51 protein-coding genes (1 of these 51 running past the window's edge) are annotated in these 57,671 nt (G+C 61.4%); 42 read left to right on the top strand and 9 right to left on the bottom strand.

Going from position 1 to position 57,671, the window contains the following annotated elements:
* From N2315_02925 to N2315_02860, 14 genes are all read left to right on the top strand, one after another.
* Positions 1-457, top strand: partial view of a PAS domain-containing protein gene (locus N2315_02925; GenBank protein MCX7828142.1) — the 3' portion only. It extends 179 nt beyond the left edge of the window; 457 of the gene's 636 nt are visible here — the last part of the coding sequence; the start codon falls outside the window, past its left edge; its stop codon occupies positions 455-457.
* 19 nt (positions 458-476) lie between these two features.
* Positions 477-1,709 carry a diaminopropionate ammonia-lyase gene (dpaL, locus tag N2315_02920; GenBank protein MCX7828141.1) on the top strand — a complete coding sequence of 411 codons (1,233 nt, stop codon included), beginning with the start codon at positions 477-479 and terminating at the stop codon, positions 1,707-1,709.
* Positions 1,710-1,809: 100 nt separating this feature from the next.
* On the top strand, positions 1,810-3,135 hold the full coding sequence (gene ssnA, locus N2315_02915) for a putative aminohydrolase SsnA (GenBank protein ID MCX7828140.1): 1,326 nt from the start codon (positions 1,810-1,812) through the stop codon (positions 3,133-3,135).
* Between the two features lie 55 nt (positions 3,136-3,190).
* The gene (gene ygfK / locus N2315_02910) at positions 3,191-6,436 is read left to right on the top strand and encodes a putative selenate reductase subunit YgfK (protein MCX7828139.1); all 3,246 of its coding nucleotides are present in this window, start codon (positions 3,191-3,193) and stop codon (positions 6,434-6,436) included.
* 36 nt (positions 6,437-6,472) lie between these two features.
* Positions 6,473-7,684 (top strand): YgeY family selenium metabolism-linked hydrolase, encoded by a 1,212-nt coding sequence (locus N2315_02905; GenBank protein ID MCX7828138.1) that lies wholly within the window; start codon positions 6,473-6,475, stop codon positions 7,682-7,684.
* Positions 7,685-7,729: 45 nt separating this feature from the next.
* Complete coding sequence (locus N2315_02900) at positions 7,730-8,734, top strand: ornithine carbamoyltransferase (GenBank protein ID MCX7828137.1); 1,005 nt, start codon at positions 7,730-7,732, stop codon at positions 8,732-8,734.
* A gap of 139 nt (positions 8,735-8,873) precedes the next feature.
* Positions 8,874-10,247, top strand: a complete 1,374-nt coding sequence (locus N2315_02895) for a purine permease (GenBank protein MCX7828136.1) — start codon at positions 8,874-8,876, stop codon at positions 10,245-10,247.
* A 37-nt stretch (positions 10,248-10,284) separates the two neighbouring features.
* Positions 10,285-10,863, top strand: coding sequence for a deaminase (locus tag N2315_02890; GenBank protein ID MCX7828135.1), 579 nt, complete (start codon positions 10,285-10,287; stop codon positions 10,861-10,863).
* Positions 10,864-10,865: 2 nt separating this feature from the next.
* The gene (gene ade / locus N2315_02885) at positions 10,866-12,587 is read left to right on the top strand and encodes an adenine deaminase (GenBank protein MCX7828134.1); all 1,722 of its coding nucleotides are present in this window, start codon (positions 10,866-10,868) and stop codon (positions 12,585-12,587) included.
* A gap of 95 nt (positions 12,588-12,682) precedes the next feature.
* Positions 12,683-13,990: an NCS2 family permease gene (locus N2315_02880; protein MCX7828133.1), complete on the top strand. Its 1,308-nt coding sequence runs from the start codon at positions 12,683-12,685 to the stop codon at positions 13,988-13,990.
* A gap of 63 nt (positions 13,991-14,053) precedes the next feature.
* On the top strand, positions 14,054-15,439 hold the full coding sequence (hydA, locus tag N2315_02875; protein MCX7828132.1) for a dihydropyrimidinase: 1,386 nt from the start codon (positions 14,054-14,056) through the stop codon (positions 15,437-15,439).
* Complete coding sequence (xdh, locus tag N2315_02870) at positions 15,440-18,001, top strand: selenium-dependent xanthine dehydrogenase (protein ID MCX7828131.1); 2,562 nt, start codon at positions 15,440-15,442, stop codon at positions 17,999-18,001.
* A 53-nt stretch (positions 18,002-18,054) separates the two neighbouring features.
* On the top strand, positions 18,055-20,316 hold the full coding sequence (locus N2315_02865; protein ID MCX7828130.1) for a xanthine dehydrogenase family protein molybdopterin-binding subunit: 2,262 nt from the start codon (positions 18,055-18,057) through the stop codon (positions 20,314-20,316).
* A gap of 14 nt (positions 20,317-20,330) precedes the next feature.
* On the top strand, positions 20,331-21,686 hold the full coding sequence (locus N2315_02860) for an FAD binding domain-containing protein (GenBank protein ID MCX7828129.1): 1,356 nt from the start codon (positions 20,331-20,333) through the stop codon (positions 21,684-21,686).
* Positions 21,687-21,723: 37 nt separating this feature from the next.
* On the opposite strand, the gene N2315_02855 is transcribed toward N2315_02860, so the two are convergent.
* Positions 21,724-22,335, bottom strand: a complete 612-nt coding sequence (locus tag N2315_02855; GenBank protein MCX7828128.1) for a 1-acyl-sn-glycerol-3-phosphate acyltransferase — start codon at positions 22,333-22,335, stop codon at positions 21,724-21,726.
* An 89-nt stretch (positions 22,336-22,424) separates the two neighbouring features.
* On the opposite strand from N2315_02855, the gene N2315_02850 reads away from it, so the two are divergent.
* From N2315_02850 to N2315_02780, 15 genes are all read left to right on the top strand, one after another.
* Complete coding sequence (locus N2315_02850) at positions 22,425-23,051, top strand: DUF502 domain-containing protein (GenBank protein MCX7828127.1); 627 nt, start codon at positions 22,425-22,427, stop codon at positions 23,049-23,051.
* Between the two features lie 324 nt (positions 23,052-23,375).
* Positions 23,376-24,062, top strand: a complete 687-nt coding sequence (locus tag N2315_02845; protein MCX7828126.1) for a Crp/Fnr family transcriptional regulator — start codon at positions 23,376-23,378, stop codon at positions 24,060-24,062.
* Positions 24,063-24,104: 42 nt separating this feature from the next.
* Positions 24,105-24,782, top strand: a complete 678-nt coding sequence (locus N2315_02840; protein ID MCX7828125.1) for a DUF969 domain-containing protein — start codon at positions 24,105-24,107, stop codon at positions 24,780-24,782.
* On the top strand, positions 24,779-25,690 hold the full coding sequence (locus tag N2315_02835) for a DUF979 domain-containing protein (protein MCX7828124.1): 912 nt from the start codon (positions 24,779-24,781) through the stop codon (positions 25,688-25,690). The genes N2315_02840 and N2315_02835 overlap by 4 nt, the downstream gene beginning before the upstream one ends.
* Positions 25,691-25,730: 40 nt before the next feature.
* Positions 25,731-26,378, top strand: coding sequence for a pyroglutamyl-peptidase I (gene pcp / locus N2315_02830; protein MCX7828123.1), 648 nt, complete (start codon positions 25,731-25,733; stop codon positions 26,376-26,378).
* Positions 26,379-26,688: 310 nt separating this feature from the next.
* Positions 26,689-28,194 carry a phosphoenolpyruvate carboxykinase gene (locus N2315_02825; protein ID MCX7828122.1) on the top strand — a complete coding sequence of 502 codons (1,506 nt, stop codon included), beginning with the start codon at positions 26,689-26,691 and terminating at the stop codon, positions 28,192-28,194.
* A gap of 219 nt (positions 28,195-28,413) precedes the next feature.
* Positions 28,414-29,601 carry an amidohydrolase gene (locus tag N2315_02820; protein ID MCX7828121.1) on the top strand — a complete coding sequence of 396 codons (1,188 nt, stop codon included), beginning with the start codon at positions 28,414-28,416 and terminating at the stop codon, positions 29,599-29,601.
* Between the two features lie 480 nt (positions 29,602-30,081).
* A complete protein-coding gene (locus N2315_02815; GenBank protein ID MCX7828120.1) occupies positions 30,082-30,264 on the top strand; it encodes a lysine biosynthesis protein LysW in 183 nt (60 codons plus the stop codon).
* A gap of 2 nt (positions 30,265-30,266) precedes the next feature.
* The gene (locus N2315_02810; GenBank protein MCX7828119.1) at positions 30,267-31,094 is read left to right on the top strand and encodes a RimK family alpha-L-glutamate ligase; all 828 of its coding nucleotides are present in this window, start codon (positions 30,267-30,269) and stop codon (positions 31,092-31,094) included.
* 246 nt (positions 31,095-31,340) lie between these two features.
* Complete coding sequence (locus tag N2315_02805) at positions 31,341-31,514, top strand: hypothetical protein (GenBank protein MCX7828118.1); 174 nt, start codon at positions 31,341-31,343, stop codon at positions 31,512-31,514.
* Positions 31,505-32,227, top strand: coding sequence for a hypothetical protein (locus N2315_02800; protein MCX7828117.1), 723 nt, complete (start codon positions 31,505-31,507; stop codon positions 32,225-32,227). The genes N2315_02805 and N2315_02800 overlap by 10 nt, the downstream gene beginning before the upstream one ends.
* The gene (gene argC, locus N2315_02795; protein MCX7828116.1) at positions 32,215-33,270 is read left to right on the top strand and encodes an N-acetyl-gamma-glutamyl-phosphate reductase; all 1,056 of its coding nucleotides are present in this window, start codon (positions 32,215-32,217) and stop codon (positions 33,268-33,270) included. Before N2315_02800 ends, argC begins: the two co-directional genes overlap by 13 nt.
* A gap of 21 nt (positions 33,271-33,291) precedes the next feature.
* Positions 33,292-34,131, top strand: a complete 840-nt coding sequence (locus N2315_02790; protein ID MCX7828115.1) for a hypothetical protein — start codon at positions 33,292-33,294, stop codon at positions 34,129-34,131.
* Complete coding sequence (locus N2315_02785) at positions 34,083-35,222, top strand: aminotransferase class III-fold pyridoxal phosphate-dependent enzyme (GenBank protein ID MCX7828114.1); 1,140 nt, start codon at positions 34,083-34,085, stop codon at positions 35,220-35,222. Before N2315_02790 ends, N2315_02785 begins: the two co-directional genes overlap by 49 nt.
* Entirely contained in the window at positions 35,209-36,225 is a 1,017-nt protein-coding gene (locus tag N2315_02780) for a M20/M25/M40 family metallo-hydrolase (GenBank protein MCX7828113.1), read from the top strand. Before N2315_02785 ends, N2315_02780 begins: the two co-directional genes overlap by 14 nt.
* Here the strand turns inward: N2315_02780 and N2315_02775 are convergent.
* Entirely contained in the window at positions 36,203-36,778 is a 576-nt protein-coding gene (locus N2315_02775) for a folate family ECF transporter S component (GenBank protein ID MCX7828112.1), read from the bottom strand. The two genes, N2315_02780 and N2315_02775, sit on opposite strands and share 23 nt — an antisense overlap.
* 270 nt (positions 36,779-37,048) lie before the next feature.
* Between N2315_02775 and ptb the strand changes: the two genes are divergently transcribed.
* The 4 genes from ptb (at position 37,049) to phoU (ending at position 40,768) form a co-directional block, all read left to right on the top strand.
* Positions 37,049-37,969, top strand: a complete 921-nt coding sequence (gene ptb, locus N2315_02770; GenBank protein ID MCX7828111.1) for a phosphate butyryltransferase — start codon at positions 37,049-37,051, stop codon at positions 37,967-37,969.
* 187 nt (positions 37,970-38,156) lie between these two features.
* On the top strand, positions 38,157-39,233 hold the full coding sequence (buk, locus tag N2315_02765; GenBank protein ID MCX7828110.1) for a butyrate kinase: 1,077 nt from the start codon (positions 38,157-38,159) through the stop codon (positions 39,231-39,233).
* Positions 39,234-39,254: 21 nt separating this feature from the next.
* Positions 39,255-40,076 (top strand): hypothetical protein, encoded by an 822-nt coding sequence (locus tag N2315_02760; GenBank protein ID MCX7828109.1) that lies wholly within the window; start codon positions 39,255-39,257, stop codon positions 40,074-40,076.
* Complete coding sequence (gene phoU, locus N2315_02755; GenBank protein ID MCX7828108.1) at positions 40,067-40,768, top strand: phosphate signaling complex protein PhoU; 702 nt, start codon at positions 40,067-40,069, stop codon at positions 40,766-40,768. Before N2315_02760 ends, phoU begins: the two co-directional genes overlap by 10 nt.
* A 77-nt stretch (positions 40,769-40,845) precedes the next feature.
* Here phoU and gpt read toward each other — a convergent pair whose 3' ends face one another.
* Positions 40,846-41,337, bottom strand: a complete 492-nt coding sequence (gpt, locus tag N2315_02750) for a xanthine phosphoribosyltransferase (protein MCX7828107.1) — start codon at positions 41,335-41,337, stop codon at positions 40,846-40,848.
* 133 nt (positions 41,338-41,470) lie between these two features.
* Between gpt and N2315_02745 the strand changes: the two genes are divergently transcribed.
* The 5 genes from N2315_02745 (at position 41,471) to N2315_02725 (ending at position 46,712) form a co-directional block, all read left to right on the top strand.
* Positions 41,471-41,884, top strand: coding sequence for a hypothetical protein (locus N2315_02745; GenBank protein MCX7828106.1), 414 nt, complete (start codon positions 41,471-41,473; stop codon positions 41,882-41,884).
* A gap of 107 nt (positions 41,885-41,991) precedes the next feature.
* Positions 41,992-42,936 (top strand): hypothetical protein, encoded by a 945-nt coding sequence (locus N2315_02740; protein ID MCX7828105.1) that lies wholly within the window; start codon positions 41,992-41,994, stop codon positions 42,934-42,936.
* Between the two features lie 43 nt (positions 42,937-42,979).
* On the top strand, positions 42,980-43,444 hold the full coding sequence (locus N2315_02735) for a tetratricopeptide repeat protein (GenBank protein MCX7828104.1): 465 nt from the start codon (positions 42,980-42,982) through the stop codon (positions 43,442-43,444).
* Positions 43,445-43,533: 89 nt separating this feature from the next.
* Complete coding sequence (locus N2315_02730; GenBank protein ID MCX7828103.1) at positions 43,534-44,541, top strand: proline racemase family protein; 1,008 nt, start codon at positions 43,534-43,536, stop codon at positions 44,539-44,541.
* An 8-nt stretch (positions 44,542-44,549) separates the two neighbouring features.
* Positions 44,550-46,712: a patatin-like phospholipase family protein gene (locus N2315_02725; GenBank protein ID MCX7828102.1), complete on the top strand. Its 2,163-nt coding sequence runs from the start codon at positions 44,550-44,552 to the stop codon at positions 46,710-46,712.
* 121 nt (positions 46,713-46,833) lie between these two features.
* Here the strand turns inward: N2315_02725 and N2315_02720 are convergent, their stop codons facing one another.
* The 4 genes from N2315_02720 to N2315_02705 form a co-directional block, all read right to left on the bottom strand.
* A complete protein-coding gene (locus N2315_02720; protein MCX7828101.1) occupies positions 46,834-47,748 on the bottom strand; it encodes a ketopantoate reductase family protein in 915 nt (304 codons plus the stop codon).
* A 3-nt stretch (positions 47,749-47,751) separates the two neighbouring features.
* Positions 47,752-48,585 (bottom strand): 3-methyl-2-oxobutanoate hydroxymethyltransferase, encoded by an 834-nt coding sequence (gene panB / locus N2315_02715; GenBank protein ID MCX7828100.1) that lies wholly within the window; start codon positions 48,583-48,585, stop codon positions 47,752-47,754.
* 4 nt (positions 48,586-48,589) lie between these two features.
* Positions 48,590-49,426, bottom strand: coding sequence for a pantoate--beta-alanine ligase (gene panC / locus N2315_02710; GenBank protein ID MCX7828099.1), 837 nt, complete (start codon positions 49,424-49,426; stop codon positions 48,590-48,592).
* A gap of 119 nt (positions 49,427-49,545) precedes the next feature.
* Positions 49,546-49,923: an aspartate 1-decarboxylase gene (locus tag N2315_02705; GenBank protein MCX7828098.1), complete on the bottom strand. Its 378-nt coding sequence runs from the start codon at positions 49,921-49,923 to the stop codon at positions 49,546-49,548.
* 158 nt (positions 49,924-50,081) lie between these two features.
* Between N2315_02705 and N2315_02700 the strand changes: the two genes are divergently transcribed.
* Entirely contained in the window at positions 50,082-50,573 is a 492-nt protein-coding gene (locus tag N2315_02700) for a hypothetical protein (GenBank protein ID MCX7828097.1), read from the top strand.
* Here the strand turns inward: N2315_02700 and N2315_02695 are convergent.
* Positions 50,563-52,509 carry a serine hydrolase gene (locus N2315_02695; protein ID MCX7828096.1) on the bottom strand — a complete coding sequence of 649 codons (1,947 nt, stop codon included), beginning with the start codon at positions 52,507-52,509 and terminating at the stop codon, positions 50,563-50,565. The genes N2315_02700 and N2315_02695 overlap by 11 nt on opposite strands.
* 687 nt (positions 52,510-53,196) lie before the next feature.
* Complete coding sequence (locus N2315_02690; protein MCX7828095.1) at positions 53,197-54,582, bottom strand: phosphomannomutase/phosphoglucomutase; 1,386 nt, start codon at positions 54,580-54,582, stop codon at positions 53,197-53,199.
* Between the two features lie 137 nt (positions 54,583-54,719).
* Between N2315_02690 and N2315_02685 the strand changes: the two genes are divergently transcribed.
* The 3 genes from N2315_02685 to N2315_02675 form a co-directional block, all read left to right on the top strand.
* Complete coding sequence (locus N2315_02685) at positions 54,720-55,568, top strand: HD domain-containing protein (GenBank protein MCX7828094.1); 849 nt, start codon at positions 54,720-54,722, stop codon at positions 55,566-55,568.
* Between the two features lie 171 nt (positions 55,569-55,739).
* A complete protein-coding gene (locus tag N2315_02680) occupies positions 55,740-56,213 on the top strand; it encodes an NAD(P)H-dependent oxidoreductase subunit E (GenBank protein ID MCX7828093.1) in 474 nt (157 codons plus the stop codon).
* Positions 56,213-57,671, top strand: a 1,459-nt coding sequence (locus tag N2315_02675; GenBank protein ID MCX7828092.1) for an SLBB domain-containing protein, incomplete at its 3' end; no start/stop codon positions are given. The genes N2315_02680 and N2315_02675, both read left to right, overlap by 1 nt.

The raw sequence follows: 57,671 nt of genomic DNA, 5'->3' as shown, positions 1-57,671 counted from the left end.
CCTGGAGGTCTTAAGGGAATCCAAGGGACGGCCCTACAAGGTCAACTACAAGGGGGTCCTGGAGGACGGCCGCCCCTTGAGGCTCTCTTCCCTCTTCATAAAGGACCCTTCCACCGGGGAGCCGGTGGCCATGCTGTCCGTCAACCTGGACATATCCCGGGTGCAGGACGCCTACAAGGTCTTGGGCTCCTTCCTCAACATATCCAAGAACGGCGAGGAGTCGGCGCCGCCTCATCCTATTCACTTTTCCATAGAAAACCTCATGCATCAGCAGATGGACCAGGTGTTGAGCTCAAGGGGCATCCCCCCCTCCAGGATGACCGCGGAGGAGAAGAAGTCCGTGGTGGAGGAGCTGGACAGGAAGGGGATATTCCTCCTCAAAGGGGCGGTGGCGGAGGCCGCAAGGCGCCTGGAGGTTTCGGAGCAGACCATATACAGGTATCTCAGGGGCAACTGACCCCTTGGAGGTGTTTATTTTGGAAGAGATTCGCTACGTGGTCAACGGTCCCGAGAGGGGCATGAGGGGGAGCGCTCCGGTGGACCGGTTCTCGCCGGAGGAGATGAACAAGGTGGTGGGGTTCCACTCCACCATGCCCGGTTACGAGCCCACCCCATTGGCTTCGCTGCCCAGCCTGGCCAAGAGGCTTGGCCTTGGGGCGGTTCACGTGAAGGACGAGTCCCACCGTTTCGGGCTTAAGGCCTTCAAGGTCCTGGGGGGCTGCTACGCCATCGCCATGCACCTTGCGAAGCTGCTCGGCAAGGACATCTCCGACCTTCCCTTTGAGGTCCTCACCAGCGACGAGGTCAAGTCCAAGCTTGGGGACATAACCTTTGCCACCACCACCGACGGCAACCACGGCCGGGGTGTGGCCTGGACCGCCAGGATGCTCCGCCAGAAGGCGGTGGTTTACATGCCCAAGGGTTCCGCCCAGTTCCGGCTGGAGAAGATACGGGGCGAGGGGGCCGAGGCGGAGATACTGGACATGAACTACGACGATGCGGTGCGCTACACGGACCAGCAGGCCCGCAAGCACGGCTGGGTGGTGGTGCAGGACACCGCCTGGGAGGGCTACACCGACATACCCCTTTGGATCATGCAGGGCTACGGTACCATGGTGGTGGAGGCTTTGGATCAGCTCAAGGCCAAGGGTGAGGATATGCCCACCCACGTGTTCATCCAGGCCGGCGTGGGGTCCCTGGCTGGGGCGGTTCAGGGGGTTCTGAGGGCCCGGTTCGGTCAGTCGGCTCCCAAGGTGGTGGTGGTGGAGGCCAGCGCCGCCGCCTGTTACTACGAGTCCGCCGTGGCGGGGGACGGCAAGCCCCGGGCGGTGGGCGGAGACCTATTCACCCTCATGGCGGGGCTTGCCTGCGGTGAGGTTAACATCATCGGCTACGAGATATTGAGGGACTACGCGGCGGCCTTCGTCTCGTGCCCCGATTACGTGGCCGCCAGGGGCATGAGGGTCCTTGGCAACCCCCTTGAGGGGGACCAGCGGGTGGTCTCCGGGGAGTCCGGGGCGGTTACCGCGGGGCTTCTTGCTTACCTCATGGGCAAGGAGGAGCTTAAGGGCCTTAAGGACGCCCTGGGGCTGGATTCCTCCTCCCGGGTGCTGCTCTTCAGCACCGAGGGGGACACGGACCCGGACCGTTACAGGTCCGTGGTTTGGGACGGGGAGTTCCCCACCTTCGGGCATCTTCCAAGGCCCTAAGCCTAATAAGGTCTGGCTGAGCAGGGGCCGGGGTTGGGCGAGGAAGGCCCCGGCCCTCTGCGGGGGCGCTTAGTTTGGCATAAAGCTGGGAGGGGAAGACATGCTTCTAGTGGGAAAGGGGCGTCTTGTTACCAGGGATCCTGAAAGGCCGTTCCTGTCAGACGGGGCGGTGTTGTGCGACCGGGGTACGATCGTGGAGATCGGCCCCACCGAGGAGTTGAAGTCCAAACATAAAGACGCGGAGTTCCTGGACGCCCGGGGGGGACTTGTGCATCCAGGGCTCATAAACGCCCACATGCACTATTACAGCGCTCTGGTGAGGGGTTTCGGCGGAAAGGGCGGCGAGCCCGCGTCGGACTTCGTGCAGGTGCTGGAGAGGCTCTGGTGGCGCCTTGACAAGGCGTTGGACCTTGAGGACGTGAAGATCTCCGCGGAGGTGTGCCTGCTTGAGGCCATAAGGTGCGGCTGCACCTGCATGCTGGACCATCACGCCAGCCCCAACGCCATAACCGGCAGCCTCTTCGCCATAGCGGAGGCGGTGGACCGCATGGGGCTGTCCGCCTGCCTTTGCTACGAGGTGTCCGACCGGGACGGGGAGGACAAGGCCCTTGAGGGGATAAGGGAGAACCGGCAGTTCATAGACCACGCCAACAAGGGGGACCGGCGAAGGATAGCCGGCACTTTCGGGCTCCACGCCTCCCTAACCCTTTCGGACAGGACATTGGACCTTTGCGCCTCCTCCGGTGACTACGCGGGCTTTCACGTCCACGTGGCGGAGGGGCAGACCGACGAGCCCGAGTGCAGGCGCCGACACGGCCTGAGCATCGTGGACCGGTTCCGCCGGTTCGGCCTTTTAGGCCCTAAGTCCATGGCCATCCACTGCATCCACGTGGACGAAGAGGAGATGGAGATACTCAAGGACACCAACACCGCGGTGGTGCACAACCCGGAGTCCAACATGGGCAACGCGGTGGGGGCCGCCAAGGTGCTGCGCATGGTGGAGAAGGGCATCCTCCTGGGTCTTGGCACCGACGGGTACGTGTGCGACATGCTTAGGTCCTACGCCATGGCCAACGCCCTGGTGAAGCACTCGGTGGGGCACCCCAACGTGGGCTGGGGGGAGGTTCCCTCCATGCTCTTCCAGAACAACTTCGAGATAGCCAACCGCTACTTCTCGGTGAGGCGGGGGGTCCTCAAGGAGGGATGGGCCGCGGACATTGTGGTCTTCGACTACGATCCTCCCACCCCGATTAGCCAACAGAACGTGAACGGGCATCTTCTGTTCGGCCCCTTGACGTCCCACGTGGTGCACACCGTGGCGGACGGCAAGGTGCTCTACAAGGACAGGAACTTCACCGCCCTGGACCCCAAGGAGATCATGGCCAAGGCCCGGGAGCGGGCGGTGAAGGTTTGGGAGCGGTTTTAGATTCGGTCTTCGTCATTCGCTTTTCTCACGCCCTTGGCATCCTAGGAGGTAAGCCATGAGAGACTACATGCGCCCTTTGACTTTTGAGGAGCATCTTAACTGGATACTGGAGGAGTACCGAACCAGGGGGTCCATATACGGGATACCCAAGGCCATGTTCTTCAGGCCCGACCCCGGTTCCCCCATGGTGAGCCGCCTGTTCGGCGATAAGCTTCACACCCCCATAGGTCCCGCCGCGGGGCCCCACACCCAGCTGGTCCAGAACATCGTATCCGCCTGGCTTTGCGGAGCCCGCTACATGGAGCTCAAGACGGTGCAGATAATGGACGAGCTGGTCATAGAGCGGCCCTGCATAGACATGGAGGACGAGGGGTACAACGTGGAGTGGTCCCAGGAGCTCAAGCTCGAGAGATCCGCGGCGGAGTACGCCAAGGCCTGGGTGCTGGTGCACCTTATGCCCCGGCTGCTGGGCTGGGACGATGTAAACGACGGCACCATCTTCAACATGAGCGTGGGGTACAACATGGAGGGCATCCTGCGGCCCAGGATGCAGCAGTTCATGGCCTCCATGGAGGACGCGTCGGAGGAGATCTCCCGGTGCCTTAAGGTGCTCAAGGAGTACCTGCCGGATATGGATGATCTCCAGGTGCCCTCTAAGATATCCGCGGGCTGCACCCTTTCAACCATGCACGGCTGTCCCCCCGACGAGATAGAGAAGATAGCCTCGTACCTCATAAACCGTGGGCTCCACGTGTTCGTGAAGCTCAACCCCACCCTTCTTGGGGCCGAGACGGTGCGTTCCATACTGAACGACTCCCTGGGCTTTAAGAAGCTGCACATCCCCGACTCCGCCTTCGAGCACGACCTCAAGTACCCCCAGGCGGTGGAGATCCTCCGGAACCTGTCGGATCTTGCCCGCCGGAAGGGTGTAACCTTCGGGGTTAAGCTCACCAACACCCTGGCCATGGAGAACTGGAAGGGCCGGATGCCCGGCGGGGAGATGTACATGTCCGGCCGCCCCCTCTTCCCCTTGGCGGTGAACCTTTTCAACAAGATAAGGAAGGACTTCCCGGACCTTCCGGTGTCCTTCTCCGCTGGCGCCGACCAGGAGAACGTGGACCGGCTCTTCGCCTGCGGCGTTAAGACCGTCACCATAGCCTCGGAGATACTTAAGCCTGGCGGCTACGGCCGTCTTGCCTCCTGCGTGAGGAGCCTTGAGCGGGCCTTGAAGGAGAAGGGCTGTTCCTCCCTGGACGAGCTGGCCAAGGACGCCCCCATGGCCCTGGAGGATCTGGCCCGGGAGAGCATCAGAAGCCCCAAGTACCGTTACGTGGAGGCGGTTCCGCCCAAGTCCCCGTCCCCCCTTGCCATGTTCGACTGCGTGGAGGCCCCCTGCTCCGCCGCCTGCCCTGTAAACCAGGAGGTCCCCCTGTACGCCCGGCGCATAGCCAAGGGTGACTTCGACGGCGCCCTTGAGGCGGTGCTCCGCAGGAACCCCATGCCCGGCGTTACCGGCCACGTGTGCCCCCACGGATGCCAGGACCGCTGCACCAGGAACCAGATCGACGAGCCCGTGGCCATAAGGGCCCTCAAGAGGGCGGCGGAGAGGTACGGCAACGCCTCGCTGAAGGCCCCTGAGCCCAACGGCCTTAAGGTGGCGGTGGTCGGCGCCGGGCCCTCCGGCGTGGCCGCCGCGGCGGAGCTCGCCATGATGGGCTTCAAGGTGACGGTCTTTGAGGCCTCCGACAGGCCCGGCGGGATGATGGGGCTGGCCCCCAGCTTCCGATTGCCCCAGGACGCCCTCATGAAGGACGTGGAGAGGGTTAAGGCCCTTGGGGTTGAGTTCCGGTTCAACAGCCCAGTGGAGGGTTCCCCCGAGTCGCTCCTTGGGGAGTACCAGGGGGTCTACGTGGCCACCGGGTTCCCGGTGGACAGCCCCTTGGGCATCCCGGGAGAGGATGGGAAAGGGGTTTTCGGGGCCCTCAAGTTCCTTGACCTAGTCTCAAGAGGCGATAGGCCCGCGATTGGGGAGAGGGTTTTGGTGATAGGGGGCGGCAACACCGCCATGGACGCCGCCAGGACCGCCATGAGGCTTGGGGCTTCCGTCAAGGTGGTGTACCGCAGGACCAGGGACCAGATGCCCGCCGAGGCGGAGGAGATAGAGGCCTTCCTGGAGGAGGGAGGCTCCATCCTGGAGCTTGCCTCTCCGGAGGAGATACTTTTGGAGGGCGGCGCGGTGAAGGGGCTTCTGTGCCGCAAGAACCGCCTGGGTGAGATTGGCCCCGACGGAAGGCCCAGGCCCGTGGCCACCGACGAGACCTTCCGGCTGGACTGCGATTCGGTCATAGCCGCCATAGGCCAGTCCCAGGGTAACGTGGTCTTTGATGGCAGTTCCGTGGAGCTGTCGGACGGGAAGGCCAAGGTGCATCCCAGCCACCTCACCTCCGTGCCGGGGGTGTACGCCGGCGGCGATCTTGTAAGAGGTCCTAAGACGGTCATAGCCGCCTGCGCGGACGGCAGGTCCGCCGCCCGGTCCATGGCGCTGGCCCTGGGGGTTGCGGTGAGGTGCGAGGCGCCGCAGGAGCTCCTTACGGAGGACGAGATAGAGGAGATAAAGCTCCGCAGGACCGTTAAGGTGCGCTCCCGCCGGGAGGCGAGGCGGGAGGGGAGGGACTTCGACCTCTTTGAGCTTCCGTTGAGCCGGGAGGACGCCATGGAGGAGGCCAGGCGCTGCCTGTCTTGCGACGTGGTGTGCGACAAGTGCGTGGACGTGTGCCCCAACAGGGCCAACGTGTCGGTGCGGGTGGTGCCCTCTGAGGCCTTGGTGCCGGCGTTCCGCTGTCTTGGGGACAGGGTGCAGGAGGCGCCCGCCCGGTACGTGGAGATACGTCAGGACCGGCAGATAGTGCACGTGGAGGACCTTTGCAACCGGTGCGGCAACTGCGAGACCTTCTGCGTCCACGAGGGCGGGAGGCCCTACGAGACGAAGCCCAGGCTGTTCCTGAGCCAGGATGGCATGGTTAAGGAGGAGGACAACGCCCTGGCCGCCGCGGAGGGGATCATATGCTGGAAGGAGGGGGGCATCAGGTGCTCCCTTGAGAGGACCTTCTCTGGATGGGCCTATGAGGACCCATTCATCCGGGTGGAGCTTACCCAGGCGTTTAGGCCCGTCAAGGCGGCCCTCAAGGCCTTCTTTGAGGGGGAGAGGTCCTTGGAGAGCGTCTTCAGGATGAAGGTGCTCCTGGAGGGCATGGAGGAAAGCGGTTCACATCTTTTGGTAAACGGTGACGGCGCCCTTTAGGGGCTGCACTGGAGAGGAAAGGAGACGTTGATGAAGATGGAGATGGATTTTGCGAAGATCCGGGAGCTGGCGAAGAAGTACGAGCCCGACATATCCAGGTTCCTCAGGGATATGATCGCCATCCCCAGCGAGAGCTGCCAGGAGGAGAAGCTGGTCCAGCGGATCAAGCAGGAGATGGAGAAGGTGGGCTTCGACGAGGTGGTCATAGACCCCATGGGCAACATCCTGGGCTACATGGGCAACGGGGACCGGCTCATCGCCTTTGACGCCCACATAGACACCGTGGGTGTTGGGAACCGGGACAACTGGACCTTCGACCCCTACGAGGGCTACGAGGACGACGAGAAGATAGGAGGCCGCGGGGCCAGCGACCAGGAGGGCGGGATGGCCTCCATGGTTTACGCGGCGAAGATAATGAAGGACCTGGGTCTTTTGGAGGGCCTTCGGGTGGTGATGGTGGGCACCGTTCAGGAGGAGGACTGCGACGGGCTCTGCTGGCAGTACATAGTCAAGGAGGACAAGGTGCGGCCTGAGTTCGTGGTGAGCACCGAGCCCACCGACGGCAGGATCCACAGGGGCCAGCGGGGACGAATGGAGATAAAGGTGAAGACCACCGGCGTAAGCTGCCACGGCTCCGCTCCGGAGCGGGGGGACAACGCCATATACAAGATGGCCCCCATACTCCAGGAGCTGAGGGCCCTTCACGAGAACCTGAAGGACGACCCGTTCCTTGGCAAGGGTTCCCTGGCGGTGTCGGAGATATTCTTCACCAGCCCCTCCCGGTGCGCCGTGGCGGACAGCTGCTGGATATCCATAGACCGGCGGCTCACCGCCGGGGAGACCAAGGAGCTGGCGCTGCAGCAGATAAGGAACCTTCCTGCGGTGAAGGCCGCCAACGCGGAGGTGTCCTTGTACACTTACGAGCGCCCCGCCTACACCGGCCTTGTGTATCCCACCGAGTGCTACTTTCCGTCGTGGGTCCTTGAGGAGGACCACCCGGTGACCAAGAGCATGGTGGACGCCTTCCGGAGCGTGCTCAACAGGGAGCCCGTGGTGGACAAGTGGACCTTCTCCACCAACGGAGTTGCCATCATGGGGCTTTTAGGGATTCCCTGCATAGGCTTTGGACCTGGGCACGAGAACCAGGCCCACGCCCCCAACGAGGTAACCTGGAAGTCCGAGCTGGTGGAGTGCGCGGCGGTTTACGCGGCCCTTCCCAGGATATACGCGGATCGCTATGGCCGTTAGGCCCTAGGGATACAAGGAAAAGACGTTTAAGGAGGAGGAGTTTTTATGCAGAGCTTTTTCAGGAACCGCCACTTCATCAACCTGGAGGACTTCACCAAAGAAGAAGTGGAGACCATGTTGGAGGTCTCCTTCGACCTGAAGAAGAAGTTCGCCATGGGTGAGCCCACCCCTTACCTTGTGAACAAGACCATGTTCCTCATCTTCTTCGAGCAGTCCACCAGGACCCGGAACTCCATGGAGGCGGGGCTTGCCCAGCTGGGAGGACACGCGGGCTACCTTGACTCCAGCACCATGCAGGTCTCCCACGGCGAGAGCGCCAAGGACACCGCCATCATCCTCTCCAGCTTCGGGCACGCCATCGCCTGCCGTTACTGCAACTGGGGCTACGGCAACAAGTACCTCACCGAGATGGCCAAGTGGGCCAAGGTTCCCGTGATGAACCTGCAGTGCGACCTGTACCACCCCTTCCAGGCCCTGGCGGACCTTATGACCATGAAGGAGAAGTTCGGCAAGCTTGAGCGGCTCAAGGTCTCCATCATCTGGGCCTACGCGGAGAGCCACAAGAAGCCCATCTCCGTGCCGGTCTCCCAGGTGCTGCTGTTCCCCCGGTACGGCATGGACGTGGTGCTGGCCCATCCCAAGGGCTGGGAGCTCCCCGACTGGGTCATCGCCCAGGCTAAGGCCAACGCGGAGAAGTACGGCGGCACCGTGACCGTCACCGACGACGAGGAGTACGCCTACAGGAACGCCCACATAGTGATCCCCAAGAACTGGGGCAACTGGGTCACCGACCAGACGGGCCTTACCGCCGCGGGAGCCGTGAAGGTGGTGGACGAGAAGCTCATGGCCCACAGGTCCTGGAAGTGCACCGAGGAGAAGATGGCCCTGGCGGACAAGGACGTGGTTTACATGCACGCCCTGCCGGCGGACCGGAACAACGAGGTGGAGGACGCGGTGATCGACGGGCCGCACTCCATAGTGTACGACGAGGCGGAGAACCGCCTGCACACCGCCAAGGCGGTTATGACCCTTCTCATGGGAGGAAGGTAAGGCGTTTGGGGACAGGGGTTCATCCCTCTGTCCCCTTTTTCGAGGCTTCGTTGCCCTGTGGGTGCGCTGGCCCTCTAAAAATGGGCCGGCGGCCCTTGTAAGGGGGCAGCGCCCCCTGCGGAGAAAAGGATGGTGTGTCATGTCTGATCACGAAGAGAGCGCTGTGTTGGATCGGGAGTTGATATACCAGCTTCACGGCCGGCCGTCCCTTGGCGTCGCCCTTCCCTTGGGGCTGCAGCACGTGTTGGCCATGTTCACCGGAAACCTGGCCCCCATATTCGTGGTGGCGGGGGTCATAGCCTTGCCGAAGCCGGACATGATCGTAATGATCCAAGGGGCCATGATCATCTCCGGCATAACAACCCTGATACAGCTGTACCCCATAGGCAAGCGCAACTGGGTCCTTCCTCGAATAGGAGGGGAGCTTCCAATAGTGATGGGCACCTCCTTCGCCTTCGTGCCCACCTCTCTAACCGTGGGCCAGATGTACGGGATCTCAGGCATACTGGGAGGAGCCCTGCTTGGGAGCCTTGTGGAGTTCGTGATGGGCATCTTCATAAAACCTCTGAAGCGTTTCTTCCCGCCCCTGGTGGTGGGGAGCGTGCTCATCGCCATGGGCACCAAGCTGCTTGGCGTGGGGGTTAACTACTTCGCCGGAGGCATAGGGTCAAAGGATTACGGCTCCCCCAAGAACCTTCTGCTTGGGACCTTGGTGCTTGCCACGGTGCTGCTGCTTCAGCGGTTTGGTAAGGGTATGGCCAAGGTGTCTAGCCTTCTTATAGCCATAGTGATAGGTTACGTGGCCGCTGTCTTCATGGGCATGGTTGACTTCTCACCGGTGGCCAACGCGGGGTGGATCAGCATCCCCAAGCCCTTCCACTTCGGCATGACCTTCCACCTTGACGCGGTGCTGGCCTTTGCGGCGGTCTACATAGTCTCGGGCCTTGAGACCATAGGGAACACCTCGGGCATAACCATAGCGGCCTTCAACCGGGAGGCCACCACGGAGGAGACCTCCGGGGCCATAATGGGTGACAGCTTCGGCTCCGCCATAGCGGCGGTGTTCAACACCCTTCCCAACACCGCCTTCGGACAGAACGCTGGACTGGTGGCCATGACCAAGGTGGTTAACAAGTGGTGCATCGCCACCGGCGCCATGGTGCTGATCCTGGCGGGGCTCTTCCCCAAGGTGGGGGCCGTCATATCGGTCATGCCCAACTCGGTGCTGGGCGGCGCGGTGGTCACCGTGTTCGCCATGATAATGCTTAACGGCATCAAGATGCTCGCCAAGTCGGGCTTCAGCGACAGGAACATGCTGGTACTTGGCATAACCTTCGGCATCGGCATGGGCTTCAGCTCCGTGCCGGCGCTTCTGGAGCACCTGCCCAAACTCCTGCAGTTCCTGTTCAGGGACACGGTGTCGTCGGTGTGCATAATCTCCATACTGGCCAACATCATCTTCCCGGACTCCGATGAGGGGGAGAAGAAGTTCGTCATAGAGGTTGAGGAGTAGGAAGGGGGCCCTGGGGCCCCTTTTATATTAAAAAGACATGTGGAGGATGATATCCATGAAGTTCAGGACTCCTGAGACCATCAAGGCGGAAGAGCTTCACAAGATGCTGGACGTGATAGAGCATAGGATACTTCCTTTGACCGACGAGTTCGTCCGCAAGGGGCACAACCTATTCGGAGGGGCGGTGCTGGACCCGGTGAGCTTGGAGCCCGTGGTGGTGGGCAGCAACCGCCGGTCCGACAACCCGGTTTTCCACGGTGAAGTGGAGACCCTTCTTAGGTTTTACGAGCTGAAGGACCGTCCAAAGGCGGAGGACGCGGTTTTCCTGGCCACTCACGAACCCTGCTGCATGTGCTTCTCCGCCCTGGCCTGGTGTGGTTTCAAGGAGGCCTGGTACCTGTTCGACTACACCGAGACCGACAAGGACTTCAACATGCCAGACGACCTCATCATGCTGAAGGAGCTCTTTGGGAGCCAGGACATAAGGCGCAGGAACGCATATCTTAATCTTTACAGCATTAAAGAGGCGGCCAGGCAGTCGGAGGACGCGGAGCGCCTCATGGCTCGCATAGAGTCCCTAAAGGAGAAGTACAAGGCCCTTCCGGTGGTGTTGTAGCCATGACCAAGAGGGGTCTTCTCCCGTTCGCCCTGGGCGATGAGCCTTGCGACCTGGTGATCCGGGGCGCCAAGGTGGCCAACCTGTTCTCCATGGAGCTGGAGGATGCGGAGGTGGCGGTGAAGGACGGGGTGATAGTGGGGGTTGGCTTCGGCTACCAGGGTCATAAGACCTTGGACGCCCATGGCATGACCCTGATCCCCGGCATGATGGACGGACACGTGCACATAGAGAGCTCCTGGATGGTGCCCTCCCGTTTCGCCGAGGCGGTGGTCCCCCGGGGTACTTCGGCGGTCTTCGCGGATCCCCACGAGATAGCCAACGTGTTGGGTCCTGAGGGCGTGATGGGCATGTTCGAGTCCTCGAGAAATCTGCCTTTGGACGTGTACCTTGGGTGTCCCTCCTGCGTGCCCGCCTCGGAGTTCGAGACCTGCAAGGCTCCCATGGGATCAAAGGAGCTCAGGGCCCTTAGGGATGGGGGGTACTGCCAGCACCTGGGGGAGATGATGAACTATCCTGGGGTGCTCTCCGGGGACCGGGAGGTCTGGGAGAAGATCCAGGTCTTCGAGGGCATGCCCTTGACCGCCCACGCACCGGGGCTTACCGGCAAGGAGCTTTGCGCTTACGTCTTAAGCGGCTGCGACGGGGACCACGAGGCCACCCGGCTGGAGGAGGCCCTTGAGAAGCTGCGCCGAGGCTACTGGGTGATGATGCGGGAGGGGTCTGCTGCGCCGGACCTTGAGGCGTTGGCGCCGCTGGTGAGGGACGTCCCCGCCAGGTGCTGCCGCTGCATGGCGGTCAGCGACGACCTGGACGCCAGGACCCTCATGGAGAGGGGACACATGGACCACAAGGTGCGAAAGCTCTGCGCCCTTGGGGTCGACCCCCTTGTGGCCGTGAGGATGGTCACGTTGTCGGTGGCGGAGTACTTCGGCCTTAAGGGCCGGGGGGCCATAGCGCCGGGGTTTGCGGCGGACATGGCGCTGGTGGACTCCATAGGGTCCATGAAGGTTCATCTGGTCCTGAAGGACGGCCGCGTGGTGGCTGAGGACGGAAAGCTCACAACACCCCCTTCATCCGTCCTGAGCCCCTTGCTGCTGTCCCGGGGGCCTGAGCTTGGCGAGGTTGACGTAGAGGACCTGGCGGTTCCAGCAAGGGAGGGGGCCATGCTGCGGGTCATCCTCTTCACCCCCGGATCCTTGCTTACCGGTTCCGCTGCGGTGTCGCCTTTTGTGGAGGGTGGTTTCGTGGTGCCCTCCCGGGAGGGTGACATTGCCAAGCTGGTGTGCCGGGAACACCACAGGGGGACCGGCAGGATTGGGGTGGGGTTTGTCAAGGGTCTTGGCCTTAGGTCCGGTGCATTCGGTTCCACCGTGTCCCACGACGCCCACAACGCCATGGTGGCGGGCATGGACGACCGGTCCATAAAGACCGTGTTGGATCGGCTGAACCGCCTTGGCGGCGGCGTGGTGGTGGCGGAGGGTGATAAGATCTTGGCGGAGCTGCCCCTTCCGGTGGGAGGTCTTATGTGTGACATGTCCACATCGGATTTGGTGGCTCTCCAGGAGCGGGTGGACCGGGCTATAGGGGATCTAGGAGTTTCAGGACCCCACCCTTGCATGGCCCTCTCGTTCCTGTCCCTGTCGGTGATCCCGCAGCTCAAGCTCACCGACCGGGGGTACGTCAACCTTGAGGAAGGAGGGGTGGTGCCTTTATGGGTTTAGATAACAATTATTATGTTAACCACTGACCCTGAAATTTGTAGTAGAATAGTTGAGGTTTCTAGTTACCGGCATCACTAGACTTAGGGGGTGTCTTGATGGAGTGGCTGGAGAGGACTTTCAAGCTGAGCGAACGAGGTACCGACGTAAGGACCGAGTTTTTGGCGGGGCTTACCACCTTCATGACCATGGGGTACATCATCTTCGTCAACCCCGGCATCCTTTCGAAGACCGGCATGCCCTTCGGGCCCCTGATGGTGGCCACCTGTCTTTCCGCTGCCCTTGCCACCATATGCATGGCCTTCATGGCCAACTACCCGTTCGCCCTGGCCCCCGGCATGGGGCTTAACGCCTTTTTCACATTCTCCGTGGTCCTGGGCATGGGCATCAGCTGGAAGGTTGCCCTGGCGGCGGTCTTCGTGGAGGGCATCATATTCATCCTGTTGACGCTTACCAGGATCCGGGAGGCGGTGGTTAACACCATACCGGTGTCCCTGAAGCTTGGAATATCGGCGGGCATCGGGCTTTTCATCGCCTTCATAGGGCTTCAGGGGGCTGGGATAATAGTCAAGAACGACGCGGTGTTGGTCCAGATGACCAACTTCAAGGGCAACTTGCCCGCCATCCTGGCCCTTTTGGGTTTGGTCCTCATGGTGGTGCTGGAGCACTTCCACGTGAAGGGCAGCGTTCTTTGGGGGATAATAGCGGTCACCATCGTCTCCATCCCCTTGGGCATAAGCAAGCTGCCGGACGGCATAGTCTCCATGCCCCCCTCCCTTTCCCCCATCTTCATGCAGATGGACTTCTCCCAGATAGCCCAGTCCAGCTTCTGGATCATCATGTTCACCTTCTTCTTCGTGGACTTCTTCGACACCGTGGGCACCCTGGTGGGTGTGGCAAGCCGCGGGGGACTCCTGGACTCCGAGGGACGCTTGCCCAAGGCCCGGGAGGCGCTTCTGGCGGACGCCATAGGGACCACCGCGGGGGCCGTGATGGGCACCAGCACCGTCACCACCTTCGTCGAGAGCGCCAGCGGCGTGGAGCAGGGAGGCCGCACGGGCCTTACCGCTTTGGTGGTGGCGGTGCTGTTCCTGCTGTCCACCTTCTTCAGCCCACTGGTGTCCATAGTCCCCGCCTGCGCCACCTCTCCTGCCCTCATCCTGGTGGGCATATACATGATGATGGGCCTTAAGGAGCTCAAGATGGACGACTGGACCGAGACCGCCCCCGCCATGCTGGCGTTCTTCATGATGCCCTTCTCCTACAGTATAGCGGTGGGAATCGAGGCGGGCATAGTGTCCTTCGTGGTGCTCAAGCTCGTCACCGGCAAGGCCCGGGAGCTCAACGTGGTCATGATCTGCTTGGCCGCTTTGTTCATCTTGGCCCGGGTGGTGGGCATTCACTAGGGTTTAAAGCCACAGCTTCGTAGGCGGGGCCGAAAGGCCCCGCCTTGGGAGGGAAGATTTTACATGGGAATAGTCCTAAAAGACGGTTTGGTGGCGTCCCCCGGCGGGGCGGTGAGGATGGACCTTCGAATCGAGGGGGAACAGGTTCACTCCCTGGGGTATGACCTCATAAGGGATGGGGATGAGGTGGTGGACTGCGTGGGCATGCTCCTCCTGCCCGGTGGGGTGGATCCCCACACCCACTTCGACCTTCCTGCCGGGGATTTCAGGACCGCCGATGACTTTGAGTCCGGCACCATGGCCGCCCTGGCGGGGGGCACCACCACCATCATCGACTACGCCACCCAGTTCAGGGGGGAGAGCCTCCGGCAGGGCATCGAGGAATGGCGCCGGCTTTCCCGTGGAAAGTGCTGCTGCGACTACGCCTTCCACCTGGCGGTTACGGACTGGAACGAAGAGGTGGAGCGGGAGCTGCCCCAGGTGGTCAAGGGTGGCATAACCTCCTTCAAGATGTACATGGCCTACAAGGGGCTCCTCCAGCTGGACGACGGGTCGATCATGCGGATGATGGAGCTCTTGAGGGACCTTGGAGGGGTCCTGTGCCTTCACTGCGAGAACGGGGACCTGGTGGCGTCCTTGAGCGAGAGGCTGGCCAAGGAGGGCAGGCTGTCTCCACGCTACCACCCCATAAGCCGCCCCTCCTTCGTGGAGTCCGAGGCGGTGTTCCGGGCTCTTACCATGGCGGAGGCGGTGGGAGCTCCACTTTACGTGGTGCACGTGAGCTCCGCCAAGTCCATGGAGCACATAAGGGCCTTTAAGGACAGGGGGAATGAGGTATGGGCGGAGACCTGCGTCCAGTACCTAACGTTGGACGAAGGGCGGTACCTGTTGCCCGACGGCGACGCCTCCGCATACGTGTGCTCCCCTCCCTTAAGGTCCTCCGAGGACGTGGAGGCCCTTTGGAGGGACCTTAAGGGCGGATACGTGGACGTGGTGGCCACGGACCACTGTTCCTTCAACCTGATAGGCCACAAGGACAGGGGTCTTAAGGACTTCAGGCGCATTCCCAACGGCCTTCCGGGAGTTGAGCACAGGCTGTCCCTCCTCTACTCCGAGGGGGTTCACGGGGGTCGCATATCGTTGGGAACCTTCGTCAACGCGGTGTCCACGGCCCCTGCCAGGATATTCGGCCTCTATCCCCGCAAGGGGATACTGCTGCCCGGCAGCGACGCGGACGTTGTGGTGTTCGACCCCAAGGGCAGATGGACCGTAAGGGCCTCTCAGCAGGTCCAGCGGGTGGACTACACCCCCTACGAGGGGTGGGAGGTTATGGGACGGGTGGTATCCGTATACCTTAGGGGGTCCAGGGTGTATCACCGGGGTGTTTTCGAAAGCCAAGAACCTGCGGGGCGGTATCTATTGCGCCGCGGGCGGAAGGAGGAAGAGTAGATGTACGTGTTCAAGGTCAACGGCGTGGAGTACCGGGAGGAGAAGGACAGGAACCTTCTTGAGTACCTTAGGAAGGACCTGGGCATAACCTCCGCCAAGGAGGGCTGTGGTGAGGGCGCCTGCGGAACCTGTATGGTGCTGGTGGACGGCAAGAAGTACCGGGCCTGCGTGCTTAAGCTCTCCCAGGTGGCCGGCAAGGAGGTAGTAACCGTGGAGGGGCTCTCGGAGAGGGAGAAGCAGGTGTACACCTGGGCCTTCGGCGCCACCGGCGCGGTTCAGTGCGGCTTCTGCATCCCCGGCATGGTCATAAGCGCCAAGGCCCTCCTGGACCAGAACCTGAACCCCACCAGGAAGGAGATAAAGGAGGCCATCCGGGGCAACATATGCCGCTGCACCGGCTACGTCAAGATCGAGGACGCCATAGAGAAGGCCGCCTGGGCCTTCCGGGAGAACTACGTTCCCGTGGAGGAGGACCGGGCTTGGAAGATCGGAGAGGCCATGCCCCGGGTGGACGCCAAGGACAAGGTCCTGGGCATGGCCAAGTTCGTGGACGACCTGTCGCTTCCGGGGATGCTTTACGGGGCGGTTCTCCGTTCCCCGGTGCCCAGGGGGCTTGTGAAGAAGATCGACGTCTCCGAGGCGAAGGCCATGGAGGGTGTGGAGGCGGTTATCACCTGGAAGGACATCCCGGGCAAGCGGATCATAGGACACCTGGTGCAGGACTGGCCCGTGCTGGTGGCGGAAGGGGAGGAGACCCGGTACGTTGGGGACGCCCTGGCCCTGGTGGCCGCAAGGGACGTGCACACCGCCCGGGAGGCGGTTAAGCGCATAAAGGTGGACATCGAGGAGCTAAAGCCCATACTCACCCCCGAGGAGGCCCTTGCCCCGGACGCCCCGAAGATCCACCCCTGGGGCAACACCGTGGAGGTCAAGACCCACGTGAAGCGTGGCAACGTGGACGAGGCGCTCGCCAAGTCCGCCCACGTGGTGACCAGGGTTTACCAGACCCAGCGGGTGGACCACGCCTTCATGGAGCCCGAGTCCGCCCTGGCGGAGGTCGTTGAGGACGGGATCGTGGTTTACACCGGAGGCCAGGGGGTGTACGACGAGAACCGCCAGATCAGCGCCATGCTCGGCATCCCCGCCGACAAGGTACGGTGTGTCACCGCCATGGTGGGGGGCGGCTTCGGCGGCAAGGAGGATATGTCTGTTCAGCACCATGCGGCCCTCATGGCCTGGATAACCAAGAAGCCGGTTAAGCTCACCATGACGAGGGAGGAGAGCCTCCGGGTCCATCCCAAGCGGCATCCCATGCGGATAGAGATAACCTCCGGCTGCGACGAGAACGGCCGCCTTACGGCCCACAGGATCAGGATAACCTCCGACACCGGCGCCTACACCTCCCTCGGAGGGCCGGTCCTTCAGAGGGCCTGCACCCACGCGGGGGGCCCCTACGTGGTGCCCAACATAGACATAGAGGGCGTTGGGGTTTACACCAACAACCCCCCCTGCGGGGCGTTCCGGGGCTTTGGGGTCACCCAGTCGGCCTTTGCGGTGGAGGGCAACCTGAACCTGCTGGCTGAGAAGGTGGGTATCTCCTACTGGGAGATCCGTTGGCGGAACGCCATAGAGCCCGGCGCTGTGATGAGCAACGGCCAGATTGCGGGCCCCGACGTGCGCTTCAAGGAGACCCTGCTGGCCGCCAAGGAGGCCTTCGAGTCGAGCCCCTACGCCGGCATAGCCTGCGGCATGAAGAACAGCGGCCTTGGGGTGGGGGTCCCCGATGTGTCGAGGGTGAGGATAGAGGTGAGGGGCGGCAAGGTGCAGATATACACCAGCGCCGCGTGCATGGGACAGGGCATAGCCACCATGACAACCCAGATAGTGAGCCACGTGACCGGCATCCCGGTGTCCAAGATCCAGCACATGCCGGCGGACACCAAGCTCACCCCCGACGCGGGCACCAGCACCGCATCCAGGCAGACGGTCTTCACCGGCGAGGCCACCAGGCGCTGCGCGGAGCTGCTCCGTCAGGACCTCTTGGACGCCGGGTCCCTGGAGGCCCTGGAGGGCAAGGACTACTACCAGGAGTTCGACTTCAAGAGCGACCCCATGGGCTCCGACAAGCCGAACCCGGTGAGCCACATAGCCTACGGGTACGCCACCCACGTGGCCATCCTGGACGAGGAGGGCAAGCTGGTTAAGTACGTGGCCTGCCACGACTCGGGTCAGCCCATAAACATCAAGTCCATGGAGGGTCAGATAGAAGGGGGCATAGTCATGGGCATGGGTTACGCCCTGACCGAGGAGTTCCCCACCCCCGGCGGATACCCGGTCAAGAAGTACGGCACCCTGGGGCTTTGGAGGGCTCCCGACGTGCCTCCCATAGAGGTGAAGCTCTGCTACGCCCAGGGAGGGGAAGTGGCCTTCGGCGCCAAGGGGGTTGGAGAGATATCCTTAGTTCCCCCCGCTCCCGCCATCGCCCTGGCGTACAAGCGGTTCGACGGCAAGGAGCGCACCGTGCTACCCCTTGAGGGTACCCCGTACGACAAGAGGAAGTAGTCCCTGAGGAAGGCCTAAGGGCCCATAACGTAGCGTCAGGAGGGGATTGGCAGATGACCTGCAAGGTTGTTGGGACCTCGGTCCCGCGGAAGGACGGCATTGAGAAGGCCACGGGTAAGGCCCAGTTCGTGGCGGACATGAAGGTACCGGGCTGCTGGGAGGGGGCTGTTATAGGCTCACCGGTTCCGCACGGCATACTCAAGGGCTTTGAGAAGGATCCTTCCTTCGACTGGTCCAAGGTGGTCTTCCTAACCGCCAAGGACCTGAAAGGGAAGAACTTCGTGCACATGGTGCGGGATGACTTCCCCATCCTGGCGGAGGAGAAGGTGACCTACGCCACCCAGGGGGTCGCGCTGGTGGCGGCCCCCGACGAGGCCACGCTTAAGGCGGCCCTCAAGGCGGTTAAGCCGGTTATAGAGCCCCTCACCCCGGTGCTCTCCATCGAGGACTCCCTTGCCAAGGTGGCCATAGTTTGGGGAGAGGACAACATCCTGGACGAGTACAGGATAGATCGGGGGGACCTGGAGAAGGGGTTTGCGGAGGCGGACGTGATAGTGGAGGGCACCTACAGGACCGGCCTTCACGAGCACCTGTACCTTGAGACCCAGGGGATGATGGCCATCCCCCACGACGACGGCACGTTGGAGGTGGTGGGGTCCATGCAGTGTCCCTACTACGTCCACGGCGCCTTGGTGCAGTCCCTGGGCTGGGAGCCGGAGCGCATAAGGGTGCGGCAGGCGGCCACCGGCGGCGGCTTCGGCGGCAAGGAGGACTTCCCCTCCGCCATAGCCCTTTGGGTGGCCAACCTGTCCCTGGCGTGCGGCAAGCCCGTGAGGCTCATCTACGACCGTTCCGACGACCTTAAGGGTACTCCTAAACGGCATCCTTCCAGGACCAGGATAAAGGCGGGGGTGAAGAAGGACGGCACCCTCACTGCCCTTCAGATAGAGTTCATCATGGACGGCGGGGCCTTTACCACCATGAGCCGGGTGGTGCAGCAGAGGGGAACCCTGCACGCCCACGGGTGCTATCGGGTGCCCAACGTTTCGATCCACTCCCTTTCGGTGGCCACCAACATGGTGCCCAGCGGGGCCTATCGTGGTTTCGGCGCGCCGCAGTCCATATTTGCCATGGAGCGCCACATGGACAAGATAGCCCAGATTTTGGGCATGGATCCCTTGGACGTGAAGCTCAAGAACGTGCTGGAGGAAGGGGACGTGATGCCCTGCGGGCAGGTGCTCAAGGAGTCGGTTCACGCCAAGGAGGCGCTTCTTAGGGCCGCGGAGCTGTCCGATTACCGCAGGAAGCGGGAGGAGTACGCCAAGATGACCGGCCGGGTCCGCCGGGGCATAGGCATAAGCCTCGCCATGCACGGCGGCGGCTTCACCGGGGCCGGGGAGTCCAACATGGGCACCATAGTTAAGCTGGAGTTCGACGGTGAGATCTTCAAGGTCCACGCCAGCAGCACCGACATGGGTCAGGGGATAGCCACGGTGCACCCCATGATAGCCGCCGAGGCCCTTCACGTTCCCTATGAGGCGGTGGAGAGCCCAAGGCCCGACACGTGGGTTACCCCCAACAGCGGCCCCACCGTGGCCTCCAGGAGCACCATGTACGTTGGCCGGGTGGTGCAGGAGGCCGCCAAGAACATGCTCAAGGAGCTGGAGGAGTTCCTGAAGGCCAAGCACGGCGGTGCGGCCTTCAAGGACGGGGTGTTCGCCACCCCCGCGGGGGATGTCTCCGTGCTGGACGCCGCCAAGGCCTGCAGGTCCGAGAGGGGCAAGCTTGAGGTCTTCGGAACCCTGCCGCCGGGATGCACCGGCCAGTGGGACCAGGAGGCCTTCCGGGGCGAGGCCTACAAGGCCTACTCCTGGATAGCCCAGGCCATAGAGGTGGACGTCGACACCGACACCTTCGAGGTGCAGCCCGTGAAGGCCACGGTTGTGGCGGAGATAGGCAAGGCCATCCACCCGGTTATGGTGGAGGGTCAGATCCACGGAGGGCTTCTGCAGGCCATAGGCTGGAGCCACATAGAGGACATGACCCTTACGCCGGAGGGGCAGATCTCCGCGGAGCACCTTAATGCCTATTTGATCCCCACCACCCTGGACACCCCGGAGTGGAAGGTGGATGTGCTGGAGCCCGCCAGCTGTCCGGTGGGTCCCCACGGGGCTAAGGGATTGGGCGAGCTGCCCATGGACGGCGGGGCTCCCGCGTTCCTTGCGGCGGTTCAGCACGCGGTGGGCGTCTTCGGTACCGAGGTTCCCCTCACCGGGGAGAAGCTCTTCAAGCTTCTTGAAGAAAAGGGTTGCTAGGAGGGTATAGGGCTATGAAGATAGAGATGACCGTCAACGGCAAGGTTATGGAGGCGGACGTTCACCCCTTAAGGCCTCTTCTTAAGGTTCTCCGGGAGGATCTCAACCTCACGGGTACCAAGGAGGGCTGCGGAGAGGGCGAGTGCGGGGCCTGTTCGGTGATCATGAACGGTCTTCTGGTGAACGCCTGCTGCGTGCCCGCCATGCAGGCGGCGGGCAGCGAGATACTGACCGTGGAGGGCCTTGGCGGGGAGGAGAACCCCGACGAGCTTCAGAAGGCCTTTGTGGAACAGGGGGCGGTCCACTGCGGCTTCTGCACCCCCGGCATGATAATGGCCTCCAGGGCCCTGCTGGAGGAGAACCAGCAGCCAACGTTGGAGGAGATCAAGGTGGCCCTGTCGGGCAACCTGTGCCGCTGCACCGGCTACGAGAGGATCTACAAGGCGGTGGACCAGGCGGTGCGCCTTGGATACACCAAGACCTTCAAGCCCAGGAAGAGCCTTTGCGGGTCAGATAAGCCCCGTTTCAGCGGGGAAGAGGCGGGGCGCTTCTTCTCGCCCAAGAGCCTCGACGAGGCCCTTGAGATCCTGTCTAAGCACGGGGACTGCAAGATCCTGGCGGGGGCCACGGACATACTGCCGGACATCAAGAACGGCAAGGGTGAGCCCCAGAAGGTGATCGACCTCTTCGGTGTTAAGGAGCTCCACGGCATAGAGGTGGAGGGGGCGGTGATACGCATAAAGGCCTGCACCACCAACGGTGAGATCATAAGGAGCTCCGTGGCCAGGGAGTACCTGCCGGCGCTGGTTGAGGCTTCCGCAAGGAGCGGCGCTCCCGCCATCCAGAACCGGGCCACCGTAGGCGGCAACCTGGCCAACGCCTCCGGCGCGGCGGACCTTCCGGTGATACTCCTCGCCCTGGACGCTAAGGTGCGTCTTGCCTCCGCCAAGGGGATGAGGACCATGACGCTTAAGGAGTTCATGCCAAGCTACCGCAAGAACGCCTGTGAGCCGGGGGAGATCCTGGAGTCCATAGAGATCCCGGTTCCGCCCAAGGGGTCGGTGCAGCGGTACTTCAAGCGGGGGTCGAGGAAGGCCCTTACCCTCTCCAGGGTGAGCCTCGCCATGTACCTGGAGGAGGAGAACGGGGCGGTCAAGGCCTTCCGGCTTGCGGCGGGGAGCATGTCTCCGCTGCCCATGAGGCTGGTGAAGACCGAGGAGGCGGTCATAGGCAAGGACCTCAAGGCCGCCGCGGAGATTGCGGCCTCAGCGGCCTACGACGAGGTGAACCCCAGGAAGAGCCCCTCCTACCGGAAGAGGATAACCTCCAACCTGGTAAGGCGCTTCTTCGACGAGCTGTCCCACCGGTAAATCCGGAAGGGCGGCGTGCACACAGAGGGCCGGGGCGTTACGCCCCGGCCCTCAGCGCTTCCTCCAGCTTTTTAAGCATCTCCTCCCGCAGCGCCTTTGGGTCCTTTGACTCGTCCGAGGGGGGCCATATGGGGGGCAGGAATTTTATGGTTATCTTCCTTGGCCTGGGGAACTTACGGTGAGGCGGCAGGGCTTCGAAGGAGCCCTTGATGACCGTCGGCACTATGGGTCGGTTGGACTTGAGGGCCATCAGCGCCACCCCTCCTTCCAGGGGCAGGAGCTCTCCGGTGGGGCTGCGCTGTCCCTCCGGGAAGATCATGAGGTCATGCCCCGACCGTAGGAGTTCCACGCTCAGCTTGAGAATCGCCGCCGCCCGTCTTGCGTCTTCGTGGGAGACCTTGACCGCCCCCAAGGCGGTTATGAGCATGGAGAAGGCCTTGGACTTGAAAAGGCCTTCCCAGGCTATGGATGTTAGCTTCCGTGGGAAGGCCGTTCCCACGGCGGGGGGGTCGAGGTAGCTGCAGTGGTTGGGGGCCACGATGACGTTGACCTGCGGTATGTTGTGAAGGCCCTCCACGGTGAGGCGGTGGTAGAGCTTGAAGTAAAGCCAAAGGGCGCACCGGGTGATGAGGTAGAAGATGTCTTTCAAGTCTTTCGGGTCCCCCTCGTCTGGTTTTTGGGTGTAGTATATGGAGCTGGTGATGTGATTATAGCTTCTTCGAGGTTGGGGGGATTGGGTTGTCTTCGTCCGACGGCGTGAGGTCAGGCGGAAGGGGGCTTAGGAGGTTTCTTTTGAGGGTCAGGCTTTTTGTCACGTCCGCGGCCAAGACCTTCGGCACCGGCCTTATGGTCTTCTTCCCGCTGATAGTGACCTTTCTTGTCTTGAACTTCGTGTTCAAGTCGGTGGAGGCCCTCTTCGTGTGGCTTTTTGGGCTCACCAACTCGGTGGAGGCCACGGCTGGGATAATGTTCTTCACCGTATCCCTGGTGTTTTACGGTGGTTACAAGATAAGGCGCCAGGAGAAGTGGTTCATGACCCGGGTGGACCGTTTCCTTGCGGCCCTTCCCATGGTGGGTTCTTGGTACAAGGTGATGCGGGATCTGGTGGATCGGTTCACCAACAAAGGTTCCAAGGACATGTACCTTGGGGTGGTGGAGGTTCCCGTTGGGGAGGGTCATGTGCTTGCCTTCGTCACCAAGAGGGAGATGGCTCCGGACGGCAAGGTGATGCTGACGCTTTTCATGCCCACGAGCCCCAACCCCACGTCTGGGATAGTGTTGTTCTTCCCGGAGGACAAGGTGAGGAAGTCCGACATGTCGCCGGAGGCGGCGTTCTCAAGGATAATATCCCTGGGGTTGAAGTAGGGGGTCTTGTTTTTTGCTGTTATTAGGTCCCGTTGACGCGGAGTGGCAGCGGGGCCTTGTTTTTTGTGTTGGCTGCCTGGCTGCCTGGTAGGGCTTGGGTTTTAGGTCTGCTGCGGGAGTTAGGTTAGTTTCAAAGTCAGGGTGGCTTAGAATGGTAATTATTTTTGTCCATCCTGGGATGTTCCTTAGGGTTTCGGCATGGTTGTTCCAGGGGTGGTTTTTTGTATCCTCCGATACAGATCGGGGGCGGCGGTTTGTGTATATTCCTCACAACCGTTGCCCCCTTCTTTATTTTTGATTCTTTGGCCCCGGAGGTGTGCTGCAATGGATGGATCCATATATTCGGACCTCTTTGACCAGTTGAGCCAGGAGAGGATGAGGCGTTTTTTCCTGGAAGAGGTGGCCCCCTTAGGTGTGCTGAGGGAGTATCGGCGGGGCAGTTCCGTGGATCATGAATTCGCTGCCAGCTCCATGGGGGTGGTGGTGAAGGGGTGCGTTTCAAAGTCCATGGTGAGTTCTGGGGGTAAGGAGAAACTGCTGTATTTTTTAAGGCCTGGCGAGATCTTTGGGGAGATGGATCTCTTGGACGGGGGATCCTTCCCATACGTGCTTTGCGCCAGAAGGAACAGCAGCGTGGCCTATGTGCCGTTACGTGAAGTTCAGAGCCTTTTGGAGTTGAGGCCGGAGGCTTATCGGTTCTTCATCCACAGCATGACCCGTAAGTTCAGGATAGTGGCGTTGCAGCTGGCCAACAGCGCGTTCAATGACGCCGGTGGGAAGGTGGCCGAGGCGTTGCTTCGGCTCTGTTCCTGCCTGGAGCCATCGGAGGTTAGCCGAATGGCCGTGTCGGTGACCCAGCAGGAGCTGGCGTCCAACATAGGGTGTTCAAGGGTTACCGTGGCAAGGGTTCTGAAGAGGCTTGAGAGGGAAGGGGTGGTGGAGAGAAGGGGAAGGGAGCTTGTGGTGTCGGATGTGGAAGCCCTTATGAGGTTAAGGGATGGGGTCAGGTAGCTCTTTGCTGCGCTTGTGTTGTTTTTATAGGGGGGGATGGCTTTGTTGAAGCTTGTGGGCGTTGCGATAGTGGTTTTGGGGTTGAGCCTTCGTCTTAATCCCCTGTTGGTTGTGTTGGGGGCCGGAGTGGCCACTGGACTGGTGGCCCATATGGGGGTTTGGGAGATACTGGAGGCGCTGGGTAACGCCTTTGTGACGAACCGGTACATGTCCCTCTTCGTGCTTACGCTTCCTGTGATCGGGATATTGGAGAGGCACGGGCTGAGGGAACAGGCAGAGAGGTTCGTGTCGTCCCTCAGGGGTGCCACCGCTGGTCGGGTCATGCTGCTTTACATGCTGTTCCGTCAGCTTACCTGTGCGCTGGGTCTTCAGCTGGGGGGGCATCCGACCTTTGTAAGGCCCATAGTGGCTCCCATGGCGGAGGGGGCCCTGGCTAAGGATGGATCTTTGATCCCCCAGCTTTCCGATAAGGTCAGGGCGATGGCGGCCTCGGCGGAGAACTACGGTAACTTCTTCGGCCAGCTCATATTCATAGCCTCCGGAGGGCTTCTTCTCATAAAGGGGGTCATGGATCAGGCGGGGCATCCGGTGGACCTTATGAAGATGGGAATGTACGCCGTTCCCACCGCGGTTTGTGCCTTTGTGGCGGCGTTTGTCAGGTTCAGCCTGTTTGACCGCTCGTCTGCTGCGGGGATTTCAAGGGGAGGTGAGGTTGAATGAAGCCGTCGGTGGATCACCTGTACATCCTGGCGGGTCTTATTCTGTTGGTCTTCGCTGGTAGGTCCTTTATGGACAGGGGTAACCCCAAAAGGCTTGGCACCGGCATGTTTTGGTTCGTCTACGGGCTTACGTTTTTGCTGGGAGGGCTGGTCCCCCCTGGGGTGATCGGGCTTATGGTGGTTGTGTTGGCTTTGATAGGAAGTTTCAACCTAATGGGCCGTGGTTCCTATCCTGAGAAGAGCCGGGAGGAGAAGATGGAGGCGGCCCGTAAGCTTGGTAACCGCATATTCATCCCAGCCCTGTGCATTCCCTTGGTGACCTTTTTGGTGGCAAAGCTCACCGATCTTGGAGCGCTGGTGGGGCTTGGCGTTGGTACCGTGGCGGCCTTTATCTTGGCGCTGCTCATGCTTCGGGAGAGGCCTTACGCTTCCGTGGAAGAGGGTCGGCGTCTTATGGATGCCATAGGATGGTCTGCCATACTTTCCCAATTTCTTGCGGCCCTTGGGTTTTTGTTTGACAAGGCCGGCGTGGGGGCCGTGGTTGCCGGCATGGTGTCGTCGGTGGTCCCTTCCGGAAGGCCCCTGCTGGCGGTGGTGGCCTACTGCGTGGGGATGGCGCTCTTCACCATGGTTATGGGCAACGCCTTTGCCGCCTTTGCGGTGATTACCACGGGGATAGGTATCCCTATGGTGGTTTCTTTGGGTGCGGACCCCTCCGTGGTGGGGGTCATAGGCATGCTGTCCGGTTACTGCGGGACCCTCATGACCCCCATGGCGGCAAACTTTAACGTGGTGCCGGCGGCTCTTTTGGAGCTAAAGGACAAGAACGGGGTGATCAAGGCTCAGGTGCCGGTGGCGTTGTTCATGTTGGCGGCCAACGTAACCCTCATGTACTTCCTGGCCTTTTAGGCGGGGCATCTTGCTTTCGTGGAGGTATCGTCACGTGAAGATGAAGACAATCTTGATGACCGGTTTTGATCCTTTTGGTGGGGAGGCGGTTAACCCCGCCCTGGAAGCGGTAAAAGCCCTGGATGGCCGGGTTTTAGGGGGTGCCAGGATTTGTGTGCTGGAGGTACCCACGGTGCGGGTTAAGTGTGTGGATCGGGTTGTGCAGGCCATAGAGGACCTGGACCCCTTTGCGGTTATATGTGTGGGGCAAGCGGGGGGCCGGGCTGAGATAACGCCTGAGCGGGTGGCGATCAACGTGGACGACTTCAGGATAAAGGACAACGAAGGGAACCAGCCGGTGGATGAACCCATCGACCCAACGGGGCCCAACGCCTATTTTTCGAGCCTCCCAATAAAGGCCATGGTTCAGGCCATGAGGTCCAAGGGCATCCCCGCCTCGGTATCCAATACCGCGGGTACCTTCGTTTGCAATCATCTCTTCTACGGTCTTATGAGGCATCTTGACGTGGAGGGTAAGGGGCGTATTGGCGGTTTTATTCATATACCGTACCTTCCGGAGCAGGCGGTGAGGTTCCCTGGGCAGCCGAGCATGTCATTGGAGTGTACGGTCGAGGGGCTTGCCACGGCGGCGCAGGCGGTGTTGGACAACCGGCTGGATCTTAGGGTCAGCGGCGGCAGGGAGTGTTGATAGGTTGAGGATCCCTCCCCCTTAGGGTTAAGCCACCGGGGGACGGTTTTAAACCTTTGCGTCATCGTTGAGAGGCCCAGGGGAGTTCCCTTGGGCCTCCGCCTTTGCGCTTTGGGGTGGATTAGATTTTAATATTTTAATATTTTAATAGCTGGCCTGTCCTTGTTTAAGCTGCCCCCCCTTTTATTGCGAACATCCGCCCGGTGAATTAAGATTGAGCCGCCCATTGGGGCCCTGCGGGCGGGAAAACCGTCTGGCCTCATTTTGGGGTTATGTAAAGGTAAAGACCAGAGAGAGGAGAGGTCTTACGTTGGAGAACTACTTGGAGGGCATGGCGGTTCAGGAGATGCTTCGAAGGCCCGTTTGCAGGAGCCTGCTCCGGGATCTTACATCGGATGAGCTGAGGCGGATCTCCGAGTGGGAAGGGATCCCGAACAACCAGGGGTCCGCCCTGTACGTCACCAGGGTGCGTTCCAGAAGCGCCCCTTTCACGGAGATCCTGTACGAGCTTGATGAGAACTCCCTGCGGATGCTGCAGGAGGTATGGGCATACCTTCGCTGGCAGCAGCTGATCCGGGTCACCGCCCGGGTTGGCTCTCCCTATGGGTTGCCCATACAGGCCAACCTGTACGTCACCCGCCGCTACTCCCGGCTGGCCCACATGTTCAACGAGAACTTCTTCCCCCAGGCGGACGACGATTTCTCCGACGTCACCACCGTGGTTGTCCCCGAGTGGCACCAGCGTAAGGTATTTGTTATGCCCCGCCACAGGGTGACCTACATCCTGGGCAGCGATTACTACGGGGAGACGAAGATGGCCACCTTGCGGATGGTCATGCACATGGTGCGGGAGGAAATGCGGGGGCTGGGGCTTCACGCGGGAAGCAAGAGGGTTACGATCCAAAGGAACGGGGAGCTGGAGAGGAAGGGGATGCTCATATTTGGCCTCTCCGGCACAGGAAAGACCACCATCACCACCGCGGACTTCGGCCTTAAAAGCCCCGAGGGGGTGGAGGTGCTCCAGGACGACATCAACTTCCTGTTGTCCGACGGCAGGTGTTTTGGCTCGGAGCGCAATTTCTACATAAAGACCGACAACGTGACCAGGCAGGAGCCCTTGCTCAGCGCCGCAAGGGACCTGAGGGCGGTTATAGAGAACGTTTGGGTGGATGACGACGGCAACGTTAACTTCGACAACCACGCCATCTCCACCAACGGCCGGGCCATCGTTCCCCGGGACGCCATACCAAACACGTCGGACTGCATAGACCTTGACAAGGTGGACATGATCTTCTTCAACATGCGGCGCTACGACATGCCCCCGGTGGGGCGTCTTAGCAGCCCGGAGCAGGCGGCGGCTTATTTCATGCTAGGGGAGTCCACCATAACCAGCGCCGAGGACCCCTCCAGGGTTGGGCAGGCGAAGCGGGTGGTGGGGTTTGACCCGTTCGTTGTGGACAACCCGCACATGAACGGCAATAGGTTCCTCCAGATACTGAGGGACAACCCGGGGATACGGTGCTACCTGCTCAACACCGGGCGGGTCGGCGGCAAGGACGGGGCCAACATATCGCCGGAGGTCACCTTCGCCTGCATCGAGGGGATTCTGCGGGACAGCTTCTCATGGCGGTATGACGACCTTCTGGGCTACGAGGTGCCCCAGTCGCTGGGGCTTCCCAACGATGAGCAGTACCTTCCGGTGACCCACATGGGACGGGATGAGTACGTTAAGGCCATAGAGTCCCTAAGGCGGGAGCGCAAGGAGCACTTGAGGAAGTTCTCCGGCCTTGCCCCGGAGATCGTGGAGTCCGTGTAGCTTATCTTTATTCAAGTGCGCTATGAGTTGCGGGGGGGCCTTGGGGCCCCCTCTTTTGTTGTTTGGCGCTTTGCTTTCGCTTAGGCCTTTGGGCCGGGCAAAGAGGCCCTGGCAGGGTTCTACTTCTACTGGGCTTAAGGTGATGCGCGTTTCTTAATTCAAAATGTGCGAAAATATCGTACTCTATCTGTGGTAAAGCCAATCTGGAGGTGATCTTCTTTGAAAGCCGTAGTGAACGCCAGGATCTGGACCATGAGGGATGGAGGGTCTCAGGAGATAACCAGGGGGGCTGTTTTGGTGGAAGGGGGCAGGATAGTCCAAGTCGGAGAGGAGGTGGAGCTTAAGGGCCCCGTGGAGGTCATAGACGCCCAGGGGGCCATACTAACTCCCGGTCTCATAGACGCCCATACCCACGCGGGAATATGCGAGGAGGGGGTGCCGGAGGATCCGGATCCCGTGAACGAGGAGACCTCCCCGGTGACCATGGGCTTAAGGGCTTTGGACGCCATAAACCCCCGCGACGAGGCCTTCTCCAACGCCCTTGAGGCGGGTATCACCTGCGTTAACGTGGTGCCCGGAAGCGCCAACGTGGTCGGCGGCTCTGGGGCGGTGGTTAAGACCTTCGGAAGGACCCTGGATGAGATGCTGGTGCTTCCCCATTCGGGGATGAAGGCCGCCCTGGGGGAGAACCCCATGAGGGTCCACGGCCGGAAGGACCGGCTGCCGTCCACCCGCATGGGGAACGCCTACTGTCTTAGAAAAGCCCTTCAGGACGCCTTGGACTACCGGCGGCGGAAGCTCAACGCCCAGGAGAAGGGGGAGCACTTCGACCTGGACCTTGGGATGGAGAACATGATGCCCGTGCTGGAAGGACAGCGCCCCTTGAGGATCCACTGCCACCGTTCTGACGACATCTGCACCGCCGTCAGGATATGCCGGGAGTTTCAGGTTCCCTTCACCTTAGAGCACGGAACCGAAGGGCACCTGGTAGCGGAGCTCTTGGCGTCTCTTACCCAGGAGGGCGTAAGCGTGGCGGTGGGCCCCACCCAGTCCTCCAAGAGCAAGATAGAGCTCAGGAACAAGACCTGGGACACCCTTACGGCCTTCAGCAAGGCGGGGGTGAGGTACTGCATCATCACCGACCACCCGGTGGTCCCCATCGAAACCCTTCAGGTGGCGGTGGCCCTGGCGGTGCGCCATGGCCTTGAACCCATGGAGGCCATGCGGGGAGTCACATTAAGGGCGGCGGAGCACCTGGGCCTTGGGCACCGGATGGGCTCCGTTGAGAGCGGGAAGGACGCGGACCTCGTGCTCTGGACCGGGGATCCCACGGACGTAAGGAACCGCCCCGCGTGGGTCATGGTGGGGGGCGAGATGGCGTTTGTAAACCGTGGGGCCGGGCTATGATCTATTTGTCGCATCTAGTGAAACTAAGTTCATCGCAATAAACGTTTATGAGTAAACCCTTGGTGATTTATATATAAGTTTATCTACGTTTGGGTATTGACAATTGGCGGTGGTTGAAATATCCTTTCCCCCAACGAAGGCTCCCTGAACATTGAGGGGTGTTATAGGGGAAAGGCCATGATGCGGATGGCCGATCGGGTTAACGGGTTCTACAGAGAATGACCTCCACCGGCTGAGAGGGGTCTGAACCCGCCGGGAGGCCCAAGGTCCGCGGAGCCGGGGCGAAAAGGTCCTGCGTCGATCCCGCGGGGCTGGAGTACGTCTCCCGGGTGGGCTCCGTCAAAGGCCCAGGAGAGGAGCGGTCTTCGGCTTTTACGCCTGGGCCGTTCAAGTTGGGTGGCACCGCGAGTCGTTCGGACTCGTCCCTTCGGGGGCGGGTCCGTTTTTTTATTTCCCACACGGTGAAAGGAGGAGTTTTCAATGGGTGAGGCAAGGTTCAACGGGGTGTGCGTGGTGTGTGAAGGTGTGGTGGGCCTGCCGGATGGGTGCTGCGTGGGTGAGATCGTGCCGTGTCCGGACTGCGGGGTGGAGCTGGAGGTGCTCTCCCTGGAGCCCCTGGAGCTCGCCGAGGCTCCCCAGGTGCAGGAGGACTGGGGGGAGTAGGGGTGAACCTGCTGGTGCTATACACCAGGCTCAGGGTGGAGGAGAAGATGCTTCGCCAAAGGGCCCTTGAGATGGGCATAAGTTCCAGCCTTGTGGACGTTTCCGAATGGGTTCTAAGTGGAGAACCATCGCTGGAGGCCGGTTCGGTGGCCCTCTGCCGGTGCATATCCCACGGCCAGAACGAGATGCTGGCAAGGTGCCTCATGTCAGCGGGGGTCCGGGTGTCGAACCCGCCGGAGGTCATGGCGGTGTGCGGCAACAAGATGCTCACCGCCCTGGAGCTTCAAAGGTTTGGTATACCTCAGCCCCGTTGGAGGGTGGCCCTGTCGGAGGAGGGGGCCCTTGAAGCGGTGGAGGAGCTGGGTTACCCGGCGGTGCTCAAACCCCTGTGCGGAAGCTGGGGGAGGCTGCTTGCGAAGGTCAACGACCGGGAGGCCTTGGAGGCGGTGGTGGAGCACAAACAGCAGCTTGGGGTGAACCACCAGACCTTCTTCATCCAGGAGTACGTGGATAAGGGCGGTTTTGACGTGAGGGCTTTCATCATAGGCGGTGAGCCGGTGTGCGCCGTGCGCCGCGAGAGCCAAAGCTGGATAACCAACACCGCCAGGGGAGGCAGGACCTCAAACCAGCCTGTGGACCGCTCCATGGGCGACCTGCTCAAGGGGGTGCATAGGGCCATCGGCGGCGACTTCCTGGCGGTGGACCTCTTCCTCAAGGACGGGGAGTGGCTGGTTAACGAGGTTAACGACGGAGGGGAGTTCAAAAACTCCGTGGAGCCCACCGGAGTGGACATCCCGGGGCTCATAGTCCGAAACCTTTTGGATGCGTAAGGGGGTATGGGCGGTGAAAGGCGGCAAATGCGGTAAGCGAAAGCCCTTCGGGGCTAATGGGATTCTCTTGAGTTCTTTGCTTTTGGACCATGAGGCGCTCTTGGTTTGCTGGGCCTCTTGGAGCGGGTCGTGGGAAGGAACGTCCCCCGGTTAACGTGTAACGCGGCGTATCATCGGGGGCTGCGTTCCCTTCACACCTCGACCCGCCCGGCGTGGGGCGGGGTTTTTTATTATTACTTCTTTAATTTGGAGGTGTTGAGCGTGGAACTTAGGCTTCCCCTTGGAAACGGTTTGTTGATAACCCTGCTGCCCTGGGAGGGTGAAGAGGATAGGCTTTTTAACCCATGGGAACTGGATTGCCATGAATCCCATGAGTTCGATCAGGAAGGGCACCTGGGGAGGGATGGGGAATGGTGGTGAGGCTTGGAAGTTCGTCGGTGAGCCGGGACAGCATAATCCTTGACCGGGAGCCCGTAGAAAACTTCATAGACCGGGCGGACCCCGCGGAGGTCTGGTTCCGGCTTGTACAAGGCCGTTCCCCTTCGGCGGAGGAGTCAAACGTGTTCGGCGCCATACTCTGCGCCATGGGCGATCATGGCGACACCCCGCCAAGCACCCAGTCCGCCAGGCTCGCGGCGTCGTCGGGGTCCGGGATGCACTGCGCCTTGGCCTCCGCCCTCCTGTCCTTCGGGGACCACCACGCGGGGGCCATAGAGCGGGCCATGATGATCTTCGAGGCCTCCGTCAGGGACGTGGTCTCCCCTAAGGACCTGGTGTCGTCGTTTCTATCCCGGGGGCATAGGATCCCCGGCTTCGGTCACAGGGTCCACCGCCAAGACCCCAGGGTGGAGCCCCTGGTGCGCAAGGGGCTTTCCCTCGGGGAAACCCGCCATCTTAGGTATTTCCTTGCGGTGCAGGATGAGTTGATGGCCTTGAAGGGAATAGGGGGCAACATCGACGGCGTTGCGGGGGCCCTCCTTCTGGACATGGGGTTCCCGCCGGAGGTCGGCAGGGGGGTTTTCTTCTGCGGCCGCATACCGGGCCTTGTGATGTGGATACTTCGGGAGATCTCCGAAGGGCCCTTCAGGCCATACCGGTTGGCCCCGGTGGAGGAAGAGACATGTATAGGGTAGCCGTCATGGGGGCCGCGGGCCTTGCGGGGGGCGAGCTCCTTAGGATACTCTCCCAGCACCCACGCATGGAAGCATCCCTAATATGCTCCTCATCGTCTAAGGGACAGCCCGTAAGATCCTGCCATCCCCACTTGGCCCATGCCTATAGATCCCGCACCTTCGAGGCCCCGGAGGCGGCGTTGGAGGGTCAATGGGACTTGATCTTCCTTGCCCTTCCCCATGGAAGAAGCGCGCCTTGGGTGGAGAGGCTCATGCCCCTGGTGGAGGATGGAAGAAGGATAGTGGACCTCTCGGGGGACTTTCGTCTAAGGGACCCACGGGAGCACGAGACCTGGTACGGCAAGCACCCGTGCCCCAACCTATTAGGTTCCTTTGTCTACGGACTCCCGGAGCTAAACCGCCAAAGGATAGCCTCCGCCAGGCTGGTCAGCGGGGTGGGCTGCAATGCCACCGGGGCCATGTTATGCCTTGCCCCTTTGGCCAGATCTCCCCTGTGGGAGCTGGTGGAGGACGTAGCCGTGGAGTGCCGGGCCGGCTCCTCCGAGGGTGGCGGCAGGCCTTCCGAGGGGGGGATGCACGTCTTCCGAAGCAGGTCCATGCGGCTAGTGTCCGCCTTCCTCCACCGCCACATGGCGGAGGTACTGCAGGAGCTCAACATCCCCTCAAGCCTGCTCTCCATGACCCTTACCACCGCTGAGATGGTTCGGGGCGTCCAGTGCCTTGCCCACGTGAGGCTCAAGGACCGAGTGCCCGAGGCGGACCTTTGGAGGGCCTGCCGGGATGCCTTCGGGGATGAGCCCTTCGTGGACCTTTGCCCCGCAAGGCCCGCCCACCTTCGGATCCCGGACCCCAGGATGGTGCTTGGGAGCAACCGGGCCATGGTGGGCTTTGTGCTCGACAGTTCCGGCAAGAGGCTGATCATGGGGTCCGCCATAGACAACCTGATGAAGGGGGCCGCCGGAACGGCGGTGCAGTGCGCGAACCTCATGCTTGGCCTTCGGGAAGAAGAGGGGCTCGCCATGCCCCCGGTGTATCCTGCGTGATGCTGGGAGGGATTATGTCCTATGTCCATGGACGTGTTAGGAGTGGTGAAGATAGGCGGGGCCTCCGGTAACAGGCTGGAGCCCCTTTTGGAGGAGCTGGCGCTCCGTGTGCGGCGGGGAGAGCGTTGGGTTCTGGTCCACGGCGCCAGCGGGATGATGGAGCGCCTCTGCGCCGAAAGGGGCATTGAGGTCCGGTACGTCATTAGCCCCTCGGGCTACCGCAGTCGGTTCGTGGGCCCCCTTGAGAGGGAGGTATTCGAAGAGGCGGCCCTTGCGGTCTCCCGGTCCATAGCGGAGCGGATGGAGGCCTTTTCTGTGCCCTGTGAGGTTCTAACCCCCGCGGCGGGGGAGAGGAAGGACTGTCTAAGATCCCTGGAGGGCGGTCGAATGAGGCTGCTTCGGGGCAACTACAGCGGAAGGGTCACGGCGGTCCGGGCGGATCTCATCATGGAAGCCATGGAGCGGGGCAGCCTGCCGCTTTTGCCCCCCCTTGCGGTATGTGAGGGGCTTCTCATAAACGTGGACGGCGACAGGCTCGCCGCCGCCGCGGCTTCCGCCCTGGGGGCTTCCGTGCTGGTGATGCTGACCAACACCCCGGGGCTTCTTTTGGATCCGTCGGATCCGTCGAGCCTTATAAGGCGTGTAGACCTGGATCGGTGGGATTTGGCGGAGAAGGCCGCCCAGGGGAACATGAAGCGGAAGGTCTTGGCCGCCCAAGAGGCCTTGATGGGTGGGGTTCAAAGGGTGGTGATAGGGGACGGAAGGCTTCAAAGTCCCCTTGAGTGGGCCGTAGAGGGAGGGGGGACCGAGTTTTGTTCAACCCGCTCAGCTCCATGTATGGAAGCCGCGGCGTCGCGCTGACCTCCGGAAGCCTGGGCAGAGTCCTGGACCAGGAGGGACGGGAGTACGTGGACTGGTTTACCGCCCACGGAGCTGCCATATTCGGTCATGGGGACCCAGGTATGGTGCAGGCCCTTCAACGGGCCGCCGAGGGCCTTTGGGCTGTGGGGGCCGGTTTCGGGCACCCGTCAAGGGACGCGTTGGCAGAGCAGGTTCAAAGAGCCTTCCCCGGCATGCGCTTTGTGATGTGCAACAGCGGAACCGAGGCGGTGGAGGCGGCTTTGAAGTTCTGTGCGCACCTTAGGCCCTCGAGGAACAGGATAATAGCCCTAAGGCGCGGCTTCCACGGCAGGACATTAGGGGCCCTGGGGTTGACCTTCAATCCCCGTTACAAGGAGCCCTTTAAGGGCCTAGTCCCCTCAGTTGAGCATCTGTCCTGGGACATGGTGCCGGAGGCGGTGGACGAACGGGTGGCGGCGGTCTTCGTGGAGCCCGTCCAGGGGGAAGGAGGGGTTCACCCCCTTCCCGTTGATCTTGGAAGAGCCATAACCGACGCCTGCCGGCGCAGCGGCGCCATATTGGTGGCCGACGAGGTGCAGACCGGCATGGGGCGCTGCGGACCCATCCTGGCCAGCCCCTTGGTGGGCTTAAAGCCCCAGGTGGTGTGCCTTGCCAAGGGCCTTGCCGGCGGCTTCCCCTGCGGCATGACCCTTTGGGAGTCCGACCTTGGGGACTTCTCGCCGGGGCTTCACGGGTCAACTTACGGCGGCAATCCCCTGGCCTGCTCAATGGCAGCTTACGGGATACAGCGGGTTTTGGAGGGGGCATCCCACGGGGTGTGCCGGATCATGGAGTGTTTCCGGGAGCGGGTGAGGGGCCTTGGGCTTGCGGTGAGGGGCCTTGGGTCCATGACCGGAGTTGAGGTGCCGGCGGACTCATCGGCGCTGGTGAAGGCCCTTCAGGACAGGGGGGTCTTGGCCCTTGCCGCGGGACCCAGGGTGGTGCGGTTCCTTCCCTCCTTCCACACCTCATGGGAGGACGCGGAGCTGGTTTTGAAGGCCCTTGAAGGGGCCCTTTCGGAGGCGTGCCATGGATCCGGTGGAGCTTCTTAGAGGTCTTGTGGAGATACCAAGCCTCAGCGGCATGGAGGAGAGGGCCTGCGGCTTCCTCCTGCGGAACCTGGGCTCCTTCGGGTGGGAACGGGTGAGCTCCGATGAGGCGGGCAACGTGGTGGCCGTGAGGGGAGAAGGGCCTTCCGTGGTGGCCCTGGTGGGTCACGTGGACACCGTGCCCGGGGGCCCTCCGGTTCGGATCGAGGCGGGGGAGCTTTGGGGCCGGGGGGCGGTGGACGCCAAGGGGCCCTTGTGCGCCATGGCGGTGGCGGGGGGAGCCGTTGAAGTTCCCCCCGGCGTCTTACTCGTGTTCATAGCGGCCGTAGGGGAGGAGGAGGACTCAAGGGGGGCCAGGCACGCCCTTACGTGGCTTAGGGACGTCAAGGCCTTGCTTGTGGGGGAGCCCACCGGTTCCGACGGCGTGGCGGTTTCCTACCGGGGGCGGCTCTTGGCGGAGGTTTACGCCTTCGACGGAGGGGCCCACAGGTCCTGCCACGCAGGGCCCCTCACGGACGTGCTTATGGCGGCGGCTGGGGTCGTGGAGGCGGTGTCATCCATGGAGGGTTTTTCATGCGCCGTGGCCATGATGGAAGGGCGGGACTTGGGGGAGCGCAGCGCCAGGGTGAGGTTGGACGTGAGGATTCCCTTGGGCAGCTCCGTGGCCGCGGCCAGTGAGGTGTTGGCAGCCGCTGTGGGTGGCGGCGCGTCTTTTAGGATTTTGGAGGCCCTGGAACCCCACGGGGTCGGAAGCGGCGACCCGGTGGTGAGGGCCATGCGGAACGCCATAAGATCCGTCCGCATGGCCCCAAGACTTCTCGCCAAGATGGGCACCTGCGACATGAACGTCTTGGCCCCCTTGAGGTGTCCCATGGCCGTGTACGGCCCTGGAGATTCCAGGCTGGATCACACCGATCAGGAGAGGATCGGCATAGACGATTACCTTAGGGCCATAGAGGTGCTGAAAATCGGTTTGCCCGGGATCATGGCCTTAGAGTGCCCATGAACCGTGCCCCTAGGGGTATCCTTGACAGCAGGGTCCTGCATATGAGCGTGTAAGACGGGATTATGAAGGCGGCGGCTATGAACCTTGGGGGCATGGTGACCGCCGTGGGCAGGGAGAACAGCCGCTCAAGGAGCATCGGCACCACCACGCAGGACATGACCACGTGGGGTATCCCTATCGCGAGCCCCATGGTCCATATGTTCCGCCACTTACTGGGCAGCGAGCGGAATATGAGCCCCGGCAGTATGCCGCCGATGGTGTACGTTATGGTGAAGTGGGGCATGTAGGGACCCATGGGGTTTACCCAGTAACCTATGAGGTCCCCCACGGCCCCTATCAGCCCCCCTGCCAGGGGCCCCATGAAGAGGGATCCGAAGACCACCGGCAGGGTGCCGAAGCCTATCCTTATGCCTTCCACGGATCCTATGGTTATCCTTATGCTGGCCAGCCGGGTCAGCACTATGTTCATGGCCACCAAAAGCCCCATGATCACCACTTCCCTGGTGGAAAACCGCCCAAGGCCGAATCGTTCCTTAAAGTCGTTTCGATCCATCGAAAGATCCCTCCCGTTCTGTGCTTAATGTCAACCGCGCTATTATACGCATAGACACGTCCCACGGTGGATACTTTATCATCCAGCGGTTCCCGATGCTAGGCAGGGCGGAGGCGGGCGTGGTGTGTACTTGTTTGATATTTAAGATGTGGTTTCTTGTCCCCGTTGATGTGGAATCGGTGTTCCCTCCCGTGGATGGAGAGTATAATGTGTTCGTGGTGCCCTTAGGGCGTTATGGTTTAATTCCAGTCATAGGGAGGTCCGGTTTCTATGAAACAGCTGCGTTCACTGTCTGAGCTCCTTGATTACGCCAAGGAGGTGGGGCCCCTCAAGATAAGCGTGGCCTGCGCCGACGATGCGGAGGTGCTGGAGGCGGTAGAAGAGGCCCGGGTCAAGGGTATCGCTGAGGCCATCCTGGTGGGTGATGCGGACAAGATAGGGGCCGTGGCCTCTAAGCTCGGCGTGGACCTCTCCAATTACGAAGTGGTGGACGAGAAGGGTGGTGAGGCCGCCGCTGCGCTGACGGCGGTGGAGCAGGTATCCTCCGGGAAGGCCCACATCCTAATGAAGGGCATGGTGAAGACCGCCAACTTCCTCAAGGCGGTGCTCAACAAGGAGAAGGGCCTTAGGACCGGTTCCCTGCTCTCCCACGTTTACATCCACGACGTGGAGGGCTATGACAGGATATTCTTCATAACCGACCCGGCGTTCAACATGTACCCGGACCTGCCCGCCAAGGTCTCCATAGTGGAGAACGTGGTGAAGGTGGCCCACTCCTTTGGCATAACCTGCCCCAAGGTGGCGGTGCTGGCGGCGGTTGAGGTGGTGAACCCCGACATGCCCCCCACCCTGGACGCGGCGGCGCTGGTTCAGATGAACCGCCGGGGCCAGATAAAGGGCTGTGTCATAGACGGCCCCCTGGCGCTGGACAACGCGGTGAGCGAGGAGGCCGCCCGCCACAAGGGCATAGTGTCCGAAGTGGCTGGGCACGCGGACGTGCTCATGGTCCCCGACATCGAGGCGGGTAACATGATGGCCAAGGCCATAATATACTTCGCCAAGGGCAAGACCGCGGGACTTGTGGTGGGCGCCAAGGCCCCCATCGTTCTCACCAGCCGCTCCGACTCAGCGGAGACCAAGCTGCTCTCCATAGCTTCCGCGGTGGCCATGGCGGCGTTCTGCAAGAAGTAGGGTTTAACCGCGGCGCCGCCGGCACCTACCGGCGTCGCCCTTGTGATATCGTGACGCCCCTGTGTAGTTGGGATCGTTCCCCATGGGGCGGTGGAATGAGGCGCTTTGAGCGGAGTTCTTCGACTCCCAAGCGCCCAAGTCATAGTCCAGGGTTGCGGAACCCGTGAGAAAGGGGTGTTCCTCCCCTATGAAAGACCCCCTCATACTCTCCGTCTTACCCAAGCCGGATTCAACCCATGTGGGCCTTTTTCGGGGTCCCGTGTCCCTTTTCCGGCAGGAGCTGTGTCATCGCAGGGAGGACCTTGTGAGGCATCCCAGACTCAAGGATCAGCTTGGCCTTAGGGTTCAGGCGGTTGAGGACTTGGCGGTGGAGCACAGGCTTGACCTCGATGCCGTGGACTGCTTCGTTTCCACCGGCGGCATACTGGGCCCCGTTCCGGGGGGAACCTACAAGGTCACCCCTGCGATGCTGGAGATCCTGGAGAGGGAATCCTTTGGACATCACGTGTCCAACCTGGGGGGGCTTTTGGCAATGGAACTCTCCATGAGGCACCCCATGGGGATACCCCTTGTGGGGGACCCGGTGAGCACCGACGAGCTCATCCCAGAGGCCAAGCTGTCAGGCACGGGGATCATAGAACGTCGGCCGGTGTTCCACGCCCTCTCCCAAAGGAGCGCCGCCAGGCTTGGGGCCCTGAGGCTTGGCAGGGATTACCGGCGGTGCCGGCTGGTGGTGGTACACCTTGGACTTGGAATAAGCGTGGGTGCCCACCGGGAAGGCCTTGTGATCGAGGTTAACGACGCCCTCATGGGGGAGGGGCCCATGTCGCTGCATAGGGCCGGGGGGCTGCCGGTGCTGGGGCTTCTCGAGATGGTCTACAGCGGCAGGTATGACATGGAGGAGCTGGGGGACATGATCACCCGCAAGGGAGGCCTCTTAAGGCATCTGGGCGTCGATTCCCCCAAGGGAGTGGACTTGCTGCTCCAGAAGGGCGACGAACGGGCGCGCTTGGTCTTCGAGGCCTTCGTCTCCTCCATAGTCAAAGAGATCGCCGCAAGAGCGGCGGTCCTGGAGGGATCTGTGGACCTTTTGGTGATCACGGGGCCCCTGGCTTCATGGGATTCCCTGGTTTCAAGGTTGGAGGAACGGTGTAATTGGATCGCCCCCGTCATGGTCATAAAGGGGCAGGATGAGCTGGCAGACCTTGCCATGTGCGCCTTCTCGGTGCTGTCCGGCATGGAGGAGGCCCGATCCTTAGAGTGATCTTTTCTGGGGGGTGTTCCTTTGTCTGTCCTTAAGGATCTTGCGGCTGACTTTGAAACTATTTGCCTTGACGGTTCCTTCGGGGACAAGAAGGTGCTTGTTCACCTCATCCGTCCCGCCGAGGGCTGGAACGGCGGTTTGGTGGTGGTCTTCCACGGCGTCCACGGCACCGCCCTTCCAGATCATGGGAACAAGTACGGTGACCTTGGAAGGCTCGTAGCCTCCCGGGGGGCGGCGGCGGCGGTGGTGGAGACCAGCCGGCTTAGGCGGGACCGGGTCAGCTTCGGCTCCGACAAGAACCGTTGGGCCCGGGAAGCCTTCGCCGGCAAGGACTTTGCCCAGGAGATGGAAGACCTAAGCAGCGCCGTAAGGGGAGCCGTGGAGGCGCTGGAGCCCCGGTGGCTGTGGCTGTGGGGCTTCTCCCTTGGAGGCATAGGCGCCATGCTCTTGGCCTCCGGGGCTTCCCGGATGGTAGGGGTGGAGCCGCCGGTGGACAGGGTCATGGGGGTCGTGACCTCCGGCACCGGCGATACCCTGCGGGGCAACGCGGACCTTGGCATGCTGGAACTGCCGATACTCAACTCCCTGCCCGACCGTTCGGTGCTTCACGAGGGGGCCAAGAACCTCAGCGCCTCGTACTTCGCGGCCTTCAGGGGGACCGAGGACGATCTCTTCAGCGTGGGCTCCTGCCGCCGGCTGGTGGATTTGGTCCCCCTGCCGGAGGAGAACAAGTTCCTCCAGGAGATACCCGGCGTGGACCACTCCTTCCGAACCGTCAACGGGGAGCCCTCCAGGGAGCCCCTAAAGATGATGGTTGACAGGGTGAGGCTTTGGTGGCCTTGAGGTTCTTCGGTTCCAGCTCCAAGGGGGAGGAAGGAGGCTTCGATCAGGGCGACCGGGATCACCTGATGGGGCTTCTGGTATCCATGGGAGCCCTGGTGAGGGAGAACCTGGAGGGGGTGCTAAGGCCCTTCATCTCCTCTGGGGCGCCTGCGGCGGTTCCCGACGACATGCCGGTGGACTCCATGGAGGTCCAGGTGGAGGGGGAGTGCTTAAGGCTCATAGCCCTAAGGCAGCCCTTGAGGGAGGACCTTCGCTTCTGCTTCGCGGTGCTCCGCATAGCCAAGGACCTGGAGAGGATAGGCGATGAGGCCCAGAACGTGGGGGAGGAGCTCTCCCCCCTTGGGGCCTTCAAGATGCCTGAGGAGTGGGAGGAGCTCCCCGCCATGTTCTCCAAGTGCATGGAGATGCTGGACGAGGCCATGGACTGCATGGTTAGGCTGGATCCGGACCTGGCGCTTTCGGTGTTCCGAAAGGATGACCAGGTGGATCTTCTTTGGAGCCGCATGAGGGAGAGGGCGGTGGGGGTCTTCAGCGGTTCATGCGACGTAGGAAGAGAACGGGCCGTTAAGGTGCTGGCCCTTTTGGCGGTGGGACGACACCTTGAGAGGATAGGGGACCACTGCGCCAACGTGGCTGAGCTGGCCTATTTCGTCATAACCGGGCGCAGACTTAGGGGGGAGTCCATCCCCTAAGGCCTGCGCCCGGTTCCTTCCCTTGTTATTGACCTTTAGCACCCCTGGGACTTTTGGCTAATGGGCCCAGCAGCTAGTCAGCCCTGCTTCTCCTGGTCCACGATGGGGTCGCAGAAGGCCGCGTCGGATTCCCAGGGGAAGAGTATCCATGTGTCCTGGCTCACCTGGGTTACGAACTTGTCCACCATGGGGATGCCCTCGGGCTTGGCGTACACCGTGGCGAAATAGGCCTTGGGGAACATCTCCCGTACCACCTTGGCGGTCTTCCCGGTGTCCACCAGGTCGTCGATTATGAGGCAGTTCTCGTCCACCCCTTCGAGGTCCGGTCTCTTGAGGATCTTCATGTCCCCCTGGGATTTAAGGGTATAGCTGGATATGCAAACCGTGTCCACCAGCCGGACTTCCAGCTCCCGGGCCATTATGGCGGCGGGGACCAGCCCTCCCCGGGCCACCGCTATTATCCTGTTCCAGCTCCTAAGCTTAACCAGCTCCCTGGCAAGGGTCCTGCAGTCCCGCTGGATCTGGTCCCAGCTGACCGAGTAAGTCTTGTTGTACCTGTCTTCGGACATGAACCTTCCTCCTCAAGAGCTTTAATTGTATTCCTTCAAGGATATGATAAGCCGCCCCTGGGATGCAACGTCCGGGGCGGTGCTTTTAAGGTTTGAGCCGTAAGTATATCATAGGAAGGGGAGGTGATGTCCTGTGAGGGGTGCATATGTTTGGGCGATGGGGCTTATCCTCTTCCTCGCGGGAAGTGCTTTTGCCGCTCCCGTGCCGGTGTTGAGGGAGGCCGCCATGTGGAAGTTTTATCCCTCCGAAACGGTTCAGGAGGCGTTCTTCCCCTGCTCCATGGCTCCCCAATACTGCGAAAAGCTTGGGCTTAAGGATCCCTCCGGCTTCTACAAGGTTTACTTTGAGGACGGTTTTGTTCTCACATTGCTCTCCTCCGGCGACGTGGTGGAACACTACTACAGGCCTTCGGATAACAACCTGGAGGCCTTCAGGGTGAACCTTGAAAACTACGGGTCTAAGACCTTCCAGGACCTTCCGGAGGGGCTTAAGAAACGGCTTGCCTTGCGGGTTGAGGACATGAGGGCCTACGGGGATAAGCGCTAATGGGGGACTTGAGGTTGGTCGACAAAAATAAAGATGGTTTTTTGTTCCGGTTGTCCCGGTGGCTGATTCAAAGGGTGCTTAAAAGACGCGGTTTGGGGGATGGCCATATGTTTAAGACTAAGACATATTTCGTGAGGTTTTGGGTCTTCTTGGCGGTGCTTGGGGTTGCAGCGATGTTGGGAGCTCTTCCCGTTTTTGCGTTGGACGTGGTGGATGCTCAGGACAGGTACATAAAGATAAGGATAGCCTCTCCTGTCCACAACCTCACGGACATAAGGGTGTGGAGGTCCCGTTACGACCCTTCCGACGCCCTGCCGGAGAAGATGACCCAGTACTTCCAGAACATACTGAAGTCCGCCCCCATGGTGGAGGCCACCCTTCTGGACAAGGAGGTGGGGGCCGGCTGGCCCGTGAGGGGATACGGGCCCAACGACGTGGTGGTGAAGCTCAACCTGGAGGACCTGAAGCTGGACAAGAGGGACCTTTTGGGTTCTGAGATGAGCGCCGTGGCGTACGTCAGGATGACGGTTTACGGGGCGGTGTCCAAGGAGCCCATATACACATGGGTGTCCCGCTCGGACCTTAAGAGGTGGACGCCGGAGTACCGGGACCTTCGGGAGCCCTTCTTTTGGAAGGACTTTGAGGCCTCCGTTTACTGGTCGGCGGTGAAGGATGCCCTCAAGGGTTGTGCCGGGGAGCTGGTATCCCTGAGGCGTGGGTACCGCATCTTAGGCCGCATAGNGGCAGCCGCCCGCCCCGCCGCGGGCCTTGCCTGGGACAGGGACGTCCGGCGGTTCCACGTGAACCTTGGAGCCCAGGAGACCTTGCGGGAGGGGGATGTGCTGCCGGTGGTGAGGTCCACGGTTACCAGGACGGCGGATGGGGAGGAACCGGTGATGCTGTACCCCCAGCGTATAGGCAAGGTTAAGGTGGTGTACGTGAGCCAAATGGACGCTGTGGTGGAGGTCCTGGAGGAGCCCAAGGAATCCCGCATAGAGGTGGGGGACGTGGTAATGGTGCCCTTAACCATCCCAAGGAAGGGATCGTTCTGAGGGATGACCGGGTCTTTTAGCCTTTTGGCAGGAGGTAGGTTAGATGTTTAGTCGCCCAAGGTTTCTTAAGCTCTTATGCCCCTTGGCCTTATCCGCTGGATTGGCCTTGTCCGGCCTTGCCGTCCTATCTCAGCCCGCGGAGGCCAAGATAAAGGTCAGGGCAGTGAAACGTCCTTCCGCCGGTGTGCGGGTTGTAAGGGCTGCTCAAAGGCGGGATCCCTTGATGACCCAGGCCTGGCGGGGCGGCCAGCAGCTGGTGGGGGAGGGAAGGTTGAAGGAGGCGGTGAGGTACCTCCGGGCCTACCTTTCGGTGATGCCCCGCTCGTCCGACGGCTGGTTCTGGCTCGGCAGGGCGTACATGGCCATGGGGGATTTTGAGAGGGCCAGGAACGCCTTCCAGCGGACCTTGGCGGTGGACCCCTACTACCCCTCTTTGCAGCCTGATCGACTGGACGACTCGGGAATAATGCCCCTTTGGCCCGAGATAACGCCCCCTGAGACGGATTGATGTGGCGTGCGTCCCGCGGTTGGTTTATGATGTTTGGGGATTTGTAGAAAAAATTCGAAGCTCAAACCATCCACCTGGGGGGATGCCCTTTGAAGATCAGGCGCCTTCTTACCGTGCTGGATACCCATACCGGGGGGGAGCCCACCCGGATAGTCCTTTCCGGGGGCCCCATACTTAAGGGGAAGAGCATGGTGGATCGCTGGGAGGAGTTCCGCAGCCGCCATGATGACCTAAGGGAGTTCCTGATGAGGGAACCCCGGGGGCACGGGGATATGTTCGGAGCGCTGTTGACGCCTCCCTGTTCGGAGGATGCCCACTGCGGGGTAATCTTCATGGACCCATCGGGATGCCTTACCATGTGCGGCCATGGGTCCATCGGGCTTGCCAGGTCTTTGTTGGAGCTTGGCATGTTAAGGGCCCAGGCCCCCTGCACGGAGGTGGTTTTGGACACCCCGGCGGGATTGGTGAGGGTGGTGGTTGAGGTACGGGAGGACGGTCAGGTGAAAGACGCGGTGCTTGGGAACGTTCCGTCCTTCCTCGTGGCCGATGATCTTGAGATCCGCCTGTCGGACGGTACCCATGTGACGGTGGACGTGGCGTTCGGGGGCAACTTCTTCGCCATCGTGCCCGCAAGGCAGCTGGGGCTCTCCATAGAACCCGGGGAGGCCAGGAGGATACAGGTCTTGGGGTTGGAGATCCGGGAGCTGGTCAACCGAAAGATCCAGGTCTTCCACCCGGAGGAGGAGAGGATCTGCAGGGTGGAACTTGTGGAGTTCTCCCTGGAGGAGGGGGAGAGGCGCTTCCGCAACTGCGTGGTGTTTGGACAAGGGGCCATAGACAGATCCCCCTGCGGAACCGGTACGTCCGCCAAGATGGCGGTCCTAAGCGCCAAGGGAAAGCTCAAACCCCGGGAGGAGTTCGTCCACCGGAGCATAACCGGCAGCGTGTTCACCGGATACGTGGAAGAGGGCCCCGTGATAGGCAGCTTCCGGAGCGTGTTGCCCTTCGTAAAGGGCACCTCAAGCATAACTGGTTTTAACATGCTGATCCAGGAGGACAGGGACGTATTTCCAAGGGGGTTCTTGTTGGGACGTTGATTTATGCCTTGGGTCTTTGGTTCCACACCGCTGGCGGGGGGTGTCCCATGGGAGTTGTTCGCTTTAAGCTAAGGAGGGCTATCGCCCTTTTAACGTCGTCCCTTGTCATCCTGATGTCCTTTGGGTCGTTCTCTTGGGCTTTAGACCATGAGCGCGGGGTGGTGCTGGTCCTCTCCGGCGGCGGGACCAGGGGTTTTGCCCACGTTGGGGTGCTCAAGGTGTTGGAGGAGCGCCAGGTGCCCGTGGTTGGGATAGTGGGCACCAGCATGGGGGCCATCATAGGCGGCCTTTACGCCTGCGGCTACAGCGCCGCGGAGTTGGAGGCGCTGATAAGCAACAACAACATCTTGGACCTGTTGTACGACCGGACCTCCGGACCGTTGCCCGACGCGGCGCTGAACCGCCTTCCCAAGGCCAGGTCCGGCTTTTTGGACTTCTACTTCGACCGGCAGCACAACCGGATAGGCCCAATGGGCGGGATGTCTGCTTCGGGGCTGGTGTCGTTCCTAAACAGGACCATATCCGCCAAGGTCAGGGAAGGCGATTTCTCAAAGCTCCCGATCCCCTTTGCCGCGGTGGCCACGGACCTTGAGACCGGGGAGCCGGTGGTGCTTCGCTCTGGCAACCTGGCGGACGCCATGAGGGCCTCCATGGCAATACCGGGCCTTTTCGAGCCCTGGATGGTGGACGGCAGGATCCTGGTGGACGGAGGGCTTGTGGCGAACCTCCCGGTGGGCATAGCCAAGGAGCTCTTCCCGGGCTTCCCGGTGGTGGCGGTGAACCTCTCGGAAAGGGGCAGGAAGGACCGGAAGGACATAAGAACCCTCTACGACGTGGTGGCCCAGTCCATAAACATAATAACCGCCCCGTCCATAGCCGCGGAGGCCGCAAAGGCGGACATCCTAATAGGTCCTGACGTGTCCCGTTTCGGCCTTTTGGACCCCGGCGGATACGGGGCCATCGTGGAAAGCGGCGCTAGGGCCGCCAGGGCGGCGTTGGATTCCCGTCCGTTGCGGGATGAAGGACTGCGGCATGCGAAGAAGGAAACCCGGGAGGACAGGGCCCCTTTGGTAAAGAGGGTCATCATAGAGGGCTTGCCTGATTCCATGGCGCAGGACCTTATGGGCCGCTTCTCGTCCTGGATAGGGAGTCCCGTGGACATGAACGCCGTGTCCGACGCGGCGGAGGAACTCATGAGGAGGGACGAGTTCCTGGCGGTGAACGGATACGCCAAGGAAGAAGATGGCGGGGTGGCGGTTGTCATGTCCTTCCAGCGAAGGCCCCCCGTTGAGGTCTCGGTGGGTGGTTATGCCACAAACCTTCACTCCCAGCGGTGGGTTTCCCTTTCGGCGGTAAAAAGGGACCTTGCGTCCCCGGGGGACGTGGGGGAGCTGCAGCTCAGGGTGGGAGACCACTGGGGAGGCGTTTTGCGCTATTTCTCCCCTTACGATGGCAACTCCCAGTGGGGCTTGGCCTTCACCGGCCGGGAGGAGGAGATATCCCCCGAGGGGCTTGAGGCTTCCCGATGGGAGCGGTACGGCTTAAGGGTGCTTAGGTACTTCGACAACGGCAGGACCAGGATCGGGGCGGGGGTCATGGCCGAGCGGATAGAGATGGACGGCAGCTCCAGCTCTTTCGGCCCATATCTATACTTCTCATACGACAACACGGACTCCAGGAACTTCCCCACCAACGGTTACGCCGTTGAATCGAACCTGTGGGCCCCTGATCTCGAAAGGGTTTTGTCAAGGACGGTCTTCCAGCGCTACGTCCCTTGGAAGGACAAGTGGAGGGTGGTTCTGAGCGGAGGCATTGAGACCGGGGACGGCGACGACCCGCCCCACAGGGCTTACCTGGGGGACCAGGAGGAGCTTTACAGCCTGGGGGATAGACCCCTTTGGGGAGACCAGGCGGCGTGGTTTAGGTTTGCCGTGTCCGGCACGGTCATGCAGACCTGGTGGGGCAGGGTTAACGCGGAGTTCTTCGGCACCGCGGGGATGGTCATGAGGGATTGGAGCAGGAGGGATGACTCCTGGGAGGTGGGGCTTGCTCTGTCCATACCGGGACAGTTCTTCAACGGCCGTTTTATAACCGTCTACAACAAGGACGGTAGGGTAACCTTTGGATTCTCCATAGGGGAGCCCATATGGTGGAACGGCCCCCTGCCCTAGGCTTGGTCTCACATGGGGTGCCGATGCGGCAATGCGGCGGGTCTATGGAAAAAGTACAGATCCCGGGGGACGTGGTGATCCCCCGGGATCCTTTTTGCCCCGCATCGAGGGTACGGGCTGGTTACTCCGTGGTCCCCTCCATGGCCTTTACAAGAAGCCCCAGGGTTCTGCACACCGGGGCGTCCATCTTTGCCGCGCGGCATATGCGGGCTATCTCCAGCGACAGGGCGTCTATCTCGGTGGGCCTTCCGGCTTCGATGTCCTGGAGCATGGAGGATTTGTTGTTGCATGTGGCCTCCATGACCCGTCTTACCACATCCAGCGTCTTTTGGGGGTCCATTTTAACGCCCATGAGGTTGGCGGCAAGGGCCACCTCATGCACCACCGCATCAACGATCTTAAGGCAAGGGGACTTGAGGAGGCCGCCGTTCGGGATCCGGAGTATTGCGGTGAGTGGGTTGATGCAGCAGTTCACCGCGGCCTTTTGCCACAGGTCCCCCAAGGGGTCGTTGGAGAGCCGCGCGTTGAACCCTGCGGAGCGGAGCGCCTGGGCCAGGTCCGAAAGATCCCTGCCCCACAGGGACCCCAATGCGATCTCCCCGTCTCCTCCCCACAGCACCCTATCCCCGCTCAGGCTCGCCCCGTAGGTGCAGACCCCCGCCGCCGCCCTATCCCTGCCAAGGGTCTGTTCCAGCCTCTCCAGGTTCCCAAGGCCGTTCTGCAGCGTTACCGCCGCCGCCCCCTGGGGAAGGGCCTTGAGAAGGTAATCGCAGACTTGGGGTGTGTGGTAGGACTTCACCGCCACCAGGGCATAGGTTGGGTTGAAGTCCCTGGCCTCGGCGGGGCTGGCGGCGATGGGCACCGATGCCCGCAGCAGGTTGCCGTGGCGGTCCTGATAGGTTATGTCCTTTTTTGATCCCCCTGTCCCCCCGTGGTCCCTTAAGACTCCGAGGATCGGCACCCCCGCGAGGCTCAGTTGGCAGGCTATCCGGCCCCCCAGGGCTCCAAGCCCCAGGATGAGTATCCTTGGGGTCATCCCCTAAAGCCCCTCCAGATCGGAGGGGTCCATGGAGAACCCGTGAAGGTCTTCCGGGAAGCTTTGGGAGCGCACCTCTTGGGTGTAACGGCTCAGGGCCTCAACCATTAGCTCCCTGCCGTTAAGGTAGCGCTTGACGAACTTGGGCTTGAAGGCGTCGAAAAGACCCAGGATGTCGTGGAACACCAGCACCTGGCCGTCGCAGAAGGGGCCCGCTCCTATGCCTATGGTGGGGATCGAGAGCCGCTCGGTTATGAGCTTCGCCAGAGGGGTGGGCACGCACTCAAGCACCACCATGCATGCCCCCGCCTCCTGCACGCTTAGGGCGTCCTCCAGCACCTTACTTGCCCTTTCCCGGTCCCTGCCCTGAACCCTGAAGCCCCCAAGCTGGGTGGCGCTTTGGGGGGTGAGGCCCACGTGGCCCACCACCGGGATTCCCGCCCTTACTATGGCACCTATGGCGTCCCTTCTGGAGGTTCCCCCCTCCAGCTTAACCGCGTCAACCCCCGCCTCCTTTATCAGCCTTCCGGCGTTTCTAACCGCCTCCTCCGGGGATACCTCGTAGGACAGGAACGGCATGTCCCCAACGATGAAGGGCCTTTTTGCCCCCCTTGTAACCGCGGAGCAGTGCATCAGCATCATATCCATGGTGACCGGCACCGTGGAGCTGAACCCGTGCTCCACCATCCCGGCGGAGTCCCCCACCAGTATGGTGTCCGCCCCCGCCTCCTCCGCCATCTGGGCCTGCCAGTGGTTGTAGGCGGTGTGCATGACTATCTTCTGTCCCTTCGCCTTCATATTGTGAAGGTCCGGTATGCTGACCTTTCGGTTTTCCATGGCCTCAACCTCCTACGGATACAGGGCCGTTGTCTATCAGCCTTGTGCTGCCCACGCGGACCGCCAGCAGCAAGCGTCCAGTGCCAGATAGCTCTTCCAAGTCCTCAAGGGTCTCCGGGTCCACCAGGTTGACGTACTCCACCCGAACCCTTGGGTCCTCCGGAATGGCGGACATGGCGGCGGCGATTATCTCCCGGCAGCTCTTCCCCTTATGGGCCTCTTCCTGGGCCCTTCGGATGGCCCTGGAAAGGCAAAGGGCCAGCTCCCGTTCCTCCCCTGACAGGTAAACGTTCCGGCTGCTCATGGCCAAGCCATCCTCCTCCCGGACTATGGGGCAGCCTATCACCTCCACGTCCATGTTGAGGTCCCGCACCATGCGCTGGATCACTTTAAGCTGCTGGTAGTCCTTCTCCCCGAAGTATGCCCGATCGGGTTTCACCAGGTTGAAGAGTTTTAAGACCACCGTGCAGACCCCCCGGAAGTGGCCCGGGCGCCTTGCGCCGCACAGCCCCTTGGAGAGGCTCGTCTCCTCCACCCAGGTGGAGAAATCCGATGGGTACATGTGAGCGGGCTCCGGGGCGAAGACCAGGTCAACCCCTGTGGATTTCAGAAGCTTGAGGTCCCTTTCAAGGTCCCGGGGATACCTGGAAAGGTCCTCCGATGGGCCGAATTGGGTTGGGTTTACGAAGATGGAGACCACCGCCGTCCGGTTCTCCCTGCGGCACCGCTCCGCCAGGGATAGGTGCCCCTTGTGAAGGTATCCCATGGTGGGGACGAACCCCACCTGGTCCCTTCCCTTTAACGCCTCCCTGAGCTCCTCAGGGGTTCTCGCCAATCTCACGGAATCGTCCTCCCCCCACATTTTGGGCTTTGGGTAGGAAAAATCCTGCCCCAAACGAACCAAGCCCCCGTTAGGTCAAGAGGGGGCTTGGGACTGATTTATCCGGTCCTGTCCTTGGTTCAGCAGACCGCCCCGTGGTCCTCCCGATGGATCACCGATGTGGGGCGGTTGTCCTGATCCACCAACACCACCCTTGGCTGATGCCCCTCCGCCTCCTCGGGGGTCATCCATGCGAAGGCCATTATTATAACCTTGTCCCCCGGCTGGACCAGCCTGGCGGCGGCGCCGTTGAGGCATATGGTGCCCTTGGGGCCCGATATGACGTAGGTCTCCAGGCGGTTGCCGTTGTCTATGTCCACCACCTGCACCGCCTCGCCGGGCAGGATGCCCGACAGCTCCAGAAGGTCCTCGCCGATGGTTACGCTGCCCACGTAGTGAAGGTTCGCCTCGGTAACCGTGGCCCTGTGAATCTTGCTCCTGCACATTTTAAGGAACACGCGCATCTCCTCCGAAGGGTTCTTCTCGTTCTCTTCCCCTTTTAGGGGTTTTTACCTATCCCATTATAAGGGAAACCATCCATGTGGTGTCCTGTAGGCCTTGGTATATTACACCCAACGAAGGCAGTTTGCTTAATCGAAGAGGGGAGGAATGGCAGATGAAGCGTAAGATGGTTGGAGCTTTGTTGATGGCCGCCCTTCTGGGGCTGGTGGTGGCGGGATCCGCCATGGCGAGGCCCGTTGGGTATGGCGATGGTTTTGGTTGGGACATGGGTGGAGGAATGGGACCTGGGCACCATAGGATGATGGGAGGCGGCTTTTGCGGGGGCCCCGTGGATCCCAAAGACGTGCCCAAGGACGTTCAGGACATGATGCGGGAGGCCCAGCGGCTGCAGCTCCAGATGCGGCTGGCCTTGACGGAGGACAAGGTGGACGCCGGCAAGGTCCGCTCCCTTTTCGAGAGGATCCACGAACTTCGCGGCAAGATAGGCCGCTGGCGGGGTCGAGGAGGCCATAAAGAACGCCGCTTCCCGCCAGTAGCGGTATCACTCGCAAGGGGCCGGCAAGACGGTTCTGGGGCGCTTAAACCAAGCGCCCCATTTGTTATGTTTTTAGCACCCCGCGCTTACCGGTGGAGGGCTAGAACTTGAACCCCAACAGGTTCCACATGTTGAGGAAACCAAGGAAGACCGCCCCCAGGCCGAAGCAGAGGAGGAACAGGGGAAGCTCAAAGGGCTTCGAGTCGGAGGGGCGCCTCATGAGGGCTGCCGTGGGTGGTATTAGAAGGAGGCCGCAAAGGAAGGGCATTACGAAGAGGGCTTTGGCCTGCCATGGTATCCCAATGCGGAAGCTGTAGCCCATGAGGGAGTCGCACAGCTTAAGCCCCAGGAGGAACGCCCAGGCCAGGATCCAGAATCCCAGCATCCAAGCCCACTTCCGGTGCCACATAATGGGTTCCTCGTACCACCGGGTTGATTTGGCTTTGAACGATCCAATGGAGAACATCGCAGCGGAGATGAGCAGCGCCAGTCCGAAGCCCCAGAGAAGCGCCCTTGTGGCCTTGGGGGTTTCCTTGAAGGGCACCGGCTCGTAGGTCTCGTAGGCGTCACCTATGAAGAGGTACTTGACCTTCCCCTGTGAATCCCTCCGAACCGCCAGATAGGTGTTGTGATCCTCCGAGAAGAAGAGGTCTTTGCCAATGGGGCGGAACTGCTGGGTGCCGCGGTCCCAGGTCTTAGGGTATGAAACCGTAAGGGTTCCGTCCTCGGAATCAGATACGGTCAGGGGAGGTTCCAGCATCAGGTACGCCTTTTCCACGGTGCTTCTGGAGTACCGGATGTGCCTGTAGCTGCCGCTTATGTGCCCTTGGGTGGGCTTAGGGGCCTGCGGGGCGTCCTGGTTGGTTAAGGGTGTGGCCGACGGCGCGGCGGGTTTTGCGGAGGAGTTGCCGGAAAGATAGCGCTCCGCCAAAGCCTCCTTCAAGTGGTCCCTCATGGACGACACGTCGCCGTTGAAGGCCACGAAGAAGCCGAAGGACCTTTGGGGGGCCAGGAACAGGAGGCTGGTGAAGCCGTCCACGTCTCCTCCGTGCTCAACCCCTTCTACGCCGCCCGCCCGGCTGCAGTACATCCCCAGCGTGGCCCCCTGGATGGAAGGGTGGTTGAAGAAGGCGGGTTTAAGGAGGTTTTTCACCGCCCCCTTGGGGAGTACCTGCCGGCCGTTTAAGTACCCGTCCTTTAACAGGGCCCTTATCAAGTTCCCCATGTCCCGGGCGGTGGAGCAGAAGGAGATGGCGGGGGCCTCTTTGAAGTATGTCTGCTGGGCCGGGCAGGGATCCGGCCCCGAGTAGTAGCCGGTTGCCAATTCCCTTTCCATGGGCTGGTCTATGGTGAAGCCGCTTTGGGTCATCCCAAGGGGGGTTAGGATGGTCTTCTTCACCAGGGATTGGAAGTTGCGCCTTGCGGCTTTTTCCGCGGCGGCCCCCGCGAGGGCCATGCCGTAGTTGGAGTAGCAATAAACCTCTCCCGGCGGGAAGACCCGTCGGGGCATTATGTGGTTAAGGGATTTTGAGAAGGTCACTTCCGCCACCGGGTCCTCCGCTTCGGTGCCGATCCACCGGTCTTCAAACCCCCCGGTGTGGGTTAGAAGGTTCCGTATGGTCACCGGCGAACCCCAGGGGGCTTCAGGCACCGAGATGCCCTTGAGGTAGCGGTTCACGTCGTCGTCCAGTGACATCTTGCCCTGTTCACAGAGGGTTAGCACCGTGAGGGAGGTCAGCACCTTTGATATGGAGGCGGTTCTCACCACCGAGTTGGCGGTCATGGGGCTGTGGAACGCCAGGTCTGCGGCGCCCACCCCGAAGCAGGATATGACCTTGTCGTTGTGGACCGCCACGAAGACGGCGCCGGGCACGTGGTTGGCCCTCATCAGCCCCTCCAGGAGTCCCCTGGTGAAGGACTCGAAGTCTGAGGGGTTTATGGTTCCCGGGGCGTTGGCGGGGGCGCCTCCCTCCGCGGGGTTGAGGTTGGGTAGCAGCAGCGACAGGGCCATTACGATGGCAACGGTTAAGGTCCTAATGACGCCCATTGGGACACCCCCGGTGTTGTGGTTGGTTCCTTCAGGCTATTTTAAGGTATTTCCCGTCCCTTGGGGATCATCGGAGGGGGATCAACTAAGTTAAAATGCAGGCTGCTGGTGGTGAAGTGGTGAAGATCCATGGGATGGACAAAAGTGAAGGGGAGATCCTAATCTTAGGATCTCCCCGGCGGTTCAAGAGAACCGCAGTCCGGAATGGCTACCGGCTCCACCTCGTTCCTATTCGGTTGTGATAAACGGTTTCCCATGGGCTATTTGGGCTCTTCCCCCCTTTCGAGCGTCTTGTGCTTCAGGGCCGCTCCACCTGATCTCAAGGGGTTCACCTTGAGGACGCTAACCGCCGTTCAATCCCCTTTGATCTGTGTTGCCCGCTGATAGGATGTGGCGGCTTCCGCTGTTGCTTACGCCCTCTTGGATCCGTCCTTTGCTTCGGGATCCCCGTACGTGCCCTCGGTAGCAAAAGTCTGCGATGCGATGACCCGTTTCCCGCGGACCCCCCGGCCCTTCTATTCAACGCCCTTCTTCTTGTTCAGCTAGATGATACAAGACATCGTGGCCAGGGTGCAAGGGTGACAAAGGTCATCCAGAGCAGAATAAATGGGCGAAAATCGGACAATGGTCCATTTTTCGCCCATTTTCTTGCCTTTGTTTTATTGTTTGATTGGAATTTTCTGTCTCTTAGTATTCCCAGTGGAAGTCATGGAGCCCCGCGTTGAGAAGCCGGCGCTTCATGTCCTGGGATATGGCCTCCAGGTCCTGCTGGGTCTTGCCCTCGCAGCGGGCCACTATGACCGGCTGGGTGTTGGATGCCCGCACCAGTCCCCATCCGTTGGGGTATATTATGCGGACCCCGTCAACGGTTATGGCCTCGTGGTCCTTGAGGGCCTCCTCTTTAACCCGCTCCACCACCTGGAACTTGACGTCGTCGGGGCAGTCTATCCGGGTCTCCGCGGTGCTGGGGTAGTAGGGGATGCGGGACATGATGTCCGACAGCTTCTCATCGGTGTTGGAGAGGATCCGAAGGAGGCGTCCTGCGGCGTAGAAGGCGTCGTCGAAGCCGTAGAACTCGTCGGCGAAGAACATATGTCCTGAAACCTCGCCGGTAAACAGGGCGTTGAGCTCCTTCATCTTGGCCTTGATGAGGGAATGTCCGGACTTCCACCACACCGGCCGTCCTCCCATTCGCTCCGCCTCCTCGGGCAGCGCCATGGAGCTCTTGACCTCCACGATGACGTCCGCGCCGGGGTGCTTGGGAAGTATCTCGGTCCAGTAGAAGATCATGAGCCGGTCCCCCCATATGACCTCACCCTTGTCGTCCACCACCCCTATCCTGTCGGAGTCCCCGTCGAAGCCTATGCCCACGTCCGCCCCGGTGGAAAGCACGGTCTCTATGAGCTTCGGCAGGTTCTCCCGCTTGGTGGGGTCCGGATGGTGGTTGGGGAAGGTCCCGTCGGGTTCGCTGAAGAGCTCTACCACCTCGCAGCCCAGGCGCCGGAGCATCTCCGGCGCGAAGAGCCCCCCTGTGCCGTTGCCGGAGTCCACCACAACCTTGAGCTCCCTGGGCCCAAGGGTGATCTTGGAGACCAGCATGGATATGTAGGCCTCCTTGATGTCCTCCCGCCTTACGCTTCCCTTGACATCGGAGATCTTTATGCGCCCATCCTCGATGATCCGCCGGATGTTCTGGATCTCCTCGCCGTACAGGGTGACCTTGCCGAACGCCAGCTTCAGGCCGTTGAACTCCTTGGGGTTGTGGCTTCCGGTCACCATTATTCCCCCGTCAACCCCGAAGTGGTGGAGGCTCCAGTAGAAGCATGGGGTGGCCACGGTGCCCAGGTCTACCACCTCCACCCCGGCGTCGGTGAGCCCCTCTATGGCGGCGTCCATTATCCTCCTGGTGGATAGCCTTACGTCGCCCCCAACCGTTGCCCTGTTGACCCCCCTCTCCACGAGGAAGGTCCCGTATGCCTGAGCTATGAGCCGGACGTTATCCGATGTGAGCTCCTCCTCCGCCAGACCCCTTATGTCGTACTCCCTGAATATGTGAGGTGGTACCTTGGGCATTTGATCGCCTCCCATTTCGTTATGGAATGGGTAAATTTTACCATCTTTTTATCCCTCCGCTTCACCAGGCTGGCCGAAGGATATAAAATCACGATTGGGTTCGCATACTTAAACCCTTTGGGGTTGGAGGCTTTAAAATGGAACTTTTTAACGGTCCCTGTGGGGATTTGATGGGCAGGATATCCCATGCCTTCGACGCTTACGTGGGCTCCTTCGGGGAGGAGGGAGAGCTCCCCTACCTTATGGAGCTGAAGCGAAGGCACTCCTACCGGGTTCGGGAGGAGGCCTTGGCCATAGCGTTAAGCTGCGGCGTTGAGGGGGAGGATCTTTGCCTTGCGTTCTCCGTGGGGCTTATGCACGACCTGGGGCGCTTTCCCCAGTACAGGCTTTACCGCACCTTTAACGACTCCGCATCCCAGGACCACGGGGACCTTGGGGCCCAAGTCTTGAGGAGTGAACTGAATTGGCTCAAGGACCACATGGGGGATAGGCTCTGGAGCCTTACGCTGTCGTCCGTGGAGCTGCACAACAAGCGGGTACTCCCCGATGGACTGTCCAAGGAGGAGGAGGAGTTCTGGGCTCGGCTGGCGAGGGACGCGGACAGGTTGGACGTCTACCGGGTCATCGTTGGGCACCTGGAGAGGGGGACCATAAGGACCGTGATCCCCCGCCTTGTGGACGTATCGTCCCCCCCGTCGGAGGAGCTGGTGCAGGAGCTCCTGACCCGCCGCAGCGCCGACTACTCCATGGTCAAGAGCCTTGGGGACCTTCTTCTGATCCAGATATCCTGGGCCTACGACATGAGTTTTCAGTGGTCCGCCCTGCAGGTGCTCCGCCGGGGCATCGTGCATAGGATAGGCCGCTTCATCCCGAAGACCAAGGGCTCCTTAAGTGTGATCGACGACGTTTTGAACTGCCTTGACCGGCTCTCCAACGCTTCCATTGGAGCCTACCGTCCCTCCTGTGCCGGGACCCTTGCGATCTAGCCTCAACCAGAGAACTTCGATCCTTGCCGCGGCCCATGGGTCCGCCCCAAATCCGGGGCGGATTTTTTTGTTTAATTTTCGCCGCCCTCTTTGCAAGTAAATTCACAACTGTTATGCTTTTCTTGGACTTCGATGCACCCCTTGGCAGTTTAGCAAAGGAGGCGTGGTGCAATGTTAAAGCAGGAGGCCTTCTCCCGGTTGGAGGAGATCCTTTGCAGGTACCCAAGGCATCAGCGGTTCCTCTTGGCGTTTCTGCAGGATGTGCAGCGGGAGTTTCGTCACGTTCCCAGGGAGGCCATGGAGCTGGCGTCTTCGCGGCTCATGGTCCCCTTGAGCCGGGTCTACTCGGTGGCCACCTTTTACAAGGCCCTGAGCCTAACCCCCAGGGGGCTTAAGACCATAAAGGTCTGCATGGGCACCGCCTGCCACTTGAGGGGGGCTCCTAAGGTGTTGGAGGCCATCGAGGGGGAGCTTGGCATCCGATGCGGGCAGACCACCGCTGATGGGCTCTTCTCCGTGGAGGCGGTCAACTGCCTTGGGGCCTGCGCCTTAGCCCCGGTGGTGATGGTGGAGGAGTCCTGTTACGGGGCCATGAACCCCTCCAAGGTTCGGGAGATGCTTGAGAGGGAGAGGGAGGGGCTGTGATGAGGTTTTCTTCCCCCAGGGATCTTGAGTCTTACAGGGCGGATCTTCTGAGTCGGCCCAAGCCCCCGGTGTCCATTAGGGTGTGTGCCGGGACCGGTTGTCTTGCGGGGGGCAGCGAAAGGGTCTTCCGGGCCCTGTTGGAGGAGGCCCAGAGGGCGGGTTTCAAGGGCCCCTTGGACTTCGAGGCCAAGTGCTCCGGGTGCCACGGCTTCTGCGAGGAGGGGCCCCTTGTGGTCTGCCGTATCCAGGACCGGGAGCTTTTTTATCGAAGGGTACGGCCCGAGGACGCAGGGGAGCTAATGGCCTCCCTGAGGGAAGGCGTCGTTTTGGAACGCCTTCTCTACCGGGAAGGGCGGCGGACCTTTGAATCGGAGTGCGAGATACCCTTCTACTCGGGGCAAACCCGGAAGGTCCTGGGCCGCTGCGGCAAGGTGGATCCCAAGAGCCTTGACGACTACATAGCCGCGGGCGGTTACTCCGCCCTGGTGAAGGCCCTTGGCATGGAGCCCGCGGCGATCATAGACGTGGTGGACCGGGCGGGCTTGCGGGGAAGAGGCGGCGGAGGTTTCCCCGCGGGGCGCAAGTGGGCCTCCTGCAGGGCCGCTTCCGGGAAGCACAAGTTCGTCCTCGCCAACGGGGACGAGGGGGACCCGGGGGCCTTCATGGACCGTAGCCTCATGGAGGGGGATCCCCACTCGGTGCTGGAGGGCATGATCATAGGGGCCTATGCGGTGGGGGCCTCCAAGGGGTTCATATACGTGAGGGACGAGTACCCCCTGGCGGTGGAGAACCTGGGCTTTGCCATAAAAAGCGCCAGGGAGGCGGGGCTTTTGGGCAGGGGGATATTGGGGACCGGTTTCTCCTTCGACGTTGACATATGCCGCGGCGGCGGGGCTTTCGTCTGTGGCGAGTCCTCCGCCCTCATGGCATCCATAGAGGGGCGTCCCGGGGAGCCCAGGGTCAAGTACATCCGTTCCACGGAGAGGGGATTGTGGGAGTGTCCCACGGTGCTGAACAACGTGGAGACCTGGGCAAACGTGCCAATCATAATAAACGAAGGCCCCGATGGATACAGGGCCCTTGGTACCCCAGGCAGCCCCGGCACGAAGGTGTTCTCCCTGGTGGGTAAGGTCAAGAGGACCGGCCTTGTGGAGGTCCCCATGGGGGCCACCCTCCGGGAGATAATCTTCGACATAGGAGGCGGCATGAGGGGCAGGGGGCGCTTCAAGGCGGTTCAGACCGGGGGGCCATCGGGGGGGGGCCTGCCGGAGGATAAGCTGGACCTGCCGGTGGACTTCGACCGGCTCACCATGGAGGGGTCCATGATGGGCTCCGGCGGGATGATAGTCATGGACCACAGGACCTGCATGGTGGACGTGGCGAGGTACTTCGTTAGCTTTCTTGAGATGGAGTCCTGCGGCAAGTGCGTTCCCTGTCGGGAAGGCCTTAGGGCCATGC

Source organism: Thermanaerothrix sp., from assembly GCA_026417795.1.
Lineage (GTDB): Bacteria > Synergistota > Synergistia > Synergistales > Synergistaceae > Thermanaerovibrio.
The sequence above is the reverse complement of the archived record's forward strand: the minus strand, read 5'-3'. Positions and strand labels throughout refer to the sequence as shown.

Bases quoted from the DNA above. Each gene is read 5' to 3' on its own strand.
- ssnA (MCX7828140.1), top strand. From the start codon at position 1,810: ATGCTTCTAGTGGGAAAGGGGCGTCTTGTTACCAGGGATCCTGAAAGG.
- ygfK (MCX7828139.1), top strand. From the start codon at position 3,191: ATGAGAGACTACATGCGCCCTTTGACTTTTGAGGAGCATCTTAACTGG.
- N2315_02905 (MCX7828138.1), top strand. From the start codon at position 6,473: ATGGAGATGGATTTTGCGAAGATCCGGGAGCTGGCGAAGAAGTACGAG.
- N2315_02900 (MCX7828137.1), top strand. From the start codon at position 7,730: ATGCAGAGCTTTTTCAGGAACCGCCACTTCATCAACCTGGAGGACTTC.
- N2315_02895 (MCX7828136.1), top strand. From the start codon at position 8,874: ATGTCTGATCACGAAGAGAGCGCTGTGTTGGATCGGGAGTTGATATAC.
- N2315_02890 (MCX7828135.1), top strand. From the start codon at position 10,285: ATGTGGAGGATGATATCCATGAAGTTCAGGACTCCTGAGACCATCAAG.
- ade (MCX7828134.1), top strand. From the start codon at position 10,866: ATGACCAAGAGGGGTCTTCTCCCGTTCGCCCTGGGCGATGAGCCTTGC.
- N2315_02880 (MCX7828133.1), top strand. From the start codon at position 12,683: ATGGAGTGGCTGGAGAGGACTTTCAAGCTGAGCGAACGAGGTACCGAC.
- hydA (MCX7828132.1), top strand. From the start codon at position 14,054: ATGGGAATAGTCCTAAAAGACGGTTTGGTGGCGTCCCCCGGCGGGGCG.
- xdh (MCX7828131.1), top strand. From the start codon at position 15,440: ATGTACGTGTTCAAGGTCAACGGCGTGGAGTACCGGGAGGAGAAGGAC.
- N2315_02865 (MCX7828130.1), top strand. From the start codon at position 18,055: ATGACCTGCAAGGTTGTTGGGACCTCGGTCCCGCGGAAGGACGGCATT.
- N2315_02860 (MCX7828129.1), top strand. From the start codon at position 20,331: ATGAAGATAGAGATGACCGTCAACGGCAAGGTTATGGAGGCGGACGTT.
- N2315_02845 (MCX7828126.1), top strand. From the start codon at position 23,376: ATGGATGGATCCATATATTCGGACCTCTTTGACCAGTTGAGCCAGGAG.
- N2315_02835 (MCX7828124.1), top strand. From the start codon at position 24,779: ATGAAGCCGTCGGTGGATCACCTGTACATCCTGGCGGGTCTTATTCTG.
- pcp (MCX7828123.1), top strand. From the start codon at position 25,731: ATGAAGACAATCTTGATGACCGGTTTTGATCCTTTTGGTGGGGAGGCG.
- N2315_02815 (MCX7828120.1), top strand. From the start codon at position 30,082: ATGGGTGAGGCAAGGTTCAACGGGGTGTGCGTGGTGTGTGAAGGTGTG.
- N2315_02800 (MCX7828117.1), top strand. From the start codon at position 31,505: ATGGTGGTGAGGCTTGGAAGTTCGTCGGTGAGCCGGGACAGCATAATC.
- argC (MCX7828116.1), top strand. From the start codon at position 32,215: ATGTATAGGGTAGCCGTCATGGGGGCCGCGGGCCTTGCGGGGGGCGAG.
- N2315_02790 (MCX7828115.1), top strand. From the start codon at position 33,292: ATGTCCATGGACGTGTTAGGAGTGGTGAAGATAGGCGGGGCCTCCGGT.
- N2315_02775 (MCX7828112.1), bottom strand. From the start codon at position 36,778: ATGGATCGAAACGACTTTAAGGAACGATTCGGCCTTGGGCGGTTTTCC.
- ptb (MCX7828111.1), top strand. From the start codon at position 37,049: ATGAAACAGCTGCGTTCACTGTCTGAGCTCCTTGATTACGCCAAGGAG.
- buk (MCX7828110.1), top strand. From the start codon at position 38,157: ATGAAAGACCCCCTCATACTCTCCGTCTTACCCAAGCCGGATTCAACC.
- gpt (MCX7828107.1), bottom strand. From the start codon at position 41,337: ATGTCCGAAGACAGGTACAACAAGACTTACTCGGTCAGCTGGGACCAG.
- N2315_02735 (MCX7828104.1), top strand. From the start codon at position 42,980: ATGTTTAGTCGCCCAAGGTTTCTTAAGCTCTTATGCCCCTTGGCCTTA.
- N2315_02720 (MCX7828101.1), bottom strand. From the start codon at position 47,748: ATGACCCCAAGGATACTCATCCTGGGGCTTGGAGCCCTGGGGGGCCGG.
- panB (MCX7828100.1), bottom strand. From the start codon at position 48,585: ATGGAAAACCGAAAGGTCAGCATACCGGACCTTCACAATATGAAGGCG.
- N2315_02700 (MCX7828097.1), top strand. From the start codon at position 50,082: ATGAAGCGTAAGATGGTTGGAGCTTTGTTGATGGCCGCCCTTCTGGGG.
- N2315_02695 (MCX7828096.1), bottom strand. From the start codon at position 52,509: ATGGGCGTCATTAGGACCTTAACCGTTGCCATCGTAATGGCCCTGTCG.
- N2315_02690 (MCX7828095.1), bottom strand. From the start codon at position 54,582: ATGCCCAAGGTACCACCTCACATATTCAGGGAGTACGACATAAGGGGT.
- N2315_02685 (MCX7828094.1), top strand. From the start codon at position 54,720: ATGGAACTTTTTAACGGTCCCTGTGGGGATTTGATGGGCAGGATATCC.
- N2315_02680 (MCX7828093.1), top strand. From the start codon at position 55,740: ATGTTAAAGCAGGAGGCCTTCTCCCGGTTGGAGGAGATCCTTTGCAGG.